General features: G+C 31.5%; 61 protein-coding genes (1 of these 61 running past the window's edge). 16 read left to right on the plus strand and 45 right to left on the minus strand.

What is annotated here, in order from left to right; translation table 11 throughout:
- Positions 1-356: 356 nt before the first annotated feature.
- The 4 genes from AS157_RS07645 to tilS are packed head-to-tail and all read right to left on the minus strand — an operon-like array spanning position 357 to position 5,184.
- On the minus strand, positions 357-1,721 hold the full coding sequence (locus AS157_RS07645; RefSeq protein WP_077288860.1) for a B12-binding domain-containing radical SAM protein: 1,365 nt from the start codon (positions 1,719-1,721) through the stop codon (positions 357-359).
- Entirely contained in the window at positions 1,705-2,109 is a 405-nt protein-coding gene (locus AS157_RS07650; protein ID WP_231450275.1) for a thioesterase, FlK family, read from the minus strand. The genes AS157_RS07645 and AS157_RS07650 overlap by 17 nt, the downstream gene beginning before the upstream one ends.
- The gene (ftsH, locus tag AS157_RS07655) at positions 2,072-3,916 is read right to left on the minus strand and encodes an ATP-dependent zinc metalloprotease FtsH (protein ID WP_077288861.1); all 1,845 of its coding nucleotides are present in this window, start codon (positions 3,914-3,916) and stop codon (positions 2,072-2,074) included. Before ftsH ends, AS157_RS07650 begins: the two co-directional genes overlap by 38 nt.
- A complete protein-coding gene (gene tilS / locus AS157_RS07660; protein ID WP_077288862.1) occupies positions 3,913-5,184 on the minus strand; it encodes a tRNA lysidine(34) synthetase TilS in 1,272 nt (423 codons plus the stop codon). Before tilS ends, ftsH begins: the two co-directional genes overlap by 4 nt.
- An 82-nt stretch (positions 5,185-5,266) precedes the next feature.
- Between tilS and AS157_RS07665 the strand changes: the two genes are divergently transcribed.
- From AS157_RS07665 to AS157_RS07725, 13 genes are read left to right on the plus strand one after another with little or no spacing between them, the layout of a single operon-like run.
- On the plus strand, positions 5,267-6,271 hold the full coding sequence (locus AS157_RS07665; protein WP_077197913.1) for a M42 family metallopeptidase: 1,005 nt from the start codon (positions 5,267-5,269) through the stop codon (positions 6,269-6,271).
- Positions 6,272-6,290: 19 nt separating this feature from the next.
- Positions 6,291-6,956, plus strand: coding sequence for a hypothetical protein (locus tag AS157_RS07670; protein ID WP_077288863.1), 666 nt, complete (start codon positions 6,291-6,293; stop codon positions 6,954-6,956).
- An 11-nt stretch (positions 6,957-6,967) separates the two neighbouring features.
- A complete protein-coding gene (locus tag AS157_RS07675; RefSeq protein ID WP_077288864.1) occupies positions 6,968-7,717 on the plus strand; it encodes an undecaprenyl-diphosphate phosphatase in 750 nt (249 codons plus the stop codon).
- Positions 7,718-8,914, plus strand: coding sequence for an imidazolonepropionase (hutI, locus tag AS157_RS07680; RefSeq protein ID WP_077288865.1), 1,197 nt, complete (start codon positions 7,718-7,720; stop codon positions 8,912-8,914).
- Positions 8,901-9,242, plus strand: a complete 342-nt coding sequence (locus tag AS157_RS07685; protein WP_077288866.1) for a NusG domain II-containing protein — start codon at positions 8,901-8,903, stop codon at positions 9,240-9,242. Before hutI ends, AS157_RS07685 begins: the two co-directional genes overlap by 14 nt.
- Positions 9,243-9,256: 14 nt before the next feature.
- On the plus strand, positions 9,257-9,730 hold the full coding sequence (locus tag AS157_RS07690) for a Gx transporter family protein (RefSeq protein WP_255373650.1): 474 nt from the start codon (positions 9,257-9,259) through the stop codon (positions 9,728-9,730).
- Positions 9,699-10,295: a Maf family protein gene (locus AS157_RS07695; RefSeq protein ID WP_077288867.1), complete on the plus strand. Its 597-nt coding sequence runs from the start codon at positions 9,699-9,701 to the stop codon at positions 10,293-10,295. The genes AS157_RS07690 and AS157_RS07695 overlap by 32 nt, the downstream gene beginning before the upstream one ends.
- Positions 10,246-10,887 (plus strand): RadC family protein, encoded by a 642-nt coding sequence (radC, locus tag AS157_RS07700; RefSeq protein WP_077288868.1) that lies wholly within the window; start codon positions 10,246-10,248, stop codon positions 10,885-10,887. Before AS157_RS07695 ends, radC begins: the two co-directional genes overlap by 50 nt.
- An 11-nt stretch (positions 10,888-10,898) precedes the next feature.
- Complete coding sequence (locus AS157_RS07705; protein ID WP_077288869.1) at positions 10,899-12,041, plus strand: hypothetical protein; 1,143 nt, start codon at positions 10,899-10,901, stop codon at positions 12,039-12,041.
- A 1-nt stretch (position 12,042) separates the two neighbouring features.
- Positions 12,043-13,428, plus strand: a complete 1,386-nt coding sequence (locus AS157_RS07710) for a hypothetical protein (protein WP_077288870.1) — start codon at positions 12,043-12,045, stop codon at positions 13,426-13,428.
- Positions 13,428-14,564: a glycosyltransferase family 2 protein gene (locus tag AS157_RS07715; protein WP_231450278.1), complete on the plus strand. Its 1,137-nt coding sequence runs from the start codon at positions 13,428-13,430 to the stop codon at positions 14,562-14,564. The genes AS157_RS07710 and AS157_RS07715 overlap by 1 nt, the downstream gene beginning before the upstream one ends.
- Positions 14,564-15,316: a glycosyltransferase family 2 protein gene (locus AS157_RS07720; protein ID WP_231450279.1), complete on the plus strand. Its 753-nt coding sequence runs from the start codon at positions 14,564-14,566 to the stop codon at positions 15,314-15,316. The genes AS157_RS07715 and AS157_RS07720 overlap by 1 nt, the downstream gene beginning before the upstream one ends.
- Positions 15,300-16,298: a lysylphosphatidylglycerol synthase transmembrane domain-containing protein gene (locus AS157_RS07725; RefSeq protein WP_077288872.1), complete on the plus strand. Its 999-nt coding sequence runs from the start codon at positions 15,300-15,302 to the stop codon at positions 16,296-16,298. The genes AS157_RS07720 and AS157_RS07725 overlap by 17 nt, the downstream gene beginning before the upstream one ends.
- On the opposite strand, the gene AS157_RS07730 is transcribed toward AS157_RS07725, so the two are convergent.
- The 36 genes from AS157_RS07730 to leuS all read right to left on the minus strand — a co-directional run bounded on the left by AS157_RS07730 (position 16,295) and on the right by leuS (position 49,879).
- Entirely contained in the window at positions 16,295-18,610 is a 2,316-nt protein-coding gene (locus AS157_RS07730) for an efflux RND transporter permease subunit (protein WP_077288873.1), read from the minus strand. The two genes, AS157_RS07725 and AS157_RS07730, sit on opposite strands and share 4 nt — an antisense overlap.
- On the minus strand, positions 18,611-19,000 hold the full coding sequence (locus AS157_RS07735) for a hypothetical protein (protein WP_197023158.1): 390 nt from the start codon (positions 18,998-19,000) through the stop codon (positions 18,611-18,613).
- Positions 18,993-19,511, minus strand: coding sequence for a hypothetical protein (locus AS157_RS07740; RefSeq protein WP_077288875.1), 519 nt, complete (start codon positions 19,509-19,511; stop codon positions 18,993-18,995). The genes AS157_RS07735 and AS157_RS07740 overlap by 8 nt, the downstream gene beginning before the upstream one ends.
- Entirely contained in the window at positions 19,508-20,713 is a 1,206-nt protein-coding gene (locus AS157_RS07745; protein ID WP_077288876.1) for a S41 family peptidase, read from the minus strand. Before AS157_RS07745 ends, AS157_RS07740 begins: the two co-directional genes overlap by 4 nt.
- A complete protein-coding gene (locus tag AS157_RS07750) occupies positions 20,706-21,497 on the minus strand; it encodes a tRNA (adenine-N1)-methyltransferase (RefSeq protein WP_075665437.1) in 792 nt (263 codons plus the stop codon). Before AS157_RS07750 ends, AS157_RS07745 begins: the two co-directional genes overlap by 8 nt.
- Positions 21,498-21,512: 15 nt before the next feature.
- Positions 21,513-21,932, minus strand: coding sequence for a hypothetical protein (locus AS157_RS07755; RefSeq protein WP_077288877.1), 420 nt, complete (start codon positions 21,930-21,932; stop codon positions 21,513-21,515).
- A gap of 3 nt (positions 21,933-21,935) precedes the next feature.
- On the minus strand, positions 21,936-22,619 hold the full coding sequence (locus AS157_RS07760; RefSeq protein ID WP_077288878.1) for a hypothetical protein: 684 nt from the start codon (positions 22,617-22,619) through the stop codon (positions 21,936-21,938).
- A complete protein-coding gene (gene yqeK / locus AS157_RS07765) occupies positions 22,616-23,206 on the minus strand; it encodes a bis(5'-nucleosyl)-tetraphosphatase (symmetrical) YqeK (protein WP_077288879.1) in 591 nt (196 codons plus the stop codon). The genes AS157_RS07760 and yqeK overlap by 4 nt, the downstream gene beginning before the upstream one ends.
- Positions 23,203-23,481, minus strand: coding sequence for a DUF503 domain-containing protein (locus AS157_RS07770; protein WP_077288880.1), 279 nt, complete (start codon positions 23,479-23,481; stop codon positions 23,203-23,205). Before AS157_RS07770 ends, yqeK begins: the two co-directional genes overlap by 4 nt.
- Before the next feature lies 1 nt (position 23,482).
- Entirely contained in the window at positions 23,483-24,013 is a 531-nt protein-coding gene (gene hslV, locus AS157_RS07775; protein ID WP_077288881.1) for an ATP-dependent protease subunit HslV, read from the minus strand.
- Positions 24,010-25,017 (minus strand): L-threonylcarbamoyladenylate synthase, encoded by a 1,008-nt coding sequence (locus AS157_RS07780; RefSeq protein ID WP_077288882.1) that lies wholly within the window; start codon positions 25,015-25,017, stop codon positions 24,010-24,012. The genes hslV and AS157_RS07780 overlap by 4 nt, the downstream gene beginning before the upstream one ends.
- Positions 25,007-25,861, minus strand: coding sequence for a phospholipase D-like domain-containing protein (locus AS157_RS07785; protein WP_077288883.1), 855 nt, complete (start codon positions 25,859-25,861; stop codon positions 25,007-25,009). The genes AS157_RS07780 and AS157_RS07785 overlap by 11 nt, the downstream gene beginning before the upstream one ends.
- The gene (gene lepA, locus AS157_RS07790) at positions 25,848-27,659 is read right to left on the minus strand and encodes a translation elongation factor 4 (protein WP_077288884.1); all 1,812 of its coding nucleotides are present in this window, start codon (positions 27,657-27,659) and stop codon (positions 25,848-25,850) included. Before lepA ends, AS157_RS07785 begins: the two co-directional genes overlap by 14 nt.
- Positions 27,646-28,926: a UDP-N-acetylmuramoyl-L-alanine--D-glutamate ligase gene (gene murD / locus AS157_RS07795; RefSeq protein ID WP_077288885.1), complete on the minus strand. Its 1,281-nt coding sequence runs from the start codon at positions 28,924-28,926 to the stop codon at positions 27,646-27,648. Before murD ends, lepA begins: the two co-directional genes overlap by 14 nt.
- A 16-nt stretch (positions 28,927-28,942) precedes the next feature.
- Positions 28,943-30,229: a methylenetetrahydrofolate--tRNA-(uracil(54)-C(5))-methyltransferase (FADH(2)-oxidizing) TrmFO gene (trmFO, locus tag AS157_RS07800; RefSeq protein ID WP_077288886.1), complete on the minus strand. Its 1,287-nt coding sequence runs from the start codon at positions 30,227-30,229 to the stop codon at positions 28,943-28,945.
- Positions 30,219-31,130: a methionyl-tRNA formyltransferase gene (gene fmt, locus AS157_RS07805; RefSeq protein ID WP_077288887.1), complete on the minus strand. Its 912-nt coding sequence runs from the start codon at positions 31,128-31,130 to the stop codon at positions 30,219-30,221. The genes trmFO and fmt overlap by 11 nt, the downstream gene beginning before the upstream one ends.
- 30 nt (positions 31,131-31,160) lie before the next feature.
- Positions 31,161-31,937 carry a 16S rRNA (adenine(1518)-N(6)/adenine(1519)-N(6))-dimethyltransferase RsmA gene (gene rsmA, locus AS157_RS07810; protein ID WP_077288888.1) on the minus strand — a complete coding sequence of 259 codons (777 nt, stop codon included), beginning with the start codon at positions 31,935-31,937 and terminating at the stop codon, positions 31,161-31,163.
- The gene (locus AS157_RS07815; protein ID WP_077288889.1) at positions 31,934-32,533 is read right to left on the minus strand and encodes a hypothetical protein; all 600 of its coding nucleotides are present in this window, start codon (positions 32,531-32,533) and stop codon (positions 31,934-31,936) included. Before AS157_RS07815 ends, rsmA begins: the two co-directional genes overlap by 4 nt.
- Positions 32,534-32,543: 10 nt before the next feature.
- Complete coding sequence (locus tag AS157_RS07820; RefSeq protein ID WP_077288890.1) at positions 32,544-33,539, minus strand: 2-C-methyl-D-erythritol 2,4-cyclodiphosphate synthase; 996 nt, start codon at positions 33,537-33,539, stop codon at positions 32,544-32,546.
- Between the two features lie 10 nt (positions 33,540-33,549).
- Entirely contained in the window at positions 33,550-34,542 is a 993-nt protein-coding gene (locus AS157_RS07825) for a DUF4899 domain-containing protein (protein ID WP_077288891.1), read from the minus strand.
- A gap of 12 nt (positions 34,543-34,554) precedes the next feature.
- The gene (locus AS157_RS07830; protein ID WP_077288892.1) at positions 34,555-35,793 is read right to left on the minus strand and encodes a glucose-1-phosphate adenylyltransferase; all 1,239 of its coding nucleotides are present in this window, start codon (positions 35,791-35,793) and stop codon (positions 34,555-34,557) included.
- A gap of 11 nt (positions 35,794-35,804) precedes the next feature.
- On the minus strand, positions 35,805-36,920 hold the full coding sequence (gene glgD / locus AS157_RS07835) for a glucose-1-phosphate adenylyltransferase subunit GlgD (protein ID WP_077288893.1): 1,116 nt from the start codon (positions 36,918-36,920) through the stop codon (positions 35,805-35,807).
- An 8-nt stretch (positions 36,921-36,928) separates the two neighbouring features.
- On the minus strand, positions 36,929-37,645 hold the full coding sequence (deoC, locus tag AS157_RS07840; protein ID WP_077288894.1) for a deoxyribose-phosphate aldolase: 717 nt from the start codon (positions 37,643-37,645) through the stop codon (positions 36,929-36,931).
- Positions 37,646-37,656: 11 nt separating this feature from the next.
- Positions 37,657-38,106, minus strand: a complete 450-nt coding sequence (smpB, locus tag AS157_RS07845; protein ID WP_075665456.1) for an SsrA-binding protein SmpB — start codon at positions 38,104-38,106, stop codon at positions 37,657-37,659.
- Positions 38,107-38,116: 10 nt separating this feature from the next.
- Positions 38,117-38,398: an Asp-tRNA(Asn)/Glu-tRNA(Gln) amidotransferase subunit GatC gene (gatC, locus tag AS157_RS07850; protein ID WP_077288895.1), complete on the minus strand. Its 282-nt coding sequence runs from the start codon at positions 38,396-38,398 to the stop codon at positions 38,117-38,119.
- On the minus strand, positions 38,385-38,612 hold the full coding sequence (gene csrA, locus AS157_RS07855; RefSeq protein ID WP_075665458.1) for a carbon storage regulator CsrA: 228 nt from the start codon (positions 38,610-38,612) through the stop codon (positions 38,385-38,387). The genes gatC and csrA overlap by 14 nt, the downstream gene beginning before the upstream one ends.
- A 9-nt stretch (positions 38,613-38,621) precedes the next feature.
- Entirely contained in the window at positions 38,622-39,053 is a 432-nt protein-coding gene (fliW, locus tag AS157_RS07860; RefSeq protein ID WP_077288896.1) for a flagellar assembly protein FliW, read from the minus strand.
- A 5-nt stretch (positions 39,054-39,058) separates the two neighbouring features.
- The gene (locus tag AS157_RS07865) at positions 39,059-39,823 is read right to left on the minus strand and encodes an alpha/beta hydrolase (protein WP_077288897.1); all 765 of its coding nucleotides are present in this window, start codon (positions 39,821-39,823) and stop codon (positions 39,059-39,061) included.
- Position 39,824: 1 nt separating this feature from the next.
- Positions 39,825-40,223, minus strand: coding sequence for a SoxR reducing system RseC family protein (locus AS157_RS07870; RefSeq protein WP_077288898.1), 399 nt, complete (start codon positions 40,221-40,223; stop codon positions 39,825-39,827).
- Positions 40,224-40,233: 10 nt separating this feature from the next.
- On the minus strand, positions 40,234-41,844 hold the full coding sequence (locus tag AS157_RS07875; protein ID WP_077288899.1) for a DAK2 domain-containing protein: 1,611 nt from the start codon (positions 41,842-41,844) through the stop codon (positions 40,234-40,236).
- A gap of 13 nt (positions 41,845-41,857) precedes the next feature.
- Positions 41,858-42,187, minus strand: coding sequence for an Asp23/Gls24 family envelope stress response protein (locus AS157_RS07880; protein WP_075665463.1), 330 nt, complete (start codon positions 42,185-42,187; stop codon positions 41,858-41,860).
- Positions 42,156-44,003: a 1-deoxy-D-xylulose-5-phosphate synthase gene (gene dxs, locus AS157_RS07885; protein WP_077288900.1), complete on the minus strand. Its 1,848-nt coding sequence runs from the start codon at positions 44,001-44,003 to the stop codon at positions 42,156-42,158. Before dxs ends, AS157_RS07880 begins: the two co-directional genes overlap by 32 nt.
- A 10-nt stretch (positions 44,004-44,013) precedes the next feature.
- On the minus strand, positions 44,014-45,288 hold the full coding sequence (serS, locus tag AS157_RS07890) for a serine--tRNA ligase (protein ID WP_077288901.1): 1,275 nt from the start codon (positions 45,286-45,288) through the stop codon (positions 44,014-44,016).
- 5 nt (positions 45,289-45,293) lie between these two features.
- On the minus strand, positions 45,294-46,334 hold the full coding sequence (gene mtnA / locus AS157_RS07895; protein ID WP_077288902.1) for an S-methyl-5-thioribose-1-phosphate isomerase: 1,041 nt from the start codon (positions 46,332-46,334) through the stop codon (positions 45,294-45,296).
- A gap of 72 nt (positions 46,335-46,406) precedes the next feature.
- Positions 46,407-47,393 carry a peptidyl-prolyl cis-trans isomerase gene (locus tag AS157_RS07900; RefSeq protein WP_077288903.1) on the minus strand — a complete coding sequence of 329 codons (987 nt, stop codon included), beginning with the start codon at positions 47,391-47,393 and terminating at the stop codon, positions 46,407-46,409.
- 14 nt (positions 47,394-47,407) lie between these two features.
- A complete protein-coding gene (leuS, locus tag AS157_RS07905; protein ID WP_077288904.1) occupies positions 47,408-49,879 on the minus strand; it encodes a leucine--tRNA ligase in 2,472 nt (823 codons plus the stop codon).
- Positions 49,880-49,957: 78 nt separating this feature from the next.
- Here leuS and AS157_RS07910 point away from each other — a divergent pair, with 78 nt between their 5' ends.
- Positions 49,958-50,638 (plus strand): 16S rRNA (uracil(1498)-N(3))-methyltransferase, encoded by a 681-nt coding sequence (locus AS157_RS07910; RefSeq protein ID WP_077288905.1) that lies wholly within the window; start codon positions 49,958-49,960, stop codon positions 50,636-50,638.
- A 15-nt stretch (positions 50,639-50,653) separates the two neighbouring features.
- The gene (locus AS157_RS07915) at positions 50,654-51,013 is read left to right on the plus strand and encodes a hypothetical protein (RefSeq protein WP_077288906.1); all 360 of its coding nucleotides are present in this window, start codon (positions 50,654-50,656) and stop codon (positions 51,011-51,013) included.
- A gap of 6 nt (positions 51,014-51,019) precedes the next feature.
- On the opposite strand, the gene AS157_RS07920 is transcribed toward AS157_RS07915, so the two are convergent.
- From AS157_RS07920 to AS157_RS07935, 4 genes are read right to left on the minus strand one after another with little or no spacing between them, the layout of a single operon-like run.
- Entirely contained in the window at positions 51,020-51,451 is a 432-nt protein-coding gene (locus tag AS157_RS07920; RefSeq protein WP_077288907.1) for a GNAT family N-acetyltransferase, read from the minus strand.
- Between the two features lie 9 nt (positions 51,452-51,460).
- Positions 51,461-52,969 (minus strand): M50 family metallopeptidase, encoded by a 1,509-nt coding sequence (locus tag AS157_RS07925; protein ID WP_197023160.1) that lies wholly within the window; start codon positions 52,967-52,969, stop codon positions 51,461-51,463.
- Positions 52,938-54,326 carry a GGDEF domain-containing response regulator gene (locus AS157_RS09750; protein WP_077288908.1) on the minus strand — a complete coding sequence of 463 codons (1,389 nt, stop codon included), beginning with the start codon at positions 54,324-54,326 and terminating at the stop codon, positions 52,938-52,940. Before AS157_RS09750 ends, AS157_RS07925 begins: the two co-directional genes overlap by 32 nt.
- Positions 54,323-55,969 carry an HD domain-containing phosphohydrolase gene (locus tag AS157_RS07935; protein WP_231450281.1) on the minus strand — a complete coding sequence of 549 codons (1,647 nt, stop codon included), beginning with the start codon at positions 55,967-55,969 and terminating at the stop codon, positions 54,323-54,325. The genes AS157_RS09750 and AS157_RS07935 overlap by 4 nt, the downstream gene beginning before the upstream one ends.
- Positions 55,970-56,011: 42 nt before the next feature.
- Between AS157_RS07935 and ispG the strand changes: the two genes are divergently transcribed.
- Positions 56,012-57,040: a flavodoxin-dependent (E)-4-hydroxy-3-methylbut-2-enyl-diphosphate synthase gene (gene ispG, locus AS157_RS07940; RefSeq protein ID WP_077288909.1), complete on the plus strand. Its 1,029-nt coding sequence runs from the start codon at positions 56,012-56,014 to the stop codon at positions 57,038-57,040.
- Here the strand turns inward: ispG and AS157_RS07945 are convergent.
- Positions 57,018-57,671: the 3' portion of a hypothetical protein gene (locus tag AS157_RS07945; protein WP_077288910.1), read on the minus strand. Its footprint extends 378 nt past the window's final position; the window shows 654 of its 1,032 coding nt (coding positions 379-1,032); the start codon falls outside the window, past its right edge; its stop codon occupies positions 57,018-57,020. The genes ispG and AS157_RS07945 overlap by 23 nt on opposite strands.

The raw sequence follows: 57,671 nt of genomic DNA on the forward strand, positions 1-57,671 counted from the left end.
AAGTATTTTATTATATTTTTGTATCTATTTTTTGATTTCGGATTAGTCTCTTACTATTTTTGAAACAGACTCATACCTTTTGAAGAGTGTTTCAAAAAATAGGGTTATATAAACAAATCTGAGGAAAAATCAAATAAAAAATTGCTTTGAAATACTGCCAAATCTATTTTCTATCTACAGATTATAAAAAAACACCTACTGCTTTTAAACAAATATTGGAAATATAACCTATTTCTCTTTGAAACATTTGGAGCATATGCATATTTTTCTGTGGAATATAATACGTGCTAGATTTTTAGTTTTTATTTGTAATATACATGATATTGGAAAAGTTATATTTAGTACTGTACAAACATTTAAAATCTTTTTTTTATATAATCAACAATTTCCTTTTCAGACATAACATTAAATTCATATTGTTTTTTTGAAAGTTTATAACTTTCAAAGTTTATTCTTATTCCTTTTAGACTCTCCTTCATCCACTTCCTTATTTTGTTATATTCCCCATTACTAATAAATTCCCTACCATAAAATGGGGTTTTTTTCTTTGGAATCAAAGGATTAACACTTAAAGTTATTGATTTATACCCCATTTTTTTTACTTTCTCTAAAAAAGACTTTAATTCTACAAAATCAAATAATTCCTCACCTACACCAACTATATAATACATCTTTATACTGTTAAAACTTACTTTTCTTCCAACATCAAGTGCAAATAACAAATCATCCTCATCTATATCCTTCAACATTAAATTTCTAATTCTTTGTGAAACCCCTTCAGGTGCAATGGTAAAGCTTTTTTGACCACTATCTTTTAACAATCTCAACAGTCTCTCAGAGATACCATCCGCCCTCATAGATGAAACGGAAAACTTTATATTATATTCCTCTAAAATATCCAATAATTCATCCAACCATGGATAATCTGTTATTGTAGCACTAATTATTCCAATTGGATAAGTTTCATTTTTTAAAAATTCTTCTATAACATTTGGATGTACAAACTTTACCGGCTTTTTATTATACCCCATCACACAAAAATTGCATCTTCTAATACATCCCCTACCAATTTCTAGAAGCTTTTTTTCACCAAATTCGGAAAATCGTGTTACAAAATGAGAAACAGGGAGTTTTTTTCCAATATCAAAGTTTGTCACTTTATCTTCCCATTTTAATCTTTCAAAATATTCCAATCCTTCTTTTCTGCTTTTTAATAAAATTCGAATTCCCTCTGAAACTTCTTTAACCTTATCTTCTAAATCTCCAACAATTATTACATCTGCAATGGGTTTAATCAACTCTTCATTAAAAAATGTAATTGCTCCACCAATCACAATAACTGGTGAATCTTCATCTCTCTCATTGGCAAGCAATGGTATTCCAAGTTTTTTTAAAATATCCAAAATATTCTCAAAATCAAGCTCAAAATGCAGAGAAAATAACAAAATTCTATTTTCATCTAACGGTTTAAAAGATTCAACGGAATAAAATTTTCTAAACCACTTTTCATAGAAATAACGCTCTGGGTATATACCACTTTCCCAAAATAGTTGTTGTACCCAACTCCACGAAAGAGATGATGCAGCTACTGCATAATTATTTGGAAAAACTAAGGCAACCCCCTGGTTGCCCATAAATTCTTTGAATCTTTTTTCTGAATCACTAAATTTTTTAACATGTGAATATTCTAGAAAATCATCTTTTTTACGTGGCTTCCTCAACTGCTTTCCTCCTAAGATAATTTCTTGAAACTACAACCCTAACAAATTCTGCCTCAGCAACTTTTTTATTATCTTTCGTCAAAATTCCAGAAAAATATATATAATTTTCATCAATTTTTGTAACTCTAACTCCCAAAACCAATTTATCACCAACCATCACTGGAAATATCTGTTTTACCTTCACACTCAAAACAACGGAAATCAAATCTTCTGGTAATACTTCTGATAAAATTTCATATCCAACTCTTACAAATTGTTTAATAATACCAGAAGTTGAAACAAAATGATAATTTCTCATTTCATCATCTTCGTCCCAAATATAAGAATCATCGGGAACAAACTCTATAGTTTTACTTATCCCCTCTATCTTCCTCCACAACACTATCATCCCCCTTAAGTAACTTCCTTAACTCTTCTCCGCTAATCTCTTCTCTTTCTAACAAAATTTGAGCAAGTTCATCTAATTTTTCTCTATGTTTATTTAATATTTCTTTTGCCCTGTTATAACATGTATTTACGATATTTTGCACTTCACTATCAATTAATTTTGCAACTTCTTCACTGTAATTTCTCATTCTTGTAATTTCTTTTCCCAAAAATACTTCTTGTTCCGTTTTTCCCCAAGCAAGTGGTCCAAAGTTATCACTCATACCAAGTTCACAAACCATTTTTCTTGCTATTTCCGTTGCTCTCTCAATATCATTCGCCGCACCACTTGTTATATCGTGAAAAACTATTTCTTCTGCCGCCCTTCCTCCCAACAAAGCTGTTATATTATCCATTAGTTCATTTTTACTAATAAGATACTTATCCTCTGCGGGAAGATGCAATGTAAATCCCAACGCTTTATAACCCCTAGGTATTATAGATACCTTATGAACCGGGTCAGAATTTGGTAATTCTGTTCCGACTATAGCATGCCCTAATTCATGATACGCAACAATTTCCTTTTGCTTATTCGAAATCAATCTCGATTTTCTTGCAGGGCCCGCAATCACCCTATCAATAGCTTCTTCAAAATCATCCATAGTCATTTGTGTTCTACCATCTCTTGCTGCAAGAAGTGCTGCTTCATTAACGAGATTTTCCAAATCCGCTCCAACAAATCCCGTTGTCCTTTTTGCCAAGATCTTTACATCTACATCTTCAGATATAGGTTTCCCCCTAAGATGTATTTTTAAAATTTCTTCCCTTCCTTTTACATCTGGTGGGTCCACCACTACTTTTTTATCAAATCTTCCCGGTCTTAAAAGAGCGGGATCTAATATATCTGGTCTATTCGTTGCCGCCATCACGACTATTCCTTCTTTTACGTCAAACCCGTCCATTTCCACCAAAAGTTGATTTAACGTTTGCTCCCTTTCATCATGTCCACCACCAAGTCCAGCCCCCCTATGTCTTCCAACGGCATCTATTTCATCGATAAACACAATACACGGTGCATTAGATTTTGCTTGGTTAAACAAGTCCCTAACTCTTGCTGCACCTACACCAACAAATAACTCTACAAAATCAGAACCGCTTATATGAAAGAAAGGCACATTTGCTTCTCCTGCTACTGCCCTTGCAAGCAATGTTTTTCCAGTACCCGGAGGCCCAACAAGTAAAACCCCTTTAGGCATCCTTGCACCTATTTTGTTAAATTTTCCAGGATTCTTTAAAAAGTCAACTATTTCCTGTAATTCTTCAACTGCTTCGTCCACACCTGCAACATCTTTAAAGGTTATCTTTTTCTTACCTGGAACCACCTTTTCGGCTCTACTTTTGGTAAAAGTAAACGCCTGATTATTTTTTCCGCCTAATCCTCTTATTAAAAAACTAAACATAAAAAGCATTAAAATGAAAAATAGTAAATTTCCTACAATATTAACCCAAAAAGAACTATCTACACTTTTTTCACCATTTACGATTATTCCCTTATTAACCATTTTATTAATAAGGTCCATATCGTATTTAACCCATGGTGCATAAACGTTATATCTCTTTCCAGAAATAGTTCTTAATATTACACTTCCATCATCTTTTATCGTAACTTCTGCAATATCACCGGCATCTGATTCTAGTCTTTTAACAAAATCGCTATACCTCATAGATGTTTCTGAGGTATTACTGTTGAAAAACACCCCCTCAAGTATCCAAAAAATACTTAAAATTATTAAAAGTCCTACAATTATTGATCCAATTCCTTTATTCAAAATAATAAACCTCCTTTCACATTCACAGATAATCCTTCTTTAGAGACACTTTCTTTATCAACGTAAACACCTGGAACAAAAAACACCATTTCATTATCCACAAAAACGGGTATAATTCTCCTAATAAATGATGGGACCTTTTTCCTCACAAACATTTCCTTTAACTTTTTACCCCCTTTTATCTTATCTCCAAACTCCCAATTTCTTATAACAAAAGAACTCTTATTAAATATTATACCATCTTTGTCATTTTTTCCAATTTTTATATTAAAAGGTTCTATATAAATTTCCTGTGGAGAATTTATTTCGTAACGAAATTTTCTACTTAAAAAATCACCCAAAAAACCATACCCATACGATATTTCTACTCCATAATTTCCCCAAAAACTAACTTTAAAACTTGTTTTGGAAAGATTTTTCTTCAGCCTATCAAGCTTTTCCTTATCAGGGGCAATTCCATAGTGTTTTAATGTCTGTCTTCTTACAAATTCAATTAAAACATAATCATCATCTGGTATCTTAAAAAGTATTCCATTTAAAAGTGGTACACTCTCTAAATTTATTTTTTTATCCACGAACTTTTCCAATTCCCATAAATTCTCTACAAATCTAAAAACAGCTCCTTCAAATGCCGGATTTATTTTTTTAAACTTTGGGACTATCTCATGTCTTATAAAATTTCTTGTGTATTTTACATCGTAATTTGTTTTATCTACCACAAAATCTATGTTATTTTCTTTTGCAAAAGATTCTATCTCAAATCTTGTATAAAAAAGTAAAGGTCTAATTATATCTCCACTTACAGGTTTCATTCCATAAACTCCAAATGGACCAGTTCCCCGTGAAATTCTAAAAAGTACATTTTCAACTAAATCATTCAAATTATGTGCAACTGCAATCTTTTTTACTCCTAATTTTTTCTTAAAGTTTCTCAAAATGCCATATCTTAACTTTCTTGCAGCTTCTTCAAGTGTCAATTTATTCTCTTTTGCATAAGCTAATGCATCAACGCTTGATGTAAAACATGGAATATTTAACCTCTCACAAAATTTTTTCACAAAAATTACCTCATTTTTAGATTCCTTCCTTATACCATGATTAATCGTTGCACAAAAAATTTCTATTCCTATTTTTTCTTTTACCTCATTTAATATGTATAACAAAGTCATAGAATCTACACCACCTGAAACAGCAACCAAAATCTTATCATTTTCCGTGATAACACTATAATCGTTTATCTTTTCGATAAAACTCTCTATCGATAACACATTTTCACCTTCTTTTTATTTGCTAAATTCCACATTAGTAGTGTATAATAAAATTGATAAAATTAAAAGGAGGTTTTCATGTATGAAAGAATTAATAAAAAAACTTACCGAAACACATAGTCCAAGCGGTCGAGAAGAGAAAATTAGAAAAGTAATCCTCTCTGAGCTAGAAGGTTACATCGACGGTTATAAAGTAGATAAATTGGGAAATTTAATTGTCTGGAAAAACGGTTCATCTGGCAAAAAAATACTTTTAGATGCACATATGGACGAGATTGGGGTAGTAGTAACAAACATAGATGATAACGGATTTTTAAAAATTGACATGGTAGGTGGTGTATCACCTTATACGATCTTTCGTTCAAAAGTTAGATTTGGTAATGTTGTAGGTATAGTTGATGTTGAAGGAGAAACAGGTCAAATTTTAGCAGAAAACATAAAAAATATGTCCTTTGACAAAATATACGTAGATATAGGGGCAAAGTCAAAGGAAGAAGCAGAAAAAATTTGTCCTATAGGAACTTTTGGAACCTTTGATGGATACTTCGTTGAAAACGGCGATTATTTCATCTCAAAATCAATGGATGATAGAATTGGTTGCGCAGTAATAATAGAAGTGTTTAAAAAACTTAAAAATACAAAAAATTCGGTATATGGAGTATTTGCAGTGCAAGAAGAAGTTGGAATAATAGGCGCAAGAGTTGCGGGCTATGATATTGATCCAGATGTGGCTATAGCAATTGATGTTACCGCCGCAGGTGATACTCCAAAAGCAAATAAAAGAGTATCAATGAAATTGGGAAGTGGAGCATGTATAAAGGTAAAGGATGGATATTCAATTAGTGATAAAGAAATGGTAAACGTACTAAGAGATCTTGCAGAAAAATACAATATACCATATCAAATGGAGGTTTTAATTTACGGAGGAACAGATGCACGTGGATATCAAAACACAAAAGCAGGTATTCCAAGTGCAACTATTTCTATTGCCACAAGGTATATCCACACACCAAACGAAATGGTACACAAAAAGGATGTAGAAGCCACTATTGAGTTGATTTTGAAATACGTGGAGGAGGGAATTTAAGCTGCGCTCTTTTACACCATTGGAATTAAAAATATTAAACACTCTTATACTTATTTTATCTTTAATAACCTTACTACTTCTAATATCAACTATTTATCTGTACATCAAAAAATCTTCTGTAAACGTAGATATTGTATACATTCCAAAAAAACTTGAATTCAAAAATGTAACTGGGAGTGAAAAACTCCCAGATTTTTCATTAGATTCCACAACCACTATGATCAAATTTGAAACATTTAATTATGATAAATTGTTAGTACATTCACTTGATATCTTAGAATACGGCACAGATGTTTCCACCTTTGTGGTAGACTCACAAAATGCCCTTAAAATAGTAAAGTTAAGTAAAAATTTTTTAATCAACAAGTTATCAGAGGATACATACTTTTTAGTAGTACCATCAAATATGAAGCTTCCAGGTCTTCTTGCCGGAAAAAGTGTATACACAATATTCTTAAAAACAGGGGAAAATGCAGAACCTATTTTTAGAGATATTCTAAATCTAAGATCAAATGGTTTTTCATCATTTGCAATAAAATTTAAAAGGAATAATAAAATCTTCTATTCACTTTGTTTAGGCGCTTTTCCAGATATCGATTCTGCTAAAGAATATTTAAACAATTTAAACGTAAAAGAATTAAAAATATATACATATAGGCCATACGTAGGAAGAATAACACACTAAGGAGGAAGAAAATGGAGATAATTCTTGGAATCATACAAGGTCTTACCGAATTTTTACCCGTTTCAAGTTCCGGACACTTAAGTATGTTCTCAAAAATTCTAAACATAGATTCAAATTTATCTATTTTTGCACTTTTACATCTTGCAACATTAGCCGCAATTATAATTTTTGTATGGAAGGAATTATTTGAAATAATAAAAGGATTTTTTAAATTTGAAAAAAATTATATAAATCTTATACTTAAAATTATTGTCTCTACAATACCTGCAGCAATTTTTGGTCTTTTATTTGAAAACAAAGTGGAATCTTCCATTTCAAATCTTAAAATTATCTCTTTCTTCTTTTTAGTAACGAGCGCCGCACTTTTTATTTCCGACAAACTAAAGGGAAAGAAAAATTATTTTGAAATAACATATACCGATGCGTTAATAATCGGTTTATTTCAGGCATTGGCAATATTCCCAGGAATATCAAGAAGTGGCTTCACACTATTCGGTGCATTAATTATAGGATTAAAAAGAGAATTAGCATTAAAATACTCATTTTTGATAAGTATTCCCGTAATATTTGGTGCGGGTATACTAGGTGTGAAAAACGTGCCTATTAACACAATCTATTTAACTTCCGCACTGGTTGCTTTCATATTTGGTTTATTTAGCTTATTTATACTTAAAAAAGCTACTATCTCAAAAAATCTTAAGATATTTTCCATATATTGTCTATTTGCATCTATTCTTTCGTTTATACTAGGAGGGATTTAAATGATAAAGATACACGCTGATCACCTTTTAACTCCAACGGGAAGCACTCCCAAAAAAGGAAAAGAAATGAAAGAATTATTCGAAGCATTTGACGTAGATGTGATAATTGATCATGGGAAAATTTTGGACATAAAAAAGCACAAATCAAAATCTGATTATACAATTAATTCAAAACTTGTAACTCCCGCCCTTGTAGATGCACATACGCACATTCCCTTCTATGGAAAACGTGCAAATGAATTTTACATGAGAGCACGTGGAAAAACCTATTCTCAAATATTTGAAAAAGGTGGAGGAATTCACAGCAGCGTAAAGATGGTAAGAAACGCAACCGTAGATGAAATAGTAAAAGAAAACATTAAATATTTAAAACTCTTAAAACAAAACGGAATATGTGCAATTGAAGGGAAAAGTGGATACGGTCTTGAAAAAATAAGTGAAATAAAACAACTAAAAGCAATATCAATATTAAATGAAGTACAAGATGTTAAAGTGATTCCAACATTTTTGGGGTTACATGCAATTCCAAAGGATAGCGATAAAACAGAATATATAAAAAATGTAAAAGAATGGCTAGATGATATCAAAAGTTTCACAAATACAATAGACGTATTTTGTGATAAAGGTGTGTTTCTCCCAGAAGATATTGAGGAATTTTTTAATTTTGCCAAAGAAAATGGATTTAAATTAAGATTCCACGCAGATGAAATAGCAAATGTCGGTGCAACAAAACTTGCGGTAAAGTTACATGCAGTCTCTGCAGATCATTTATTAAAAATAGATGAAGAAGAAATAGCTTTACTTTCAAAATCAAATACAGTTGCAACATTAATGCCAGGCACAAGTTTCTACCTTGGTGAAACATTTGCAAATGCAAGAAAAATCATTGATAAAGGTGCGGCAGTTGCTTTAGGTTCTGATTTTAATCCTGGATCATGTCCAATCTTTTCACCATCGTTTGTTATGCATCTTGCCGTAAGATTTTTAAAAATGGAACCAGAAGAAATATTAACGGCTTATACCTTAAACGCTGCACATGTGCTTGGAATTGAAAATGGAAAAATAGAACCGGGATTTCAATGTGATATTGCCCTTTGGAACACAAATGAATTTTTGGATATTCCCTATATGTTTGATCAAAACTTTCTAAGAGGTATTATAATCAACGGAAAGGTGACTATGTATGAAGTTTTTTAAACGTGCAGACATTGTTTTAATCCTTATCATAGTCCTTTTTTCCGTAATATTTTTTCCAAAAGTTAGTAAAAATTCCATTTTCGTGGTAAAAGTTAATGGAAAACTCTATTTAAAACTAACAAAACCCGGAGCATACAAAATAAAAGATAACAATGGAAAAGTCCTTTCAATTGTGCACTTTGACGGCGAAAAAGCTTGGATAACAGATTCAACTTGTCCTTTAAAGATTTGCGAAAAAACTGGTAAAATAGACAAAGGAGGAAAAATAATTTGTGTTCCAAACAAGATAGTCGTAGAATCGAAAGAACAAGAATTACAAACCTGGTAATATACGCCCTTTTGGTGTCAATATCTTCCGTAATGTTTGTCATAGAAAAATACATTCCATACCCCGTACCTGCTGGAAAATGGGGATTTTCAAATTTTGTAATATTATACACTGTATTAAACATTGGCTTTAAAGGCGGAGTGTTAGTAGGTACTTTAAAAACATTGATTGGAAGTATATTTACCGGAACAATATTTACCCCTCCTTTCTTTATGGGGTTTTTTGGTATAATCGCAGCTGTGATCTTTCAATGGTTATTTTCAAAATTAAATTTTTTTGGATACATTGGAGTAAGCGTTATAGGTATGATTGCAAACAACTTTACCCAGGTCTTAGTTGGAAGTATAATCATAAGGAGTAATTCTATATTTTCTTTTTTACCATTAATGATTGGACTTGGCATTATTTCTGCAATAATTAATGCCATCCTTGCACAAAAAATGGAGGAGATATTTAATGAATCTAATTTTGGCAACAACATCTCCTAGAAGAATAGACATATTCAAAATGCTAAATATCACGTTCAAAGTAATACCACCAAATATAAATGAAAACATAAATAAAAAAAATCCAGAAGAATTGGTAAAAAAACTTTCACTCATTAAAGCAAAAAGTATTAAAGAAAAAGGTATAATAATTGCAGCAGATACAATTGTCTACTTTAATGACAAAATTTTTGGAAAACCTAAAGATTACGATGAAGCATACAATATGCTTAAAACCCTTTCAGCAAATTGGCATACGGTATACACTGGAGTAACCATCCTAACAGAAAATGAAACAATCACATTTTGTGAAAAAACAAATGTGAAATTTAAACCTCTAAAGGATGAATTAATAAAATACTATATAAATACGTCAAAGCCATTTGATAAAGCAGGTGCATATGGCATTCAAGAACTTGGGGCTATACTCGTAGAAAAAATAGAAGGGGATTTTTACAACGTTATGGGATTTCCAATTTCAAAAGTCTGGGATATCTTGTGGGATAGGGGGATAATAAATGCTTCCACGAGAAAAACTTCTGGTAGATGGCGCGGAAAAACTTTCTAATTATGAACTAATATCCATTCTAATTAGAACTGGAACAAAAGATAAAAACGTATTTGAACTTTCAAAAAAATTACTCGAATATTTTGACAACAGTCTTCTAAAATTAAGCAAAGCAAGTATAGAAGATTTATGCAACGTAAAAGGACTTGGCAAGGCAAAAGCTGCTACAATATTTGCAGCAATCGAACTGTCAAAAAGAGTTTTAAATGAAGAAAGAAAAGGAAAAACTTTAAATTCACCTGAATTAGTATATGAATATTGCAAAGATATGAAGCAATACGATCAAGAAGTGGTAAGGGTAATAATGCTTAACTCTAAACTTTCAGAAATTACTTCAAAAGATATAACAATCGGACTTATAGACACAAGTCTTGCACATCCCAGGGAAATTTATAGAGAAGCTATTAAAAATTCCGCAGCATACATCATTCTAGTACACAACCACCCATCTGGAGATGTAAAGCCAAGTAAAAATGACAAAGATTTAACTTTTAAAATCAAAGAAGCAGGAGAAATAATAGATATAAAGTTGCTTGATCATATAATTGTTGGAAATGGATTTTACAGTTTTAAAAAAAATAAATTACTTTAAGGGGTGTCAAAATGGAAAAAGAAGATAAACTAAAAAATATTTTAGAACTCAAAAAAAAATTGGAAAAGGAATTGGTAAAAACTGGGAAAAAGAAAAAAGAAAAGATTAAAAATAATTCTACTAAAAGCGGCAAAGATATTAAAAAATTAAAAGAAAAACTTATAAAAAAAGCAAACATTTCAAAAGAAGACAGCCACACCATTTTCGATATCAATAAGCAAGACTATGATGCAAGTATTGAAGAAATAATCAACACTTTAAGAAAATTTTCCACCACCGACAAAATATTTCTGGCATTGATAAACATTTTAGAGGGAAATTTTGATAAAGCTAGTGAGTTTTTAAACCAAAATACGGTAATTTCAAAATACAACTTGCTACTTACAAAACTCTATAAAAAGCAAAACATATCAAACGAAATCGTCGAATTTATCAAAAACAATCCGCATTCTATATACCCTTATCTATTACTTTTGGAGTATTACATTGCAAATGGATTATCCAAAAACTTTTCAAAAATATTATCTCAACTATCAAATATAGATAGCTTTTTTAAAATTATCCTCGATGCCTATATGGGAAACCAAATAGATACAAACACCTTAAAAAACGTAATTAAAACAAAAGTTTTTCCGTCTCTTACTCTATTTTTCATCAAAAAGAAAAACTTTGAATCAGAAAACACCAAAAGTTTTTGTCTAAACACAAACTACAGTTTAATTGAAGGAAATATACCACCAAACAGACCATACTGCATAAAATCAGTTTTTGCAAATACCGCCTGGGCACTATTAAATGGCCGTGAAATAAATCTCAATAACCTAAAAAGGTTTGAAAAAAACCCAGAATATAATCTATTTTTTGGATTCTTCTATTACAACAAGAACTTGTTTGAAAAATCAAAGATATTTTTTAGTAAATTTGAAAATCAAGTGGAAAAATACGAAATTAAACTATTTTTTAACAAAGAAACGCTTGTTGGCTTAAAACAATTTTATTATATTCCCAGAGGTTATCAAAAAAAATTAAGTGGAAACATATTCGACATTATCAGCCAAAATCCAGAGTACGACTTCTACGTTGAATACTTTGATCCAGAAGTTGTTAGGTTGTTATTTTCGGAAAAACATTGTAAACTAATATACGGTGATTAATATGAAAAAGATAATATTAATTTTTCAATTGATTTCTATAGTTGCATTTTCAAAATTTTCATTTTTTACCACAAACTATATCGAAAATTTAGAAAATGGGTTACAAATAAACCTAAGTTATGCATTTGGAAACTGGCAGCAAAGTTATATTCTAAAAGGCGATGGACCTGGAAGGGCTTTAAATCCTGCAGAAAGCGGATTCTATATCTTTGAAAAAATCCCTCCCTATCTAAATTTTGAGATTTTATTTCAAAATAATAATTTTGTGCTCTATACCAATGTACCATTTTCCAAAGAAACAACTGTAAAAATTAAAGATCCTTTCTTGAATTTTTCATTTACATCTCTTGATATGAACGGACCTGAAAACTTTTTACTTGGATATCTAAAAAAAGATCTATTTATAGGTATCGGAAGATATCCCATTAAATGGGGGGATTCAAAATATCCCATTACAATATCAGATACTACTTTCCAAGATAATCTTACAATTTCAAAAAAATTTGAAAATTTCACTTATACTTACCATTTTATTTCTTCTTTTCCACTTCTAACAAAAGAAGAAAAGCACATTCAAGAAAATTACTACGAAAAACACACACCAAATTTATATTTTTTTGAACCATTTAAAACCATTGTTGCACACAGATTTGAGTTCTTCTTGGATGATTTTAGAATAGCAATAGGTGAGTTAAACATAGTAGGTGGAAAAGCACCAGATTTAATTGATTTAAATCCACTAATGTTTTTTCACAACACATATGGTGAAGGCTATTCAAACGTCTTATCATCTGTAGATTTTTCGTATAATTTTAAAAACTTTAAAATATTTGGAGAATTTGCACTTGACGACTATATAACCCCAACAGAAACAGAAGATTACAAACCCAATGCATACGGATATAATTTAGGTATTGAATTTAATCTTGATAATTTTAATATTTGGTTTGAATACGATTTTACAAGCGAGTGGATGTATATTACAAATTACCTTCCATATTTAAGGATAAACGTAAGACATTTTTATCTCGATAACAATAACAGCCCTGGGAGGGCACTTGCAGATTTTCCACTTGGATTTAGATATGGTCCAGACGCAACAATGGTCTCAATGGGTGGGAATTACAAAATAGAAAATTTAAAAATTTCATTTACTTATAATTTTCTTGTCAAAGGTACGGTAAATGATGATGGAAAAATAAGGTGGAAGTGGTTTTGGGATGCATGGAATGAAAATGTGTCACCACAAGGTATAAAAATAGAAAAATCAACTGATTTAAGGTATAATATTATTGACTTTTTAGTTGTATACAACTTTTTTAAATTTAACATCTTTAAAGTAAATGACAATATACTATTTATTTTTAGTACAGAGGTGAAAATATAATGTTTACAGTGGCATTTTATGTATTAAATATACTAATCTCTTTGATAATAGTACTCTATGGAAAATACAAGAATGAAAAGAGAACAAATTACCTTCACGAAAATAGGAATCCAGATTACAATCCGCTAGTTTCCGTTATAATCCCATGCTATAACGAAGAGGAGGTAATTGAGAACACAATAAAAACTGTAGCAGACAGTAGCTACAAGAATATTGAAATAATAGTGATAGATGATAATTCTAAGGACAAGACATACAAACTTGCCAAAAAACTCGAAACAAAATACAAAAATTTAAAAGTTATAAAAAAGAAGGGAGAAAAAGGAAAACCACAATCTATAAACGAAGCAATGAAAATCGCAAAAGGTGATATTATATTATTTATAGATGCTGATGCAAGAATTCCAAAAAATTACATCTCGTCTCATATCTTTTGCTTTTCAAATCCAAAAGTGGAAATGATCTTTACAAATTTTGAAGCATACAATTTCAAATTTAAACCCGTATTCATTATTCAAGAAATTTATTTCAATTTTGTAAAAACTATTTTCTATTCAAACATAATAGTTAGAATGATATTTATGGGAAATGGTGTCTTCTTTAAAAGAAGTCTTCTTGAAAAAGTACTTCCTATTGATCCGAAAACATTAGTTGATGACTTTAGCATGGCCACAAAATTGTCAAAACTAAAAGTAAAAGAATATTATTCTACCTATCCATTTATAAATATCCAATTTGCAACAAATTTCAAAGATTTATGGAAACAACATAAAAGATGGTATATAGGTGGATTTAGAGAAATGTTTCAACGTATAAAAGAGGGAAATTTTTCATTTTTATTCTATTACATGTTGGTAGGATTTATAATTTTCTTACCATTTATATCCCTAGTATTAGATATGTTTTTTCACATTGGAATGTTAAAATTTGTTCTAGGATTAATAATTTCAGTATTTATTTTGATGTGGGTTAGTTCTCTTGATAGTAGACAATTTGGTTTTTTCTCACTTGTTTATTCTTTTCTTTACGTACCCATTTTAATGATCTTCGAACTCTTAGTGCTAATTTACAGTTATATTATAGGTCCGTTTAATAAAAAAATTCCGTGGTATAAAGTAAAGAGGGAAAAACTTTAATGAAACCTATGAAAATTTCTGTTGTAATTCCCGTTTTAAATGAAGAAACAAGCCTTGAAAATACGTTAAAAAGCATCAAAAATCAAACGTATAAGAATTTTGAAATTATAGTTGTAGATAACGGAAGTACAGATAAATCCGTAATGATTGCAAAAAAATACACACAAAATGTACTTTTTGAGGAAAAAAAGGGCCCAATAAATGCAATAGTAAAAGGGTTTAAATATGCAATTGGAGATATATTAATAACATGCGATGCAGACTCTATATATCCAAAAGATCATTTTGAAAAAATTGTAAAAAAATTCAAAAAGAAAAAAAATCTTTGTGCAATCTATGGACCTTTTCTATTTATCGAAAACAACAAATTCTCAAACTTTTTCGTGTGGCTCTTTTACATAACATCAGATTTCCTTTCAAAAATATTTACAAAGACATATATAGTAGGTGCAGCTAACTTTGCAATAAAAAAAGAGTGTTATCTAAAATCAGGTGGATACGATACCACAAATAATTTAGCATCAAAAGATTTTCGACTTGCAAAAAAATTGTCTCGCTTTGGTAAGGTTTCATTTTCTCCTTTTCTTCTAGTTCTAACATCGAATAGAAGATTTAAAAAAGAAGGATTATTAAAAAGCTTAAAAAAAGCTTTTGCTTTATGGGCAGATGTGGCTTTCAATCTTAACAAGATAACCTACAGCACTTATTACACAAAAGAATATTACAGGAGGAAGAATGAAAAAGAAAAATAAAATTATTATCGGAATTATTTTATCCATTATTATATCCGGAGTTATCTTGCTCTTTTACAGTTTTTCATTAAATAAAAACATAATAAAAACGATATTTTTTTCGATTAATTACAAAGAATTTTTATGTGCAATTATTCTCGTATTACTGAGCTTTATAATAGACGGCATTAAGCATTACATTGTTTTTAAAACCTTAAATCAAAAAATAAACCTAATATCTTCGATAAACTCATGTTTTGTTACGGGATATTTCTCATCAGTTACACCTTTTTCAATGGGTGGTCAGCCTTTTCAAATATACTACTTAAACAAGCATGGGGTTGATTCAGCATATGCTACACAGGTTGTATTTCTAAGACTATTTGAAATGATCTCATTAATGTTCTTTATCGATTTAAACTATATTGTTTTTTTATCTAATAAAATTTACGGTGTTTCAAATAAAATTATATTCTTAGGATTAATACTGACACTTGCATCCTCAATTGCAATACTTTTTGGAATAGTTTTTCCAAAAACATTTATAAAACTTTTACATACTTTTGAAAAGCGGAAATTCCTTTCAAAAATAATCAACTTTGAAAAACTGGAAAATTGGTTCCACAAGCTTGATATGGTAATAAAAAAAATATTTAACAAACATAAAAAGTTAATATTAGTGGATTTCATAATGATGTTTTTACTATTAATTTTTCAAAGTTACGTTTTTTACTACTCCATATCAATATTTACAAATATGAATTTAAGCTTTTTTAAGTTCTTTTCCATAACAAACATAGTAAACGCTGTGGCATTTTTGGTTCCAACACCTGGTGCTAGTGGAAGTTTTGAAATAGTGTATACCAATGTTTTATCCGAATTTACTACAGATAAAGAAGCTATTATTAAAGGCGTATTATTTTATAGATTCCTCTCATATTACCTTCTAATAATAATAGGAACCGTTATTTTAATATCTTTGATGAAAAAGAAAACAAACTAACCTTTATCCACTCCATTTAAGAAAATAAATACACTTACAAACCATGAAACCACCAATCCTATTACAACAAGTTCACCAAATTCCTTTAATAATTCACCTTGTGCAAGCAGAAAACTACCAAATGCTATAACAGTAGTTAAAACAGATACGGTAACGGCTTTTTCCGTTTTCATTATGCTTTCCTTTCCATAAAAAACACTGTGAGATAAGTGAACCATACTATCCACACCAATTCCCAAAAAAATGGGAATAATAAGTAAATTTAAAAACGTCAATTCTATTTTAAAAATCAAATATCCTATTCCAACTGTGGACAAAATGGATAATATAACATAAAAAGTTATTTTCAACGATTTTTTAAAACTTTTTTGATCAACAAACAATGTAAATATAATAGCCAAAAAGACAAAGTACACCGCATTTTTTGTAGAATCAACTAAATATACCATAACTTTGTAAAATAATGCAGGATATCCAAAAACCTTTTCTTTTTTTAACTCGTTATCAAATATTTTCTTTAAATTGTTATTTTCCCACAAATTGAGTTTTTCCTTTGCATACAATAAAAAGTATCTGTTACCATTTGTATCGTAAAAAAACAACGCCGGTATATCCTTTTCTATACTAGAAACAACATCTTCAAACGTTTTTGCAGTTTGCAAAAGTCCTAAAGTTTCAATTAAGCTATTGTACAGACCATACTTCTTAAAGACTATATCAAGTATAGGTTCACTAACTATCTGATTTATCTTCCAATAAAATGCCGGACTTATTTCTTTTAATCTTTCAGGATCATTCATAAATGATAAAATGGAAAATGTGTTAGAAAAATATCTGGAATTTTCTATCTTTTTCTTTATGTTCTTCAACGATTCAAAATCTCTTGCACCCAGTACTATCTGACCTATTCCAAATTCTCCAAACTTTTCCTCTGCAAGTTTTAAAGCTATATTAAATTCTGAGTCTTTGGGGACAAGTCCAGGAGGAGTATACGAAAAGTTTTTAAAGGCAAAATATGCTCCAAAACTCGTAACAATAACCACACCCCAAATAAAAAAAGTTATAGGTTTAAACCTCCTTGTTAATTCCAAAAACTTAGAAAAATACTCTTTTTTTGGGACTCTAATTCTGTCAAAGAATCTCGAATACAGTGCAGGAATTAAAAAATTCATAAACGTATAAAATATCAATACACCTATTCCGGAAGAAATACCCATTTCTTTTAGTGGACGAGATGGACTTAATGCAAGCGCAAATAAAGAAATAGAAGTTGTAATTGCAGAAATAAACGAAGGTATAAAATTTTCTTTAATAGCTTCAATTATACTTTGCGATGATTTTCCATACAATCTTAAATTCTCATGAATTTTAGCGGTTATATGTATTCCATAATCTATACCAAGTCCCAATAACATTGCATTAACAAATGATGTAACTATATTTATCTCTTTAAACAGAAACACAATTATCCCCAAACTCGTTCCCATAGCAAGAATCATAACGTATAACAAAAAAAACATAGTACTTGTGCTCCCATACGAAATTAAAAGCAAAATGGAAATCCCTACTAAAGATACCAAAGTAGTAATTTGAAAATCCTTTGACACTTGTAAATTACCCGTATAATTACTCATTGCTGAACCACTAAAGAGTATATTCACACCAAACTTTTCAGATATATCACCGGCAATTTTCTTTAACTTTGGGATTGCCTCACTTAAAAATTTAACATCCGTTACAGGTTTAACCATTGAAAAATTCATCAACATTAGAGTTTTATCATCAGAAATAAGATAATATTTTTTTATTCCACTTCTTGAAAAAAAATCATCTGCAAAATTAGATACCGCAGAAATTGCACTTCCTAAATTTCTCCAAAATCTAAAATCAATCACAGAACGTGGTTCTACATTTACAACTGCATTGTAATAACTAATTATACTGTCAATGCTGTTCTCATCCACGGTAAAAATTCCATATTTTATAAGATTTTCCGGATTGTCAAATGCCTCTGCTTTTAAAATGTAACTCGTCTTTTCAAATTTATCTTTCATTTCAAATGCAAGTTTACCGGCATTTACACCTTTATTTAATTCAATGACTATCAACAAAGTGTTGGAAATCACCTTTTCTTTTGTAAACTTAACTAAATCCTGAAACTCCTTTATATTTTTTGGTGCAAGTTCTGTAAGTTCCGCATTAACCTTTAAATTTATAAAACTATACACCCCAAGAAATAATCCAAAAACTGAAAAAACAATTATTATCAACCTTGAATGATTTATTAAAAACTTTCCAAGGCGTTCTATCAATCAACTCACCCCCATAATAAACAAATAGAACGCAAAAAGCCTTAAAATTGCAACTTTTTTTCTATTTTCAAAATCTAATTTTCTAAAATTTGAAATCAAAAAACAAAAAAGAAAAGAAAATCTAGAATCTATGGAAATATGGAAAAACACATTTATTAAAAATATTAGGTAAACAAAAACAGGAACAAATGCATAGACCCAAAAACGGGACAATTCATTAAAAAGAAAGCTCTTTCCATCTAAAGAAGCAATTATACTAAAGACAAGAAAATATATTCCAAAAAATCCCAAAACAAATGAAGATAAAGTAAATTTTTCAACATGCAATACAAATGAAGAAAGCACATACACAACCAAAAATTCGAAAAAAACCAATATATTTCTAATCACATTTAACAACCCCATATTTTTCTAAAAGTTCTTCTTCAATTTTATTTTTTACATCAAAATTCACGCTTTCACCCTTTAACACTTTAATAACTGCTTTTCCAAATGATAAATCACTTTCACCTTTTCTTATATGAGGAACATAGTAAAACACAAATTTATCATAAATTAAAGCCTCAAAAAATATACTTCCCCACCAATATTTCCTTAACACATATTTTTTTCTATAATCTACTTTAAAGATTTTAAAATAATATTCTACGTTATCCAAAACTTTTTTACTTTCAACTAAAAAAGGAGAATCACCGTATATCAAGTTTTCGGAAAGTATCTTTTGCATTATTAACATGTTTTTAAATTTTCTTACATAATCAAAGTAAGGATTAACAAATAAGACAAAAGGTGGAGATTGTATTTCCACAATCTCCGAATTTAAGTTCTTTACAACCAAAAAAGAAAGTAAAACAACAACATTAACAAGCAAAATTAAAAGCGAAACAAATGCAATTCTCATTTTTGTTCAAGAAAATACTGTATTGCCCTCTTAATATAAGGATCATCTATATCCACCTTGGTAAACTCTTTTGTATAATCCACAACTTCTTCTTTGTGTTCTAACCTTGTTGCTTCATCAGTTATATATATATTCGGTTCAATTCCCACTCTATGAATATCTTTTCCACTTGGTGTTTTGTAGTGTGCTATCGTAATAAACGCAACGCCGCCATTGCTTAATGGGAAGCCCTGTTGAACTGATCCTTTACCAAATGTCTTTTTCCCAATTACCACCGCTCTATTATTTTCTTTAAGTGCACCTGTTACAATTTCGGATGCCGATGCTGAACCTCCATTAACTAATACAACCATAGGTACTCTTGGAAAATTATTACCTTCACTCAAATATCTTTCAATTTTTCCAACCCTTGGTTCAACTGTCACAATTAACTTTTCTTTATCTAAGAACATACTTGCAACATCTATCGCACTATCCAAGTAACCTCCAGGATTATCCCTTAAATCTAGTATTAAAGCTGTAACTCCCTTGTTGTATATCTTTTTCAAAGCCTCTTCTAACTTTTTAGAAGAAGGTTGATTAAATTGTGTAAGTCTTACATAACCTATTCTTCCCATCTCTGTTTCGACAAATCCATACTTTACAGGAGTAATTTTTATTATCTCCCTAACAATATCAAATTCTAAAACTTCTTCTCCTCTCAACACTGTGAGCTTTACCTTGGTACCTGGCTCTCCTCTCATCATATTAACTGCATCCATGTATGAAACGTCCTTTACAGGCGTTCCATCTATACTAATAATTAAATCACCTGACTTTAAACCAACTCTCCACGCAGGAGTACCATACATCGGACTAATTATTTTTATCGCCATGGATTTTGGATCATAAGTAACTTCTATCCCCAAGCCTCCATACTCACCTTTATTCTCAATTTCTCTTTCTTTGTAAACTTCACTGTTATAATAATAACTAAAATCATCCCCCAATCCCTTTATCAATCCATCAATACCTAAATCAATTACTTTGTTCACATCTACGTTGTCCATATCGTAATAATAATTTAAAATATAATATAAAGTTTCGGCAAGAGGTGTTAAACGTTCTTGAAACGTCTTTTCAGTTGCTCCACTTAAAAAAATAGAACCTATAAACAAACCAATAAGAACAAGGGTAATTGTAATATAATTTTTCTTATTCACCAAAAACACCTCCCATTTTTCTCAAAACTTTAGTTGCAAAGACAAGGTAAGTAGTATGTGCTACCATCCTATCAAAAGGTCTTAACCTCTCCGGATTGGGTTTAAACCTTCTCATTAAATTTTCCCACACTTCAACATCTATAAAAGGATATTCATACAACCTTTCAAGAACTTGTTGAACTTGATTGGTTGTAGGGCAAATTATACCTATCTTTCCTCCACCCTTTAGTGCTTGCCAACATTGCTGGATATAGTTATATGGATCGGGAACATCTAACAACAAAGCATCTATATTCATTTCGTCAAATCCTTGAGCAATATCTCGTAACTTTAACTCAACAAATTTGTCCAAGTTCCAGCCTTCCAAATTTTTCTTTGCAAGGTTATAAAAATCCTCTCTTCTTTCATAACCGTAAACCTTTCCTTTGTTTCCCACAATCCTTGCAAAAGCGCCACACATGGCGCCACTTCCAACACCGGTATCTATAACTCTACTACCAGGTTTTATATCCAATTTGAATAATATGTAGGATGCATCTTTAGGATAAACTATTTGCGTTCTCCTCTTCATATTAAATATCAAATCTATATATGTAGGTGGTAATATATAAAAGGTTCTTTCCTTTTTTCCAAAAGAAATGAGATCTCCATATTCTTTTCCAATCAAATCATCCATATTAACATGTCCTAAATGTGTACCTTTTTTCTTTCCCTTTTCTACCGTTATAATAATTTTACTACCATCTTCCCCGTATAATAAAACTTTATCTCCTTCTTTAACCAAGACTTTTCCTCCTCTTTAAAATCTATATCCTATTTCAATAGGTATTGTTTGAATTTTTTCCGCTTTTACGTACAAAACAGAATAAGAAAATGAGACAAAAAAGTTTTTAAAATAATACCTTACTCCTGCCAAAACCATATATCCAAGTGAATCAAGGGAAAAACCAAGTATCGCTCCACCTTTTCCGTATATAGCAAATTCTCCAAAGGAAGTTTTTCTAATGTACTTTCCATAATTTTCAAATGAAAAACTATTCATCAGATACTGCATAGAAAAACCAAATTCCGTATTGTTGTTCATCGAAATAGGAAAACCAATACCTATTGAATAAAAGCTATTATCAGTTCCATCGAATGTAAAATTCCAACTTCCATAAAATTCAATTGCAAACAAAGACACAGAAACAATCATTAATAAAATAACTGTTTTTTTCATAATTCATCCCCCTATTTCGTTTTTCAACTGATTTAATTTTTCTAAATCGATGTACAATCTCTCCAATGTCTTATCCCCAACCTTTATCTTTATTGATGACTTCGTAATAGTTGGAAGCTCCCTTATTCTCACACTAAATTTTCCCAAAGCATCAAACAACTTAGCCACAGCGGGCTTCGTCAAAGTTGTTTCAGGTCTAAATATTTTCATCACACTATCTAATGTAAAATAATCAAACAATTTTAATCCTCTAGAAGTCATGCTTTGCAAAAACTCTCCGAAATTTGTGGAATTAAATCCATATTTCTTAGAAAGTTCCAAAACTCTCCCCGATTCCAATATTGCATAATAACTATACACTGCATTTGTATTAAACATATCTTTCAAGATTTCCAAAGATAACACTGGACTTGAAAAATTTATCTCTTTGTTAAATTCAGGGTGGTACATGTGATTTTTTATCTTAATTATATTCACCATCCTCATGGTTTTATCCACCACTATATAATAACCTTCACTATTTTCTTTATCAATAAACAAATATTGAGTTTTTGGTTCACCACTAAACTCTGGACTATTTTTCACGGTAAATACCTTCCAAAAGAAAAATCCAAAAATAGCCAACAATACAAAGACTATCAAAAGCGTAATCCAAATTCCCACTGAATTTCTCCTTCTCCTTCTCATTTTAATCCTCCTTTTCTTTTACTTATCAAATAATTCCAACATTCAACACTCTCCTTTAAAATGAACAAATTTCTAGAAAGTGCATACATTATCTTATTTTTCATAACTTCAAAAAAAGCCATGTTCAAATCTTTATAGGCAACTTCTCTTAAATAAGAAACCTTTGGATAATTTCTTGTCTCTTCCAATGAATCTGCAAGAAAAAGCAGTTTCCCATACACTCCAAAACTTTTAAACCCGGAAGTATGATATCTAACGGCGTTTAAAATATCTTTATCAACAATTTTAAATCTAAATTTAATGTATTCTGCGGTAATCTTCCCGTGTAACAAAACAGGATGCATCCTGTCTTCTAAAGTTATATCTATTCCATACGCCTTCGACATTTTCAACAATTTTTCCTCTGGTAAATCTCTGAACACATCGTGAATATAACCTAAGAATTCTGCAATTTTTGCATCTAATCCATGTATTTTCGCAAGGGTAATGGCAAATTTTGCCGTTCCCAATACATGTGGTACCCTTTCTTTATTTACCAAAATTTGCACTATTTTCTTTACCTCATCCAAATCGTAATTCGTTATCAATCATACACCTCCCTGTAAACATTTTCAACCGTGAATTTTCTCTCCAAATATTCTATCAGAGACTCTTGAGTTCTAAAGGTAGACGACTTATCTAAACTAACAAATGCTATTCCCAAGGTTAAAATTTCTTTTGAATTTTGATTATTCAATTCAATTGCGGAAATATTATACTTTGATCTTATTTCACTAAGAAGTCTTTTAACAATAGAGCGCTTTTCCTTTAGAGAATTTATACCAAAAAGTTTTATATCAATTTCCAAAAAACTTACCGGCATTTTACAACTCCTCGACTGTAAAATTATTATTTGTATAGATACAAATTTCACTTGCAATTTTTATAGACTCAAGCGCAATTTCCTTAGCTGACAAATCCGTATGTCTTAAAAGAGCCCTTCCCGCAGCCATGGCATAAGGTGAACCAGAACCTATAGAAGCAATATCATCTTCTGGTTGAATTACCTCCCCTGTACCAGAAATTATAAAGGTATATTTTTTATCAGCAACTAAAAGTAGAGCTTCTAATCTTCGTAGCACCCTATCAGTTCTCCAGTCCTTTGCAAGCTCCACTGCTGCCTTCAATAAATTTCCTCCCCATTCTCTATACTTTGTCTCAAATCTATCAAAAAGCGCCATTGCATCTGCTACTGATCCTGCAAATCCCGACAAAACATTTCCATCACCCATTTTTCTTACTTTCTTTGCATTCCCCTTCATTATAGTATTTCCATACGTAACCTGTCCATCTGATACCATCACTACAGAATCACCTTTTCTTACACATACCACCGTTGTAGATCTCCACTTCATAACTGCACCTCCATACCGGCTTTTTTTAATCTATTCATCACCGAAAATAATATTCCTTTTTCTTCAAGTTTTTCAACATATGCAACATTAAATTTAGTTTTATCAAATTCCCTCAAAATCCTAAACAAATTTTGAGCTATCGTGTATGGATTTTCAAGGGTTCCCAATACAATTACCCTATCGCGTGGATAAAAATCTTTATGGCCCTCTGGACATAAAATGACACCATTTTCTTTCTCCACAAACTTTTTTATCTTTTCTCTAATACTCAAATCAAAAATATAAACGGGCTTTTCAGGAGCATAATGTCTATACTTCATACCAGGGGCCTTCGGGTTTGTAACAGCCCTTGCATCTCTAACAAAATCAGGTACAACAATTTCACCAAAAATATCTTCCAAACTTTCAATTGTAACAGGACCCGGTCTCAAAATCACAGGTCTATCCCCAGTAAGATCTATTATCGTTGATTCAATTCCAAATGGTGTTTCCCCTGCATCAATTATACATTCTACTCTCCCGTATAAATCCTCAATAACGGCATTCGCATCGGTAGGACTGGGTTTCCCCGAAAGGTTTGCACTAGGTGCGGCAATTGGTCCGGCACATAAACAAAGTTTCTCAGCAACAGGATGTGCGGGAATTCTAATTCCCACTGTTTCAAGTCCAGCAGTTACATTATCTGGAAGCTGCATCCTTTTTTTTACAACAAAAGTAATAGGTCCAGGAGTCATATCCTCGATTATAGTTCTATATTTTTCGTCTACTTTTCCTATTTTATACAACATATCAACAGAATCAACATGAACTATTAAAGGATTATCTTTCGCACGTCCCTTAACTTCAAAAATTCTATCAACTGCCTTTTCATTAAAAGCACTTGCTCCCAAACCATAGACTGTCTCAGTTGGAAAGGCAACTAACCCTCCTGTTTTAATCAACTTGCAAGGATATGAAATATTTATTTCAACCGACGACTCTATTTTTAAGACTTTAGTTTCCACTTTTTCTCCTCCACAAAAAGTTAAAAACTTTCAAATATTTCTTAGTTAAAGTTTTTGAAATATAACATATTTCGTAGTTTCTATTTAAACCACTTCTAGTAAAATTTGCAGAACCCAAAAAAACGTAATTATCTACTATCATAAATTTATGATGCAACATTCTATCTTTGATAATCTTTATATACCTGTACGGATAATCAAAAAGCGCATACCTTTCAAACCAACTATCCGTAATTATTTTTACATCTACCCCTTTTGATTCTTTATACTTCATCATTGCCAAAATTTTTGGATTAGTAAACGCATATACACACAAATATATCCTTTTTCTTGCATCCTGCATTAATTTTAACAAATTTCCTTCCACATCATCGTATCCTACCACCAAAAAATCATCTAAACTAATTATAACCCCTTCATTCCAAAGTTTCAAAAATAATTTTTTAAACTCAATAACATAATTATCAAAAAACAACATATCGTTAAATCCTTCAACCATGCCACTTTCGGTAAAATTTGCAGAACCAAACAAAACTCCATTTTCATTTACCATAAACTTTGCATGGTGCAAGGAACTTTCATAATCTTTCAACACTGGACACTCTAACTTTGCATTCGGTACTTCCAAAATCACCCTTACATCTACACCTTTTTTATACAATTTGTTTATTGCATCTATCACTTCATTTTTATCCATACTAAACGATGAAACGTACAAAAAGTGCCTTGAATTGTTTACAAAATTAACTACTACATCTGTTAAATCACAAAATTCAGTAAAATACACTTCTACTGACAAGACAACAATGGTGAAAAGTAAAAGCACCAAACTACCTAGTTTCATCTTCCCCAACCTTCAAAAGTGCAAGGAACGCCTCTTGCGGAATAGAAACATTACCAATCTCTCTTAATCTCTTCTTTCCTTCCTTTTGTTTCTGCAAAAGTTTCATTTTTCTTGTTACATCTCCACCATAACACTTGGCAAGCACATCTTTCCTCAATGCCTTTATAGTTGATCTAGCAATTATCCTTCCACCCGCTTTAGCTTGTATTGGAATTTCAAATTGATGTTGAGGAATAAGCTCTGCAAGTTTATCCACTAATTTTCTTGCAGTGGCATATGCTTTATCTTTATGAGCAATTATTGATAAAGCATCAACAGGCTCTTTATTCACCAAAACTGTAACCTTTACAAGTTCACTCTTTCTATACCCAATAAGTTCATAATCCATTGATGCATAACCTCTACTTAAAGCCTTCATTTTATCAAAAAAGTCAAAAATAATTTCCGCTAGCGGTACTTCAAAATTTAAAACTACCCTCTCAAACCCAGCATTCTCCGTACTTATCATAGTACCTCTTTTTTCATTTTGGACTAAATTCATTAATTTTCCCAAATATTCAGGAGGTGTGATTATAGAAAGTTTTACGTATGGTTCATAAATCTCTTGAATTTCCGATTCATTTGGAAACTTCGCAGGATCGTTAATTATCAATTCTTCGCCGTTTTTCAAAACCACTTTATACTCAACATTTGGAGCTGTCAAAATCACCGTCATTTCAAACTCTCTCTCCAACCTTTCCTTCACCACATCCATATGCAAAAGTCCCAAAAAACCACACCTAAACCCAAATCCCAACGCTGGAGAATGATCTGGGAAAAAAGTTAAGGCTGAATCATTTAGTTTTAACTTTTCAAGTGCTTTTCTCAGCTCTTCATAGTACTCTGGAACACCCGGATACATTCCAGCAAAAACCATGGGTTTTACTTCTTTATATCCTGAAAGAGGTGTATCTACAGGGTCATTTGCATTTGTAATAGTGTCACCTATTTTTGCAAGTGAGACCTCTTTTATACCGGCAATGACATATCCAACATCCCCTGCTTCTAATTTATCTATTGGAGTCATTTCAGGGGTAAAAACTCCAACTTCCACAACTTCGTATACTTGCTTGTTTGAATAAGTCATTATCTTATCACCTTTTTTTACTTCACCATCAAAAACTCTAATATACGTAATTACCCCTCTGTATTTATCGTACTTTGCATCAAATATAAGTGCGGAAAGTTTTCCTTTTTGATTTCCAGAAGGTGCAGGCACTTTCTCTATTATTGTTTCTAAAACCTCTTCAACACCTATCCCTTCTTTTGCACTTATCTTTAATATCTCATCACTTGGAATCCCTATTAAATCTTCTATCTCTTGCTCTGTTTCGGGAATATTCGCATTTGGCAAATCAATTTTGTTAATAACAGGGATTATTTCCAAATCGTGCTCTACCGCCTTGTAAGCATTTGCCACAGTTTGGGCCTGCACCCCTTGAGATGCATCAACAAGCAAAATAGCCCCTTCAACCGCTGCAAGGCTTCTATCCACCTCATATGTAAAATCCACATGTCCTGGAGTATCCACTATATTTATTTCGTAAACTTCTCCATCCTTCTTTGATTTGTAGAAAACCCTTAAAGGATGCGATTTTATTGTTATCCCACGTTCCCTTTCTATATCCATACTATCCAAAAATTGATCCCTCATCTTTCTCTCATCAACAGCACCGGTGAGCTCTAAAATCCTATCACTTAATGTAGTTTTTCCATGATCTATATGTGCTATTATACTTATGTTTCTAACGTTTTTCACTCTTTCCCTCCTTTAGCTGCATTACAAGTTGCTTAAAGTATTCCCCTCGCTCCTCGAAATTTTTGAATGCATCAAAACTTGCACCACCCGGACTTAGCATAATTACTTCACCTGGCTTGGCAAGTTCAACTAATTTATTTAACGCTTCACTAATCGTGTTTACCCTAAAATAGTTTATTCCATTAAAATATGGTATCAGATCATCGGCAATGGGACCCACAAGCGCAACAGTCTTTACCTTTTCTTTTATTATTTTAGAAAGAAAAGTGTAATCTTCATTTTTGCCTATACCTGCCATAATTAGGTGTAAGTTGTTATTAAAATTCTCAATAGCCCTAATAACGGCAATTGCATTGGTTGCTTTAGAATCATTAAAAAACTTTACACCATCTATTTCTGTAATATATTCCATTCTATGCGGTAATTTTTCAAAATCTTCCAAAAATTCAAACTGAAATTTAAATCCCATAGTTTCAACTATAGCTTTTGCAGCAGCTACATTTTCAACTGTCTGCTCATATCTAAGATGTACCGGCAAATCTTCCATTTTAAAACTAAACTCAAATGGAATTTTTTTCGCATCAACCCTGTACAAATTATCTAAAATGTACTTATCATTTGGGTTGTACACAAAATAATCCCTTTCACTTTGAAACTTTGCAATCTTAAATTTTGAAGAAATGTAATGTTCCATATTTGGATGCCAATTCAAATGATTTGGGTATATATTCAATATAGAAGCAACATCTGGCTTAAAGTACTTTGCCCAGAATAATTGAAAACTACTTACTTCTAAAACCAAATAATCTGCCCTTAAATTATCATTCAAAAGTTTAGCTACAGGTATACCGATATTACCAGCAAGCAGAGTCCTCTTGTATTTATTTAATACATGGTATATCATGGAAACCGTAGTACTCTTCCCAACAGATCCCGTTACCGCTATAATAAATGGATGCCATCCTATTTTTTCAAATTCCTTTTGACAAAAGGAAATCTCCGTATCCACCTCTATTCCCAAATCCATTGCCTTTCTTATTAAGACATTATCAAAGTGAACACCAGGGCTCACTATTAATTTATCGCAATTTAGTACATTTTCAGTATGAGCATTTTCTTCAAAAGACACCTTATTTTCAATTAAAAAATTCCTATCAGACTTGCTTAATCTTTTTCTTTCGCTTACAAAAACTTCTTCACCTTTTTCAAGCAAATACTTTAAAATTTCCCTGTTACTTATTCCAAATCCCATTAGCGAATATTTCAAACAGATCACCTCTACTTTATTTTAACACATTTACAAACTTCCTCATTTGTTCAAGGCAAAACTCATGTAATTTCTCCCTCTTTTCTTTCTTTCGCATTTTAACATCAACAAGTCCAAAATTTGCATACATGGGTTTTAAATTCTTTGCCATTGTCACATAATTTAAAAGGGCACCTAGCATCGTCTTTTTGGATAACTTAACCGGCGCTTTCCCTTCCAAAAATCTTGAAATATTTATTCCCACATATATACCCGTTGCTGCAGATTCAACATATCCTTCAACTCCCACAATCTGTCCTGCAAAAAATAGATTCTCATACTTTTTATGTCTTAAATACTCATCTAAAACCTTTGGCGAATCAATATAAGTATTTCTATGCATTACGCCATATCTCAATATTTCGGCATTTTCAAGACCTGGAATCAATCTAATTACCCTCTCTTGTTCTTTCCACTTTAGTCTAGTTTGAAATCCTACTAAATTGTACATATTACCACTTTCGTCCTCTCTTCTAAGTTGTATAACCGCATATGGCATTTTACCAGTATGCGGATCAATTAATCCCACGGGTTTTAATGGGCCAAAAATCAGTGATTTTTCTCCACTTTTTGCTATTTCTTCAATTGGTTGGCATCTTTCGAATAATAACTTTCTATCAAAATCCTTCATTTCAATCATTTGAGCATTAACAAGTTCTGTATAAAATCTTTCGTATTCTTCTTTTGTCATAGGACAATTAACATAATCCTTTGTACCTTGACCATATCTATCTGCAAAAAAACACTTGTCAAAGTTTATACTCTCTCCAGAGATAATAGGTGCAACTGCGTCAAAAAAATTTAAAAAACCTCCTGTTAAATTTGAAAGCCAATTTGCAAAATTTCCATCTGTAGTAGGACCTGTTGCAACTACCCATATTTCATCATTTATTTTTATTTCTTCCACTTCTTCTCTAATTATCTCTACGTTATCAAATGAAGTTATTGCATCAGTTATACATTTTGAAAATGCCTTCCTATCTACAGCCAAGGCTTTACCTGCGGGCACTCTATTTTTATATGCACATTCTAAAACCAAAGAATCCAATAACCTCATTTCTGCCTTTAATATTCCTTCGGCATTCTTCAAACTCTCTGATTTTAGGGAATTACTACACACTAACTCTGCAAAATATTCACTCCTATGAACCGGTGAAAATTTCTTCGGTTTTTGTTCAAAAATTCTAACCTTTATACCTTTTTTTAATAACTTCCACGCAACTTCAACTCCTGCAAGGCCTCCTCCTACGATATTAACCACCAAAATATTCACCTTCTTTAATTAATCCACCGTTTTTTGCATCGTAAAATGTCATCTTTTTTTTCCCGGGAAATTGTATATACTTTACCTTCACATATCCACCTTCACAAGATATCAAAGCACCTTCTTTGTCTACTGCAACCACCTTACCATACTCTTTAGTATTTTCTTTTATACAATCAACAACACCAAATAACTTTACAAAGTTACCGTTAAAATCCACTCTTACACCAGGCAAGGGATCATACGCACGAATTTTATCTTTTACCTTACAAAAATGTTTTGAAAAATCTAACACCAAATCCTCTTTTGATATCTTCGGTGCAAATGAAACTTCTCCTTCTTGAGGAGCAAGACTTAGTGGATAATTCTTTAAAAATTCTACAAGTAATTTCTTACCCACATTCAAAAGTTTTAAATACAATTCTCCAAAAGTTTCAAAATCACCAATATCCACTTTTCCTTTAAGGGCTATGGGCCCATCATCCATACCTTCGCCTATTTTAAAAATAGTAATACCAGTAACTTTTTCCCCGTTTTCCAAAGCCCTTTGTATAGGAGCAGCACCCCTATATTTTGGGAGCAAAGACGCATGTACATTAAAAAACTCCAATGCGTTTAAAAATGGAGGTTTTAATAATTTACCATACGCAACAACTACGCCTAAATCAGGTTTAAATTCCTCTATAATTTTTAATCCTTCTTTATTCAAACTCTTTGGTTGGAAAATCGGGATATTGTACTTTAATGCTATTTCTTTTACCGGTGTAAAGGAAATCTTCTTCCCTCTTCCCTTTGGTTTATCAGGTTGAGAAATTACGGCAACTACATTAAAATCATTTTCAATTAGATATTCCAAATGAGTGCTTGCAAAATCAGGTGTCCCTAAAAATAGGATCTTCATATATTCCCTCCTTTTTAATAAAAAAGGATGCTATTTGCATCCTTTAAATCTTTCAAATAGCTCTAAAAATTCTTCGTTTTCCAATTCTTGAGGCCTTCTTTTTAAATCAAATCCTGAAAAACACCCTACATCAGTAAATTTCCTTAAATTGTTGTGCAAAGTCTTCCTTTTTGCTTCAAAACACTTTGAAACGAAATTCCAAAACTCCTCAACATCGTATTTAAAGTCTTTTTTTCTTTTTAAATCCAAAACTACACTATCAACTTTAGGTTGTGGTATAAAATTTCCTTTAGATACATTCAATAATTTCTTTGCTACGGTAAAATTTTGTACAACAACAGACAAAAAGCTTCTATCTGATCTTGGTGGCGCAAGTAAACGTTCTCCTACCTCCTTTTGCACCATTAACACCGCCCTTGAAAAGCGCGAAAACAAAATTTTTTTCAAAATCATACCTGTTATAGAATAAGGTATATTCGCAACAACCTTAAAATCTTTTGGAAGAATTGAAAGATCAAACTTTAAAAAATCTTGAAAAACTATTTGAATATTATCAAACTTATTAAACCTTTCTAGAATTGGTATCAATCTTTTATCTATTTCAACGGCAATAATCTTTGCACCAGTTAAAACAAGATATTCTGTTAAAGCCCCAGCTCCTGGTCCAATTTCCAAAACTACATCTTTTTCATCAATTTCCGCTTTTTCAACAATCTCTTTTGCTATTTTTTGATTTGTCAAAAAATTCTGTCCCAAGCTCTTTAACAGTTTAATGTTGTATTCCCTTAAATAATTTGAAACTTTCAATCTATCAGCTCCACCACTACATGTCCTGGATACTCTATCCTAGTTATATTTCCCATATGATATGTTATCTTGATACTTTCATCTCTAAAATTCAACTCAAAGATCTCACCTTTTTTCTTCAATGATACATTCTCAACAGCATATTCAGTCTTTGAAGGATTAAACAAAAGCTGTGGAATAACTACATTAAAGTAAGGGCTTGGAAAATCCAATATCCTTTTTAAATGTGATAATACAAAATTATTATCCATTATAAATAAATTTTCTTTATTTAAAGTATACGTGTATGAACTTTGCAAAGTTTCAAAAATAAATTTTGCAACTTTACCATCGTACTTACCAATTATCCTTCCCGTATAACTTCCATCAACCGTAAAAGTAACTATGTAATCTTTAAATAAATTGTCAACAAAAACAGTTGTAGAATCTATCGTGTACAACATGCCATAGTCAATAATGGTCTTAGTGGTGTATACATCTCCTTTTTCGTTTAACACTGAAGTCCCAAGAAGCGTTTCACCTATTTTTATACTATACATCTCTGAAAATGAAAACAACGAAAACATTAAAAAAGCAAAAAGTAGAAACTTTCTCATTTTATCACCTCTATATTGAAACTATGTTACTAACACAAATAGCAGTTATAGCGTTTAGATTCCTTTCTGGATAAACTCCATTACCCGTTTTAAACTTTAGACTTACAGGACACCTTACAAGTTTTTCCAAGTTCTTTGATATTTCATCTCTATAATTTCCTAGTTTAAAATCCGTTATAACTACACAGTCGATATTTTCGGGAAAATAACCCTTTTGATTTATAGCATTTAACACATTCTCTAACATATACACACTACTTATTCCTTCTGGAACTTTTGTCTCAGGAAATAACACTCCTATATCTTTCTTCAACGATACACCAAGTAAAGAATCAATTATACTATGTACAATTACATCTCCGTCTGAATGTCCATTTAAACCAAATCCCGCATTTATCTTAATACCACCTAATATTAACTGCCTTCCCTTCACTATCGGATGTGTATCCCATCCCAATCCGCTACAATGCTTCATTTTTGACTTTTTAGTCATACGGATTAACCGATTATTTATTTTCTTTTCCTCCAAAAAGTTCATTGTTTTATACTTATCCAATAAGTCCTCTGTAACATCCACCAAAATTCTTGAGTAATCATGTGAATTTATAAAATTATACAAAAGTTCATATTCAATCGAAATATCCTTTCCAGAAAGAGAAATTATATATACATCATCCACGGTAAAATTTAAAAGTATCTGTCCAATAACAGAAGCAAGTTTCATGCCTGTTCCCAATACTTTAAGCCCCAGTATTTTAAACCATCTTTCATATCTATGCCTAAAGGCATCTTTTGGTGCATACAATAACACACCTAATACTTCTCCATTTTCCTCGCAAACTAACGAATTTTTCATTAAAAACGGAGGTATAGAAAAAAGCAATGCCTTTTTAATTATCTCAAAGGCATTTATCTTAAATAAATAATCAAAATAATCTTTCTTTTCATTGTATATGAATTTTGCACACTCCTCGTAATTTTCTTTGTTTATTTTAACAAGATTCATCCACTCACCTCTACAGTATTTTTAGAAAATACAATATAATAATCAAAAGTCCAGAAAACATCATTGTTGTTATAAACGCCCAAAATATCTCAGAACCAGAAGGCATGTTTAAATTTGCAGGCTTTACAACTTTTACCTTTGGTTTTTGCTTTGTTTTTTCTTTGTTTTTTTCTTTTTCTATAATTATTTGTTCATCAAATAAAATCTTAAAAGTTGGACTTATTATAAACTTTCCATAAATCTCATTTCCCAAATCTATTTTACACAAATAAAGCGTTCCTTTTCTTGTAGGCACTAACTCTTTTGAAATTATCTTGCCTTGAAAAGGTAATACCTTTCCATCATCCGAAAAATTCTTGGGAAACGCATTTTTCAATTTTTCTTCAATTTTTCCAAATGTTACAGGAACAACATAAATTACATCTCCAATATCAAAATTAACAATAGATTCTCCGTTAATTGGATCGATCACTGGGAAAAATTCTGGCAATTCTTTTAAATCCGTACGTTCATACAAGTTCCTTATTATCGTTTCCTCGTAATCTTCTTTTAAATCCATTATATTGTACGCCGAATATTCTTCAAGCGTTAACCCTTCAGCAACAACTTCTATATCAGCCTTTGGAGACCATTCTTCTAAAATATTTGAGAGAATAACTTTTAACAACTCAATATCGTTTTCTTTTACCGCTGTCGTTAATTCTATTCCAAGTGCTATTTTTCCCCTTTTGTTAAAGATTGTATTTAAAAACGAGTTAAAAGACAAAGTTAAATCTTCCACCACGGAATCTAGAAGAAGTTCATTTTTCAACTTTTCAAAATTTTCTCTAAAATCCAATATATTGGCATTTAAATCTACATCATCAAGTCTTTCTGAAAACCTAAGCGGTACCATTAAAAAATCAAATTCAGGCACGTTATTTACTTTTCCAAAGAGATATCCCAAAAAAACTTCAGCAGTAGCCTTACTTCTACCTTTTACCTTAACAAAATATAGGTCCATTTAAAAACCCTCCTAAATATACTCTCCTGATGGTACATCTTTATTAACTATCTTATCATTTCCCACAACACAATTTTTTCCTATTTGTACTTTGTTCTCTATAACACTATCCATACCTATAACAGTTATTTCAGAGTTATAAATCTTTTTATTTAATTTACTTTCTGCAAAATCACCCACTCCAATCTTTACACCATCTCCAATAAAGACATTTTCCGCAACAATTGCATTCTCAATCATACAATCATCACCTATCTTTACTCTAGACATTATAACAGAATTTTTCACAACAGTTCCTTTTCCTATCTCCACACCTTGTGCAAGTACTGAATTATAAACATCTCCGTAAATTTCACAACCTTCACTGATCAACGAATTTTTTGTTTTGGAATCTTTTGAAATATAAGCCGGTGGCATTTCCTCAGAATGTGTATAAATCCTCCAATTTTCATCATGAATGTTAAACGGTGGAATAGGTCTGGTAAGTTCCAAATTAGATTCCCAATACGAATATATAGTTCCCACATCTTTCCAATATCCTTCAAAAGGAAATGCAAAAATTCTCTCTGTCTCCAAAATCTTTGGGATAATATCTTTCCCAAAATCATGAGAACTATTCTTATCCTTTGAATCTTCTATTAATATCTCTCGAATAAAGTTCCATTGAAATACGTATATCCCTAAAGATGCCAATGTAGACTTTGGTACCTTTGGTTTCTCCTGAAACTCCACTATTCTATTTTCCAAATCTGTAACCATGATTCCAAATCTGCTTGCCTCAGAAAGTGGTACTTCCATACAAGCTACGGTGGCTAATGCACTTTTAGCTCGATGATAATCAACAAGCTCATTATAATCCATAGAATATACGTGATCACCAGATAATATTAACACATAATCTGGACTATAACTATCCACAAATTCTATATTACTATACACTGCATCTGCCGTCCCTTTATACCAAACACCGATTTCTTCAGTGGAATACGGTTGGAGTATGGTAACCCCTCCATCCTTTCTATCCAAATCCCATGGTTTTCCTATACCAATATGTCTATTTAACAAATGTGGTTTATATTGCGTTAGCACTCCAATCTTGTATATTCCAGAATTCACACAATTACTTAGTGTAAAATCTATTAATCTATACTTCCCACCAAATTGAACAGCGGGTTTCGCAATTTTTTCAGTTAACACACCTAACCTTGTTCCTTGCCCACCAGCTAAAATTAACGCAACAACATTTTTCACAAATTTCACCCCTAAATCGTTGTTCTCTTTTCCAAAATAACCGGTTCAAAGTCTCCTATAACCTTTTGCCCTTCTCTTATTAAACAATCTTTATCCATTATTGCATTCTTTACAACAGCCCCTTCTTCAATTACCGTACCTTGCATAATAATGGAATTTTCAACTTTTGCACCAGCCTTAACAATAACTCCCCTAAAAATAACGGAATTTTCTACCATACCTGAAATTATACATCCATCTGCAACTATAGAGTTCTTTACACTTGAATTTGCAGTAAACTTTGCCGGTGGAAAATCTTTTATTTTAGTGTATACTTTACCATTTTCGTAAAAAAGCTCATCTCTAACATTTCTATCACAAACAATATCCATATTTATTTTAAAATACTCTCTTACTCCTTTTTTTATATTTCTCCAATATCCCTTAAAATCATATGCATAAACGTTCAATTCATTAATCCGAGGTAGTATAACATCTAACAACAAATCATTTCCACCGTTTGGAACAGTAGAATATAAAAGTTCCATTAGAAGATGTTTATTCATAAAATAAACCCCTAAAAACGCTTTTCTACTTGGTGGATTTTCCACCTTTTCGTGAAATTGAAGTATTCTCATATTATCATCCACAACAACACTTCCGTATTCCCTCATATCATATGAATCATCTAAATCTTTAGTTACAAGGGTAATATCTGCTCCCTTTGAAAAGTGATAAAGGTATAAATCATTATAATTCATCTTATAAATATGATCACCAGAACCTATAAGCACATAGTCTTCCTCACCACGTCTCAAAATAGTCATATTTTGAAATATTGCATCAGCCGTTCCTTTATACCAATATTCTCCCGAAAAACCTATATATGGTTGTAAAATAAAGAGTCCACCTTTTTTTCTATCCAAATCCCATTCTTTTCCAGAACCAAGATGATCCATTAAACTTCTTGGGTTATATTGAGTCAATACTCCCACCTTTATTATCCCTGAGTTTACCATATTACTTAATGTAAAATCTATAGACCTGTATTTTCCTCCAATTGGCAACGCTGCACTTGCTCTTTTATATACCAAAGGCCCTAACTTTTCGCTCTTTCCCCCTGCAAGGATTAAGCCCAAAACCTTCAAAATTTCACCTACTTTCTAACAATTGAAACACCTGAACTCGTTCCAATACTATTTGCTCCCGCCTTGATCATCTTTATTGCATCCTCAAAAGTCTTTACACCACCAGATGCCTTAACACCCAAATTACCAACTACCCACCTCATTAGATTTACATCTTCTGCCTTTGCACCAGCTGTACCAAAACCTGTAGAAGTTTTTACAAAAGATGCCCCTGCTTCTTTTGAAATAACACATGCGGCAATCTTTTCCTCATCTGTCAAATAACAAGTTTCAATAATAACTTTTACAGGCTTTTTTGAAGCCTCAACAACGGCTTTTATATCTTGGTATACATATTCATAGTTTCTACTCTTTAAATAACCAATGTGTAAAACCATATCTATCTCGTCAGCACCTTCTTCCGCCGCAATTTTTGCTTCATATGCTTTTGATTTAATAGAAGTTGCACCTAAAGGAAAACCAACTACCGTTACAACTTTAACATCCGTCCCTTTTAATTGAGCACTTACGAGCGGAACAAAGGAAGGATTCACACATACCCCTCTAAAATTATACTCTTTTGCTTCATCACACAACTTTTTTATTTCTTCTTCTGTAGTAGTGGCCTTCAAATTTGTGTGTTCAATATATTTATTAACTTCTTCTACCTCTATATCTTTCAATTCAAACTTATAACTTTCGTGAAACTCCTTAATCTTATCCTCTATTAATTTCTCCAAATTCATCTTTTCACCCCTTATCTATTTCTTTTTAAATATTCTTGAATTTTCCTATTGATTTCTTTTTTCTTTATATCTTCCCTTTTATCATATTTTCTCTTACCTTTTGCAACGGCTATCTCCACTTTTACCAAACCCCTATTGTTAAAATATATCTTCGTTGGAATAATTGTTAAACCTTGTTCTTTTACTTTTCCAATTAATCTATGAATTTCCTTTTTATGTAAAAGTAACCTTCTTGGTCTTTCCGGATCGTGATTGTTTAAGTTACCATTTCTATATTGAGGAATATTCAAATTTAGTAAAAAAACTTCTCCTTTTTTAATTCTACAAAAACTATCTTTAAAATTTGCCCCCGATTCACGTAAAGATTTTACTTCTGTCCCTCTTAATTCTATACCAGCTTCATATGTTTCCAAAATATTGTAATCCGAATATGCCTTTTTGTTAGTTGCAATTACTTTCATCTAAACCCTCCTATTTGTGAATACCAGGTACCTTTAAATAATTGTTTTCCCTTTTTGGGAAATTATTTCTTATTAATTCCACATCTTCAAAGTCTTTCCTATTTCTCTCAGAAAGTTTGTATCTTTCTTCAATTGGTGTATACATAGGTTCTACTCCTTCTGTATCTACTTCATTTAACAATTCAAAATAATCCACAATTTTTTGCATTTCCTCAATAAATTCTTCTTCGTTAGAAATCTCAAGACGTGCAAGAAACGCAATATCTTTAACTAATTTTTTATCTATCGTCAAATCTCTTCACCTCCGATATATCTTTTAAATTAAAATCTATTGCCTTTTTATTTTCCATCCTTATCTCATCATACAGTTCTCGTCTCAATACTCTAACGGACTTTGGCGCAGTTATACCTATTTTTACTTCCCCACCATCTACCTTCAAAACCTTAACTTCAATATTATTACCAATCATTATACTTTCACCTATTTTTCTAGTCAAAACAAGCACAAAATCACCTCATTTTTCCAAAGAAGCTAATTTATGTTTAGTACTGTACTTATCCACATCTAAAATTATTTGCTTTCCCTTCCCATTTTCAAGATTTATAACAATGGGCGCCAGTAAATTCACCGTTGATTCTTTTGGGTTTCCATGCGGTATTGTCAGAATAACCCAAACTGCAACCCTTTCTCTATCTTTTATTTCAAGTTCTTTTACATCTTCAGAAGAAATTTCAAATTCATAATCTTTATACACTAACCAAGGATCTATAATGGGGAAAGCCACATTTTCATCTTCAAGGGATACAAGCCACATTATTGGAAGCGTATCTTTAAGGGAAATCACGGAAAATTTTCTTAAATGCTCAAAACCAGGTAACCCATTTTCAAATAGAATAACTTCTTTTTCCTCTATATCAAGTTCTCCCAACTTGGTTTTATACTTCAAATTATTCACCTCTTTTCATACCATTCAAAGATCCTATTGTAAAACTCTTCACTCCACTCCTCATCTTCAAATATTTCATGATAGGCTCCCTCAAATCTAATTAATTTCTTATTTTCCTTCATAATCTGAAGATTGTTAAAGAATAAATAACTCCCTTGTGGTGGTGTAACTCTATCATTTGTACCAACTAATATTAATGTGGGAGTGTAAATTATTCCAACTTTTTCATGTGCAAGCGCTACATTTTTCAATATACTCTTTGCAAGCTTAACACTAATTTTATTGTGAATCAATTCATCCCCCACGTATTTTTTCACCGCTTCTTCATTTCTAGATAAATTTTCAGGAGAAATTCCATTTGAAAGTGTAAAAGAAGGATAAAAAAGTCCAAAAACAGAAAGTAATAACTTCTGTGAAAAAGAAGTCTTTACATACAACGCAGGTGATGAAACAACTAAAGATTTTATTCTATTCAAATTCTCTTGAACATATCGTATTGAGATAAGCCCGCCAAGGCTATGTCCAAAAATATGAAATTTATTTAGATTTACAGTAAGTTCATTTATCACCATCATTACTTCCTCAATGGAAGTATGTCCTCTTTTTCCTGAACTTTTTCCATGTCCTGGCAAATCAAAACCGATTACACCATACCCTTTATTTACCAATCCATCTATTAATCTTTCATATCTTCCAATATGTTCTCCTAAACCATGAACAACGACAACCCATCCTTTTTCTGGAGTACCTCTAGTAAATGAATATATCACATTATCCCCCCTTGATGTGCCGCACATCTAAAATAACAGGTTTAAACCTTTTATCCAAAATTTTGTTAATCAAAAATGCAATGCCCATAAATCCAATGCCAATAAAAAAACTAAACAAGTCTGAAAGCTTAAAAAAAGTACCTAACCCCACTCCTAAAATTAATAAAATCACGGGAAGTCCATACAACATAAACGCCAAAAACGTAGGCTTATACTTTAAATCAAGTACTACAAAATCACCTGGAAAATAGTCAAATTTTTCGTCTTTCTCAACTTTCAAAGTAGAAACACTTTTTACATTACAACTTCCAGATAAAGCACACGCCCCACAAGCACTCACATCTCTATCAAGATATATATATTTTCCATCAATTTTTGAAATTCTAAACAATTCCTTCATTTTACACCACCTACTCAACTAAAATTAAAAATGGATAATGCACTTGTCCCCCCTCATATGTCTCAATTTCCAAAAATGAATACTTCTCCTCAATAAACTTTTCAAAAATATCCAATTCAACTGGTGTTGCTTCTTTCCCAACAATTAAAGTAACTATTTCTTTTTCATCTATGTCCTCGATTTTCTCAAATGTTTTTTTCAGAGCAATTTTAAAGTCAAAATCATGCACGACAAATTTATTATTCAAAAAAACTAAGTATTCATCCTTTTTTATTTTTTCTCCTTGCAATTTCGCATTCCTAACCGCTCTAGTTATAGATATAGTTGAAATTTCCTCTATCGTCTCTTTAAACATTTCAAATAACTTCTCAGGAGATTCATCTGGTACATTCCGTATCATCGCTGCTATACATTCTTGTACGTTTTTGGTTTCAACAACATAAACGTTTTTATCTTTTGTCGTTTCCGCAACCTGCTTTGCCGCCAATATTATATTTGAATTATTTGGAAAAATAAAAACATTTTCAGCATTTACACTTTCCACTGCAACTTTTAAATCCGCAGTACTAGGGTTCATGGTTTGCCCACCTAAAACTATCTCATCAACTGCTAAATCCTTTAATATTCTTGAAATGCCATCACTGGGCGAAACTGCAACTATTCCGTTCTTTTTTGGTTCCCCTTGTTCTTTTGATATAAAATGTTCGTGTTGTTCTTTCATGTTATCTATCTTAACCTTTAACAATTCACCTTTAGTTAAAAATTTTTCAATAACAACTCCCGGATTATTTGTATGCACATGTAATTTGATTATATTATCTTGCAAGAAAAAGACCACAGAATCTCCCATTTCATGTAAAAAGTCTCTTAACTCTTTTTCTTCTTCATAAGAGATATCATCATATGAACGAACAATAAGTTCTGTGCAATATTGATACTTTAAATCTTCTGGAATCATATTAATCTCATCTACGGGCATCGCCGTAGTTTTTATATCTAAATTAATATCTGTTTCACCATTAATGTATTTTGAAAAACCTTCTGCTATATAGTATAATCCCTTGGCACCAGCATCAACCACTCCTGCATCTTTTAATTTTTTCAACATATTAGGCGTATCTTTTACCGCAGAATCCAATATTTCCAAAACCTTTTCAAAGAATGTTTTAAAATCCTTTTGTTCTGAAAGTACCTCAAAATTTTCCGCCAAATACCTTATGGCAGTTAATATTGTACCTTCAACAGGCTTCATAACAGCTCCATACGCTACATCCTTTGCAGAACTAAATGCCTGTGCAAAATCAACAATACCAACCTCACTCTTATCCTTTAGTGCATCGGTAAAGCCCCTAAATATTTGTGATAATATAACACCGGAATTACCACGTGCTCCCATCAATGTTCCATTTCGTATGGCATTTATAACATTATCTAATGTTTCATTATCTATATTTTCCAAATACTTACAACCTTCCAGCATTGTTGCCGACATATTAGAGCCTGTATCTCCATCTGGTACAGGAAAAACATTTAAAGCATTTATTTCATCCTTGTGCTTCAACAAATTTTCTGTTCCTTTCATAAACAGAAGTTTTAACTCTTTCCCATTTAATTTATTCAAGGCACAAACCTCCTTATTTTACATCTATTACATGAACATTTACCTCAACACTTTCACAACCAGCCAAATTTTGCAACTTGTGTTTTACATTTTCGATAATATTTCTTCCAACCTCAGAAATTTTCGTACCGTACTCTAATTCAACATACGCATCTACTTTAACATGACCAAATTCATCTTCTTGAATTTTCACACGACTTTCTTCACTACTTAATATCTTTGAAAACCAACTATCTGACGAAATACTAACAGGTCCATAAGTCTCAAGTATTGCAAAATAGACAAGTTTTCTAATAGCATTCAACGTAATATCAAGTTCTCCAAATTCGGTTTGCATCTTCATATATACTCCTCCTCTCAAAAACCTCTTTTATCCTTTCTTCAATGCCTTTTTCATCTAACTTTAACAATTTCAACAACTGCTTCCTAGTACCATGCGTTACAAATTCATCCTCAATGGCTAAAATTTCCACTTTTCCAAAGTTCAACAATTCTTCTCCAAAACCTCCGGCTTTCACACCCTCCTCAACTGAAAAAACCACTCGATGATTTTCAAACACCCACTCTATTACTTCTTCATCAACCGGTTTAATACTTCTTGCAAAAACAAGTGTCCAATTATTTTTCCTTGCAACCTTTAACGCACCAATTGTTGGATAACCTGTTGCAACAATTGCAACTTCCTTTCCAAAATTAAGAATTTCCCATTTATCTAAATCTATCATTTTTATTTTATCATATAACTCTTCAAAATTCCCAAATTCATAATCACGGGGATATCTAATTGCAACAGGCCCCGATAATTCTTTATTTAAAAGTGTATATAAAGTGTCCATCAAATCCTGTATATTCTTTGGAGCATATATTTTCACATTTGGAATCATTCTCATGTAAGCTATATCAAAAACCCCATGATGGGTAGGACCATCTTCACCTACCACACCTGCCCTATCAATTGCAAAAATTACTGGAAGTTTTTGAAGTGCAATATCATGTATTATTTGATCAAATCCCCTTTGTAAAAAGGTCGAATACACGGCAAAAATTGGCTTTAATCCAAGTGTAGCTAGTCCACCAGCAAAAGTAACACACATTTGTTCTGTAATACCAAGATCAAAAAATCTTTCTGGGAATTTCTTTGCAAATTCAAAAAGTCCCGTACCCTTTTTCATCGCTGCAGTAATTGCTACTATCTTTTCATCTTTTTCGGCAACCTTTGCAAGTGTTTTTCCAAAAGCTTCACTATATGAAATTATCCCACTTTCTTTTACAAAAGTCCCAGATGAAATATCAAATTTGGCGGCACTGTGATACATCTCTGGATCTAATTCGGAAATTTCAAATCCTTTTCCCTTAACTGTATTTACAGTTATAACAGAAGGATATTCATAATCTTTGATCCTTTTAAATTCATCTTCCAATTCCTTTAAATTATGCCCATTAAGTGGTCCAAAGTGCTTTAACCCTAAACTTTCAAAGAAGTCCTCACCAGTCAATGAAACCTTTAATGCATCCCTTAATTTTTTTAATTCTTTTTCAACACTCTTTGAAAGTTTACTTTTCACTGTCTTTTTTGCATCTAAATAAATTTTACTAGTTCTCATTTTTTCAAGAAAGTGCGACAATGCACCTACATTTTTGGATATAGACATAGAATTATTATTAATAATTATCTTTATCTTTGAATTTAACGTCTTTATTTGATTTAGCGCCTCAAGTGATTCACCCGAGGTAAGCGCTCCATCTCCAATTACAACAAGCACATTTGAATTTTCTCCCTTTAACTTTAGAGCCTTCTCAATTCCAAGAGCTGCAGCAATAGCAGTCCCAACATGTCCTGCACCAAATCTATCATACTTTGTTTCAAATATATTAGTATATCCACTCAACCCTCCAAACTTTCTAATAGTGGGGAAAAGCTCCCACCTTCCCGTTAAAAGTTTGTGAGTATATGTTTGATGACTTGTATCCCAAATTATATAATCTCTGTAAGGATCAAAAACTCTGTACAATGCCAAAGTCAATTCTACAACTCCTAAATTTGAAGCAAGATGTCCGCCATTTTTCGAAACAACTTCAATTATGTAATTTCTAATCTTTTCTGCAAATTTTTCTAAATTCTCATAATCTAATGATCTAATATACTCTATATAATTCAAATTATCACCTTCATTTAATTATTTCAACTCCCATATACGGTACTAATGCTTTAGGTACTGTAATAGAACCATCTTTATTTTGATAATTTTCCAATATTGCCACAAGAGTTCGTCCCACTGCCAATCCTGATCCATTCAATGTGTGAACAAAATGTAGTTTATTATCCAAACCTTTATACCTTATACTAGCCCTTCTTGCTTGAAAATCTGTAATATTACTACATGATGAAATTTCCTTGTAATTGTTGTAAGACGGCAACCACACTTCAATATCGTAGGTTTTTGCCGATGCAAATCCTAAATCTCCACTGCAAAGATTAACAACTCTGTATGGTAATTCTAGTAATTGTAAAATTTTTTCTGCATCTCTTGTAAGTTGTTCAAGTGCATCAAAAGACTCGTCTTCATTTGTAAACCATACTAATTCTACTTTATCAAATTGGTGTTGTCTTATCATTCCTCTTACATCTTTTCCATAACTTCCCGCCTCTCTCCTATAACAAGAAGTATATGAAACATATTTTTTTGGCAAATCTTTTTCACTCAAAATTTCGTTCGCGTGCAACGCAGTCAACGGGACTTCAGCCGTTGGAATCAAGAATAAATCATCTTTTTTTGTATTATACGCCTCTTCCTCAAATTTTGGTAATTTACCCGTCCATATCATAGTCTCTCTTCGAACAAGATGTGGAACCCACACTTCCGTATAGCCATGCTCATTTGTATGTACATCAAGCATAAATTGAATTAACGCCCTTTCCAACTTTGCTAAAAGACCATACATTACGGTAAAACGTGCGCCACTCAATTTAGCTGCCCTTTCAAAATCGAGCAATCCAAGTTCTGGTCCTATATCCCAGTGTGCTTTAGGTTCAAAATCAAATTTTCTGGGTGTTCCCCATCTTCTCACTTCTACATTTTCCGTTTCGTCTTTCCCATATGGTACGCTTTCATGTGGAATATTTGGAAGTTCAAGCGAAAGATTTTTTATTTCCTCTTCCAATTCTTTTTGCTTTTCGCTTAATCTTTTAATTGTATCACCAATTTCCTTACTCTTGTTTATTACACTTTTTACTTCTTCTTCTTTTTTTTCAGACTTTAGTCTAGCAACCATTTTAGATAGTTCATTTCTTTTGGCCTTTAAATTATTAACCTCCGTTAAAATTTTTCTCCATTCTTTATCTATTTCTACAATCTTATTTATTATATCTTTATCCATTCCTCTCTTTTCCAAAGCATCATAAAATATCTTGGGGTTGTTTCTCAAAAGTTTTATATCCACCATCCAAATCACTCCTCAAAAAGTTTTTTCAAATTTTCCTCATACGGCGGATAAACTACACCCTTTTCTGTAATTATAGCCGTTACCAACTCTGCATCGGTAACGTCAAACGCAGGATTAAATACTTTAACATTGTCTGGCGCAATTTGTTTTCCACCGCAATGTGTAACTTCTGTATGTTTTCTCTCCTCAATTGGAATATCCTTACCCGTTTTTGTATTTAGATCAATTGTACTCGTTGGTGCAGCAACATAAAACGGTATACCATGTCTTTTGGCCAAAACTGCAACCATATAAGTTCCTATTTTATTTGCAACATCCCCGTTTGCTGCTACTCTATCCGCACCCACAATCACTGCATTTATCTTTCCTAGTTTCATAGACCATCCAGACATATTATCACTTATCAACGTAACGTCTATACCATCTTTCATTAATTCCCATGCAGTTAATCTTGCTCCCTGTAGGTAAGGCCTTGTCTCATCGGCAAAAACTTTAATTTTCTTTCCTTGCTCCACAGCGGCTCTAATAACCCCTAGTGCTGTTCCATAATCCACAGTTGCAAGCGCTCCAGCATTACAATGAGTTAAAACTGTATCACCATCTTTTAACAATTCTGCACCATATCTTCCTATAGCTTTATTAACCTCTATATCTTCTTTTGCAATATTTAATGCTTCTTCTTCGAGAAATTCAAGTAATCCTTGGGGTTTCCCAAACCTTATTAACGCTTTTTCCATTCTATCCAGTGCCCAAAATAGATTAACAGCTGTTGGCCTTGTATTTGCAAGTACTTCACGCACCTTTTTCATATTTTCAATAAATTTATCAAAATCTTTATTAAACATTTCCCTTGCCCCAAGCACATATCCAAAAGCAGCTGACGCACCGATTGCAGGAGCTCCCCTTACAATCATCTCTTTAATTGCATATGCTACCTCCTCATATGTTTTACAATGCATATATTCCTCTTGAAGTGGTATTTTCCTTTGATCAATCAAAATTAACTCATCACCTGTCCATTCCATTGTCATAGTCTTTAACTTCATATACAAACCTCCTTTATTTTTTCATTTATTAAATTATAACATATTTAATAAAAATGGCCCCGTTTGGGGGCCTTATTTTACTTCGTAGTATATTTCTACCTTACTTTCATCCTTAAACTTCTTAAATTCGTTCTCAATAAAATTAGACCAGATAACTGACTTTTTGTTGTTTAGTAACTCTTTAAAAATATCTTCTTTTACATCTTCAAAACTTTTCGAACGCATAGGCGTAATTTTTAACACTTTAAATACATAGAACTTATCTTCCACATTGATTGGACCTAAAATCGCTCCCTCTGATGCATTCTTTATATACATCCACAATTTCTCTGGAAAGAATTTTCCTTCTGGTAACCCTTCATAATGGTAGTCATTCAACTTCAATTCCTTTGCCAGTGAATCAAAAGATTCACCTGAAATAATCCTATTTTTTACATCTTTTGCAAGTGACTTACTTGAAAAATTAAATATATAAATATCATACTGAGTTGGAGTAGAGTATTTTTCTATATTTTTTTCATAATACTCCTTTGCTTCACTTTCCGTAACCGTTGCATCTTTTGTGACAAAATTAAACAAATTTTCAATGGATAAATTTACAAGCGTATTAAAGTACATCTTATTTTTAAAATCCTCAAGTGTCCCCATATTTGCATATTGAAGGTATACATTAAACGTTTTCTCATCTATTCCCTGCTTTTTCAAATAATCTGCAAGTTGTTTATCAATTAAAGCCCTTACTTCTTCTTCACTGGGTCTTACATTGTATTTTCCTGCAAACTGAACTATTAAATACTTATCTATAAGTTGTTCTAAAACAGCTCTTTTGTATCTAAGTATAAGTTTTACTCCTTCTTCTGTATTGGAAAGCACGTTAAAAAACGTTTGATCAATCTGACTTATACTAACCATTAACTTTTGCACATCTGCAACACTATTTAACATTGAAAGTGTGATTCCTTCACCATTTACCACTGCAACTGTTGATGTTGCAGGCAATTCTTCAGAGATAGCTATTACAGAGAAAAGCACTAAAAAAATAAAAAGAAATTTTTTCATAAATTCATCCTCCCTCATTTAACAACAATATTGAGCAACTTATTTTTCACATAAATTACCTTTACTACATCTTTCCCTTTTAAATATGAAGAAATTTTTGGATTCTCAAATGCTAATTTCTTTATATCCTCTTCATTTGTATCAACTTTCGCAAGCATTTTTCCCCTTACTTTTCCGTTTATTTGTATGATAATCGTAACTTCATCTACTTGCAAAGCATTTTCATCATAACTTGGCCATTTTTCATTCACTATTAAAGTTTCGTTCCCTAAATCATGCCAAATCTCTTCTGCCATGTGTGGTGCAAATGGTGATAAAATGAGTGTTAATTTTTCCACTAATTCTCTAAGTAACGGTAGATTCAATTCCTTTGATTTATTCAAATATTCAGACAAACTATTGTTAAGTTCCATCAAACCAGCTATAGCGGTGTTAAATTTAAATCCTCCTTCTATATCTTCGGTTATTTTCTTAATTATTCGATGCAATTTTCTTCTCAAATCTTTCTCCGATTTATCTTTTAATTGGATATTTTCCGCTTTAACATCCTTTATTTTTGGCAAAATAGAATAAACATTGTTCCACAACCTCTTTAAAAATCTATTTACACCTTCTATTCCCGCATCACTCCATTCCGCATCCTTTTCAGGTGGAGCCATAAACAATATGTACGTTCTTAGCGTATCTGCACCATACTTTTTAATCATTTCATCTGGCGAAACCACGTTCCCCTTTGACTTACTCATTTTCCAACCATCTTTGTAAATCATTCCTTGCGTAAACAGGTTTTCAAATGGTTCTTCAAAGTCTAAATAGCCCAAATCGTGTAGTACTTTTGTAATAAACCTGGAATACAACAGATGTAACACCGCGTGTTCCACTCCGCCAATGTATTGATTAACAGGCATCCAGTAATTTACATCTTCTTTATCAAACGGTTTATCTTCAAGCTTTGGATTTACGTATCTTAAATAATACCAAGAACTATCGACAAACGTATCCATAGTATCTGCTTCACGTTTTGCAGGTCCACCGCATTTTGGACACGTGGTATTTAAAAATTGTTCATCCAAAGAAAGAGGAGATTGCCCTGTTGGTAAAAATTCCACATCTTTTGGCAATTTTACTGGTAAATCTTTCTCTGGTACGGGAACAACTCCGCATTTTTCACAATACACAACGGGGATAGGCGCACCCCAATACCTCTGTCTTGAAATAAGCCAATCCCTTAATTTGTATTGAACACTTCTCTTACCAATACCTTCTTTTTCAATGTATTCTATTATCTTTCCAAGTGCTTTAGTACTTCTTATTCCATCAAAAGGACCTGAATTAACCATAACTCCTTCTTCTTCATAGGCTTTTTCCATCTTACTAGCATCTATCGAACTTTCTGGATTGTCAATAACTACTCGAATGGGAAGATTATATTTTTTTGCAAAATCAAAATCTCTTTGGTCATGTGCAGGAACCGCCATTATCGCCCCAGTACCGTATTCGTATAAAATATAGTTTGCAACATAAATAGGTATTTTTTCTTTTGTCACAGGATTAATTGCATACCTTCCAAGGAAAAATCCTTCTTTTTCTGCTTCAAGACTAGTTCTTTTAAACCTATCTTCAAGCGAAACCTTTCTCAAAAATTTAGAAAGTTTTTCCCTTCTATCTTCTGTAACCAATGTCTCAACTAAAGGAGATTCAGGTGCAATAGCCATGAAGGTTACTCCCCAAAGGGTGTCTGGCCTTGTTGTGAAAATCTTTATTTTCATATCCAAACCATCTACTGGAAACTCTATTTCGGCACCTGTACTCTTACCAATCCAATTTTTTTGCATCGTCTTTACATTCTCCGGCCAACCTTCTAGCTTTTTCAAATCATTTAATAATTTTTCCGCATAATCGGTAATTTTAAAATACCACTGTTCCAAATGTTTCATTGTGACTTCTGTTCCACATCTTTCACACTTCCCCTCCACCACCTGCTCATTTGCCAAAACAGTTTGACAACTTGGACACCAATTAACCGCTGCCTTCTTTTTGTAGGCTAAACCATTTTCATACAACTTTAAAAAAATCCATTGGGTCCATTTGTAATAACTTTCTGTACATGTAATAACTTCTCTAGACCAATCATAACTTATTCCAATCTTTTTTATCTGGCTTTTTATTATTTCAATATTTTTAAAGGTCCATTTCTCTGGATGAATCTTATTTTTTATTGCTGCATTCTCAGCGGGCAATCCGAAGGCATCATAACCAAATGGATGTAAAACATTATACCCTTTCATCCTTTTATACCTTGCTACAATATCACCAATTACGTAATTTTTCACATGACCTACATGCAATGTACCGGAAGGATATGGAAACATAACTAGGTTATAAAACTTTTCCTTTTCTGAACGCTGAGGGGTTTCAAAAACTTTTTCTTTATCCCATATTTCCTGCCATTTTTCTTCTATTTTACTTGGAATATACTCTTTCATAGAATCCCTCCTCTTTTATTTTCATTTTAATTTTATTATACTATAAATATAAACACTTAACAAATAAGAGGTGAAAAGATGCCTAACATATTTTTTGGATATAAAGACAAAGAAAAATTCATATTTGACGAACATGAAACAAAGCATTTTAAAACCATTAGAGTTAAAGAAGGTAAAATAATAAAGTGTACAGATGGGAAAGGAAATGAATACACGGTAAAAATTGAAAAAATCGAAAAAAAGAAATCTTTTGGAATCATTTTAGAGTCTAAACATATAGAGAAATTACAAGAAAAAAATTTGATATTATTTGCACCATCTGGAAAATGGGAAAGACTTAGATGGTTAATTGAGAAATCAGTAGAATTGGGAGTTGATAAAATATACATTACTAAAACCAAGTACTCAAATAGGAACTACACAGAAAAACCAGAAAAAATCGAACTTGTTATTAGAAACAGTGCAAAACAATGTACAAGAGTTTATTTTCCAGATTTTAGATTCATAACGTTTGATGAAATTCCAAAGTATGCAACACAAAAGACTTTCTTTTTGGATCTTTCAGGTGAAAAAATACCGGAAAAATTTGATTCAAGTATATCTTTCATTGTTGGCCCTGAAGGTGGCTTTTCACCAAGAGAAAAGGAGTTTTTAACCAAAAACTTCACATCTGTTTCGTTAGGAAAAAAAATATTGAGATTTGAAACTGCTGCCTTTGTATTTCTCAGTTTTGTAGCGATCAAATTAAACAAAATTTAAAAAAGGGGTGGTTATATGATCAAAGGTGAAAAAGTTTATTCCTATGTAAAATTTGAACATGAAATTGAACCCACCTACAGAGAAAAAATAGCTCTTGCAAAAAAAAGATCTGAAGTAAAGAAAATCCTTTTTGAAACTTTAAAAATTTTACTTACAAAAGTAGATGAAATATTTGAAAATTTAACACCAGAGGATGTAAATTTTGACGGTGAAAACTTAAAATTTTCTAAAAAATGGCAGGAAGAAATTGAAAAATTTTCAAAAAATAGTGATCTGAACGCCATTATACAAAGAATTACAGAAGCAGCCATACATAGAATTAAAAAAATAGAAAATGATGAAAACACGGATTATTTTAACATAAAAACAAAATGAGCGGCATTAACGCCGCTCATCTTTTAACAATCCATACACGTATATATCAAAGTACCTCCCCTGACTGTATTTTGCTTTTCTTAAAACACCTTCTTTTACAAATCCAAGTTCTTCCAATAAATAAATGGATATCTCGTTGTATTCATACACTTCAGCTGTCAACCTGTTTAAATTCATTTCATCAAATGCATAATCTATAGCTTTTTTCAATATAACCTTTCCATGCCCTTTTCCTCGCATATCACTCTTTACATAATAAGTTATATACGCATTTCTATTAAAATAGCGCACATTAAAAGTTACAAAACCAATAGGAATACTTTCAAAAAAATTCAAAACCACCCTTCGTGGAATATCTATAATTCTTGTTTCAGAAAAGTATTTTAAATCATTACTTTCAATTTTTAACAACTCTTTATCTGATATTTCCATTATCATATTTTCACCTTAAAAGAATCTTGTAAAATCTGCAAACATAAAATAAAACGCAAGTGCCATTAATACAAAAAAACCAATTGTATGAACTATTGCTTCAATCCTCCTATTTACCTTTTTTCTTGTTATTATCTCAATTAAAGAAAATACTATTCTCCCACCATCTAGCGCAGGCAAAGGAAGTAAGTTAAAAATACCTAAATTAAGCGTAAACAATGCAACCACTGTTAAAATAGTCTCCCATCCCGCTTTTGCAGCTTCACCTACTATAACCGCAATACCCACAGGTCCTGCAACTTGATTTACACCTTTTCCTAAAAACAACTTTCCAAACGCTTTCCAAATGGTCTTTGCAGCTGAATTACACCTTTGGATGGCCAATGAAACAGCATCAAATAAATTTTTAGGTTTCAAATATTTCTGTTCTTGTTTGAAAAATCCAGGAGTAGTAATTAACTTTGAAAAATCTTCACGTTTCATGTTTAATTTTTTTTCAGTTCCATCTCTCATTACAACAATTTCTAAATTATCCTCCAAGGGTAACAACTTTGTCTTTATTTTATTTCCCCAAACATCTATATACATTTGGTTTTGTTTTAGTCCTAACCTTGAAACAAGGTTCAAAAGTGAAACATAATCTCTTATTTCCATAGAATTTACTTTAACTATTCGATCACCTGTATGAAACGGTGAAATATCTTTATTAATAACAGACTCGAATCCCGCATAATAAAAACCTATTGTAGGTCTTTCACCTACAAAAGAATAACTTACAACAACTCCAGATAAAGTGTTTCCAAAATTATCTTCTAATTCAATAAATTCTCCATTTTTCAATTGCAAATTCACACCAGGAGTAAATCCATTAATCTTTTTTACACTTCCTTTTATATCACCGTACACATCATCTAACACAAATATATATTCAGATGGAGTAATACGTGGTGGAATAGAGATGGTAATTACTTTATCATCTCTTAAGATTTGAAATTCCACAACTTTTCCCTTAGAAATTTGTTCACTAACTTCTATGGAATCAAACACCCTTTTTCCATTAACTTTCAAGATTACATCTCCGTCTTTCAAACCATATTCGGCAGCAGGAGAATTATCAATAACCTTTCCCACAGTAACAGCAGGAACTCCCCAATTAGTAACTATAGGTATAAATAGTATATAAGCAGCAAGTATGGAAAATAAAGGTCCTGCAAAAGCAATTAAAAGTCTTTGCCAAGCTGGTTTTGCATAAAGTCCATCTTCTACTTCTTCATCAAAGTCCTCACCTTTTAATCTAACATATCCACCAAAAGGTATTATATTTATTCTAAACAAAGTCTCCTTAAACTTCTTTCTTAAAAGAGCCGGGCCAAAACCAATTGAAAATTCCAAAACACCCACTTTGAAAATTTTTGCAAATAAAAAATGTCCAAACTCATGTACAACAACGACAAACATAAAAACCAAAACAAAAGAAACAAACGTTAAAATATTAATCACCTCCGCATATTTGATTTTTTCCATTTCTTTTCGCCTTATAAAGATTTTTATCTGCTTCTTTAACGAAAGCCAACATAGACCTTTTTGGTTTACAACACACCCCAGCACTAAACGTAACCATATCAATCCCAAGAGACGACCAATTAAACTCTCTAACCTTATTTAAAACTCTTTCTAAAACGTGTTTTGCATCTTTACATTGTGTGGAAGGAAAAATAACAAGAAACTCCTCACCACCATACCTTCCAACATAATCACTATCCCTTAAATTTTCATTTATTATACCTGCAACTTTTTTTAAAACTTCATCTCCTTTAACATGCCCATGTGTATCATTCACCTTCTTAAAGTCATCTATATCTATCATAGCAACCGACAGAGGAATCTTTTGTCTCAAAGACATACGAAGTAATTCATTTAATTTTTCCATTATAAACGCCTTGCTGTAAACTTTAGTCAGCGCATCTTTCTCTATTTTTGACTTACTTAAGTTATACTCGTTCAAAAGTTTTGCAACCAAAGACAATGGTTGAACAGCTGTAGATATTAAATTGTAAAATTCATTCTTTCTTTTCACACCTTCAAGTAGTAAAACTGCTTGTTCATTACCCTTATACACTAAATTGATGGTGATAAATTCCTTTAATTCTCTCCCTTGATTGTTGTAATTTCCATTATAATACCAGTTTAAAGAAGTTACAGGTTTTTCAAATGACGACATTAAGATATCTTTTACATTCTGTTTATTGAAGAAATCATCATTACCAGAAAATGAATAAATTCTTACATTTTCAATATTTAAGATCAACACATGTAAAGATATAATTTCCATGATTTCATTCAAAAGAGAATAAATTCTCTCAAATAAATATCTTTCATCTTCTAGGTATTCTAAAAAACTATATACCTCAGAAACAAGCAACTCATTTCTCAAACTCTCCTCAAGAATATCTAAAAGATCCCTAAAAGATCTCTTTTTCAAATTAAAGATTTCATAATTTAATTCTAAATGATAATCCCTATCCAAAAAGTTTTTTAACTCATTTAAAATTAACTCTCTATCCATAGATTTTTTTAAATAAAGATTTACACCACTTTTAATTGCCCAAAATTTATTTATAGTCTCATTTTCCGCAGTTACAATAACTATACCTACATTTTTAAATTGCGGATATGATCGTATAAAACGCGCTACGTGAATTCCGTTCATTTTGGGCATTGTATAGTCCGCTATTACTACATCTGGAAGAATTGAAAAAAATTTATTCAAACCATCTAAACCATCAACTGCAACTTCTACTTCATAACCTAATTTCCCTAACTCAAACTTAAAAAATTCCCTCCAAAGTTTACTATCATCAATAACAAGTACTTTCTTCACAAATTTCTCTCCTTTACTATTTCTTTTAACTTTTTCACTATTTTACCATCAAATTTTCCATTTTCTACGTCTTTTTCTAACAGAACAAATATATCTTCAACTTTAAACCCCTTTATTTTCATAGTATAAAATGCATCCGCAACTGATATTATCCTACTTTCTATCGGAATTTCTTCACATTTTAAACCAAGATATCCATTCCCATCACACCTTTCATGATGATACAAAACAATATTTGCTATATCTTTAAAAAATCTAAATCTATTTAAAAGTTCATAACCATAACTGACATGTTCTTTTATCTTATCTAACTCATCTTTAGTTAACCTACCAGGTTTTTTAAACACCCTATCACTAATCATTATTTTCCCAATATCATGCAAAATCGCCGCTTTCCATGTTTTCTCAGGATCTACTCCAAATTCTTTTGCAACCTTTTTAGAAAGCTTTGCAACTACCTTTGAGTGTTTCTTTCCTACTCTTTCATCAACACTCACCGCAAAGAATTCTAAGACCTCAAAAAACATCTTATTAAAATCATTTTCAAGTACCTTTAAAATCAAAAAATTACCAAAAATCTTTCCAAAAATATCAACATACTTTGGTAAATTCAAATTCTCTGAAACAAATGAATCTAAGCATATTGCACCCATTCTTTCATTTTCAACATATATTGGAATAACATACAAAGATTTTATCTTATCACTCCCTATTTCTTTAAATTTTTCGCTAAAATCTTCATTTTTATTTACCTCTCTTAAAAATTCTCCACTTACATATCCTTCGTATTTTAGTGCTAAAACATTGTCTTCATTGCTAAACTCAAATTCTTTCAATTTTTCATCATATCCAAATTGTGCAAAATATTTGTATTTTTCATCTTGTTTTAAAATAATACTTCCCGCATTTACGTCTTTAAACAAGGGAATTATCTTTTCTAAAATGAACTGAGCTATATTTTCCACACTATCTTTTGGATTTATTTTAGCTAAAATTTCGTATATGGAAATCAAAAATTTATTAAGTTCTTCCACTTCTTTTTTTGACTTTTCTATATCTTCCATAGATTTCAAAATTTCCTCTTCATTCTCTACAACAACTTCTTGTAAATAGTTTATACTCCTTTTTATACTTTCAAATTCTTCAAATTCCATATCCTCTTCAATTGGAGAATATTCAAGATAATTTTGAAAATAATTTAAACTTCCCTCAATTTTTGCCAATTTATTAGTTATATTTAAAGAATCTTTGTAAATCGTTCCTCGTAAATTAAAAAACATTAAAAAATATATTATAAAAAACAAAAACGAAAGAATTAAAAATATTAAAATTTCAAAGGAAATATCTTTAAAAACATATATCACTTTTCCAGCATATTCAAAACTTGAAACCACGGAAAATATTCTTTTTTCCTTAACAGGTGTTACAAACAAATTATTCCCACTTTTTTCTTCTAAAAATTTAAATAACGATTTATCACCTTCTTCTAACTCACTTACAAGCATTTTGGAAATTATTTCCACGTTGTTTTTTTCAACATAAAATAGTAAAATTAGAGTTGAGATGGTAAATATTAAAAACAGAAAAATCAAAAACAAAAAATTTTTTCTTAGATCTAAGAGTAAAAAATGAGAGATTTTCATACTATCACCTCAATAAATATTTTATCACATAGGGGGATTGAAATGAAAAAAGAAATTAATATAGGAAATGTAAAAATAGGTGGAAAAAATCCAATTGTCATTCAATCTATGACAAACACAAACACGGAAAACATTGAAGAAACACTATTACAAATAAATAGATTGTACAAAGTAGGCTGTGAATTAGTAAGAGTTTCAATTCCAACATTTGAAGCGGCAAAAGCACTTAAAAATATTACAAAAAAATCTCCAATACCCGTAATAGCTGATATACACTATGACTACAAACTTGCAATAGAAAGCATCAAAAACGGTGCCAAAAAGATTAGAATAAACCCTGGAAATATAGGAAATAAAGAAAAAGTAAAAGAAATAGTAAAAGTTGCAAATGAGTATAATATACCAATAAGGGTTGGAGCAAATTCCGGTTCAATTTCAAATGAATTTGCACACCTTTCAAAAGTTGACGCACTTTGTGAATCTGCACTTAAAGAAGTTAAAATTTTAGAATCTTTGGGATTTTACAATATAGTAATATCAGTAAAGAGTTCAGATGTAAAAGAGACTATACAAGCATACGAAAAAATTTATAACATCACAGAATATCCATTACACTTAGGAGTTACAGAAGCTGGTACATACGAATGGGCTTTAATAAAATCATCAATTGCACTTGGATATCTTCTATACAACGGTATTGGAGATACAATTAGAATTTCAATTGCCGGTGATCCCGTAAACGAAGTAATTGTTGCAAAAAAAATACTTATATCTTTAAATTTAAGAAAAGGCCCACAAATAATTGCCTGTCCAACTTGTGCACGCACAAATATTGACGTTGAAAATTGGGCAAATATCTTGGAACAAAGATTCTCAAACAAAAATATTAAAATAGCGGTGTTGGGATGTGTCGTTAACGGGATTGGCGAAGGAAAAGATGCGGATATTGGAATAGCAGGTATTCCAAATGGATTTATATTATTTAAAGATGGGGAAATTATAGGACAATTCAAATCTGAAGAAATAATAGATATATTGGAAAAACATATCAATACAGGGGAAGAAAAATAAACCTTTTCTTGTTAACAGTAGATATTAAAAGATATTTTCTAGATTTCAAAAAAATTAAATTTTCACTTCCCAATCTATTTAATGCAGATCTTAAAAAATATGCATTAGTTATTGTTTGAAATTTTTCAGGCGATGAAATTTCAAGATGACCTTTATATTCCATATCAGGTGAAGATGCAAAAAAGAATAATCCCGCTGAATTACCCACCAACTTTAATCGAGAATACCTACCAGAAATCATAGATCTTCTTAAAAATCTTTTTAAATTTTTCAAGCTAATACGCATAAATTCTTTTGCATTGGAAAATTCTTCTTCAAGTAAATAAATCATTCCTTCATTCAGATTTTCACCACATACATTAAAAAGTTGATCACTTTTTAATACCATATGTCTTAATCCATATCCCAATTCAAGATCATTTCCTCTTAATAACTGTAGTGCTTTTATTAGATGTCTTGAAGAATAATACGGTATCCTCCATGAAAAAGTAGAACTTTTTCTATCTCTCCTTACATAATTAATTATTCCATTGTTTTCAGCAACTAATCTAAAACCATTACCAAAAAATAAATCTACAAAATTCCCTTCTTCAAGGTGCGAAGATACAAAATCAAGGTCATTTAAAAATGT

Source organism: Thermosipho sp. 1244 (assembly GCF_018588215.1).
Classification (GTDB): domain Bacteria; phylum Thermotogota; class Thermotogae; order Thermotogales; family Fervidobacteriaceae; genus Thermosipho; species Thermosipho affectus.

Excerpts from the sequence above, each read along its gene's own strand:
- AS157_RS07915 (WP_077288906.1), top strand. The coding sequence starts at position 50,654 with ATGATCAAAGGTGAAAAAGTTTATTCCTATGTAAAATTTGAACATGAA.
- AS157_RS07695 (WP_077288867.1), top strand. The coding sequence starts at position 9,699 with ATGAATCTAATTTTGGCAACAACATCTCCTAGAAGAATAGACATATTC.
- AS157_RS07870 (WP_077288898.1), bottom strand. The coding sequence starts at position 40,223 with ATGAAGGAATTGTTTAGAATTTCAAAAATTGATGGAAAATATATATAT.
- hutI (WP_077288865.1), top strand. The coding sequence starts at position 7,718 with ATGATAAAGATACACGCTGATCACCTTTTAACTCCAACGGGAAGCACT.
- AS157_RS07770 (WP_077288880.1), bottom strand. The coding sequence starts at position 23,481 with ATGCCGGTAAGTTTTTTGGAAATTGATATAAAACTTTTTGGTATAAAT.
- AS157_RS07720 (WP_231450279.1), top strand. The coding sequence starts at position 14,564 with ATGAAACCTATGAAAATTTCTGTTGTAATTCCCGTTTTAAATGAAGAA.
- AS157_RS07880 (WP_075665463.1), bottom strand. The coding sequence starts at position 42,187 with ATGAAGATGCAAACCGAATTTGGAGAACTTGATATTACGTTGAATGCT.
- AS157_RS07715 (WP_231450278.1), top strand. The coding sequence starts at position 13,428 with ATGTTTACAGTGGCATTTTATGTATTAAATATACTAATCTCTTTGATA.
- hslV (WP_077288881.1), bottom strand. The coding sequence starts at position 24,013 with ATGAAGTGGAGATCTACAACGGTGGTATGTGTAAGAAAAGGTGATTCT.
- AS157_RS07925 (WP_197023160.1), bottom strand. The coding sequence starts at position 52,969 with ATGGAAAAAATCAAATATGCGGAGGTGATTAATATTTTAACGTTTGTT.
- ispG (WP_077288909.1), top strand. The coding sequence starts at position 56,012 with ATGAAAAAAGAAATTAATATAGGAAATGTAAAAATAGGTGGAAAAAAT.
- AS157_RS07910 (WP_077288905.1), top strand. The coding sequence starts at position 49,958 with ATGCCTAACATATTTTTTGGATATAAAGACAAAGAAAAATTCATATTT.
- leuS (WP_077288904.1), bottom strand. The coding sequence starts at position 49,879 with ATGAAAGAGTATATTCCAAGTAAAATAGAAGAAAAATGGCAGGAAATA.
- AS157_RS07815 (WP_077288889.1), bottom strand. The coding sequence starts at position 32,533 with ATGAGAAAGTTTCTACTTTTTGCTTTTTTAATGTTTTCGTTGTTTTCA.
- AS157_RS07725 (WP_077288872.1), top strand. The coding sequence starts at position 15,300 with ATGAAAAAGAAAAATAAAATTATTATCGGAATTATTTTATCCATTATT.
- AS157_RS07755 (WP_077288877.1), bottom strand. The coding sequence starts at position 21,932 with ATGAAAAAAACAGTTATTTTATTAATGATTGTTTCTGTGTCTTTGTTT.
- fmt (WP_077288887.1), bottom strand. The coding sequence starts at position 31,130 with ATGAAGATCCTATTTTTAGGGACACCTGATTTTGCAAGCACTCATTTG.
- AS157_RS07650 (WP_231450275.1), bottom strand. The coding sequence starts at position 2,109 with ATGATAGTGTTGTGGAGGAAGATAGAGGGGATAAGTAAAACTATAGAG.
- AS157_RS07710 (WP_077288870.1), top strand. The coding sequence starts at position 12,043 with ATGAAAAAGATAATATTAATTTTTCAATTGATTTCTATAGTTGCATTT.
- AS157_RS07820 (WP_077288890.1), bottom strand. The coding sequence starts at position 33,539 with ATGAATCTTGTTAAAATAAACAAAGAAAATTACGAGGAGTGTGCAAAA.
- AS157_RS07760 (WP_077288878.1), bottom strand. The coding sequence starts at position 22,619 with ATGAGAAGGAGAAGGAGAAATTCAGTGGGAATTTGGATTACGCTTTTG.
- AS157_RS07825 (WP_077288891.1), bottom strand. The coding sequence starts at position 34,542 with ATGGACCTATATTTTGTTAAGGTAAAAGGTAGAAGTAAGGCTACTGCT.
- radC (WP_077288868.1), top strand. The coding sequence starts at position 10,246 with ATGCTTCCACGAGAAAAACTTCTGGTAGATGGCGCGGAAAAACTTTCT.
- mtnA (WP_077288902.1), bottom strand. The coding sequence starts at position 46,334 with ATGAAGTTAAAGACTATGACAATGGAATGGACAGGTGATGAGTTAATT.
- AS157_RS07935 (WP_231450281.1), bottom strand. The coding sequence starts at position 55,969 with ATGAAAATCTCTCATTTTTTACTCTTAGATCTAAGAAAAAATTTTTTG.
- smpB (WP_075665456.1), bottom strand. The coding sequence starts at position 38,106 with ATGAAAGTAATTGCAACTAACAAAAAGGCATATTCGGATTACAATATT.
- deoC (WP_077288894.1), bottom strand. The coding sequence starts at position 37,645 with ATGAATTTGGAGAAATTAATAGAGGATAAGATTAAGGAGTTTCACGAA.
- AS157_RS07665 (WP_077197913.1), top strand. The coding sequence starts at position 5,267 with ATGAAAGAATTAATAAAAAAACTTACCGAAACACATAGTCCAAGCGGT.
- AS157_RS07675 (WP_077288864.1), top strand. The coding sequence starts at position 6,968 with ATGGAGATAATTCTTGGAATCATACAAGGTCTTACCGAATTTTTACCC.
- AS157_RS07920 (WP_077288907.1), bottom strand. The coding sequence starts at position 51,451 with ATGATAATGGAAATATCAGATAAAGAGTTGTTAAAAATTGAAAGTAAT.
- AS157_RS07740 (WP_077288875.1), bottom strand. The coding sequence starts at position 19,511 with ATGAGAATTGCATTTGTTTCGCTTTTAATTTTGCTTGTTAATGTTGTT.
- AS157_RS07900 (WP_077288903.1), bottom strand. The coding sequence starts at position 47,393 with ATGAAAAAATTTCTTTTTATTTTTTTAGTGCTTTTCTCTGTAATAGCT.
- AS157_RS07685 (WP_077288866.1), top strand. The coding sequence starts at position 8,901 with ATGAAGTTTTTTAAACGTGCAGACATTGTTTTAATCCTTATCATAGTC.
- serS (WP_077288901.1), bottom strand. The coding sequence starts at position 45,288 with ATGGTGGATATAAAACTTTTGAGAAACAACCCCAAGATATTTTATGAT.
- AS157_RS07785 (WP_077288883.1), bottom strand. The coding sequence starts at position 25,861 with ATGAAACTAGGTAGTTTGGTGCTTTTACTTTTCACCATTGTTGTCTTG.
- AS157_RS07705 (WP_077288869.1), top strand. The coding sequence starts at position 10,899 with ATGGAAAAAGAAGATAAACTAAAAAATATTTTAGAACTCAAAAAAAAA.